Source organism: Thiocystis minor (genome assembly GCF_016653465.1).
GTDB classification, from domain to species: Bacteria; Pseudomonadota; Gammaproteobacteria; order Chromatiales; family Chromatiaceae; genus Chromatium; species Chromatium minus.
Genome location: NZ_NHSQ01000029.1, coordinates 1 through 41,298, shown reverse-complemented (window position 1 = coordinate 41,298; position 41,298 = coordinate 1). Strand labels below are relative to the sequence as shown.

35 protein-coding genes and 2 pseudogenes are annotated in these 41,298 nt (G+C 63.7%); 7 read left to right on the top strand and 30 right to left on the bottom strand.

What is annotated here, in order from left to right; translation table 11 throughout:
- Positions 1 to 222 (bottom strand): hypothetical protein (locus CCR95_RS01960; RefSeq protein WP_201091369.1); only part of this gene is annotated, 222 nt, incomplete at its 3' end.
- A 76-nt stretch (positions 223 to 298) separates the two neighbouring features.
- On the opposite strand from CCR95_RS01960, the pseudogene ypfJ reads away from it, so the two are divergent.
- Positions 299 to 1,036, top strand: a pseudogene (ypfJ, locus tag CCR95_RS01955) (KPN_02809 family neutral zinc metallopeptidase); the annotation flags it as partial.
- A gap of 91 nt (positions 1,037 to 1,127) precedes the next feature.
- On the opposite strand, the gene CCR95_RS01950 reads toward ypfJ, so the two are convergent.
- Both CCR95_RS01950 and argH read right to left on the bottom strand, forming a co-directional pair.
- Positions 1,128 to 1,526: a nucleotide pyrophosphohydrolase gene (locus CCR95_RS01950; protein WP_201091382.1), complete on the bottom strand. Its 399-nt coding sequence runs from the start codon at positions 1,524 to 1,526 to the stop codon at positions 1,128 to 1,130.
- Positions 1,521 to 2,909, bottom strand: a pseudogene (argH, locus tag CCR95_RS01945) (argininosuccinate lyase); the annotation flags it as partial. The pseudogene argH and the gene CCR95_RS01950, both read right to left, overlap by 6 nt.
- Positions 2,910 to 3,038: 129 nt before the next feature.
- Here argH and CCR95_RS01940 point away from each other — a divergent pair.
- Together CCR95_RS01940 and CCR95_RS01935 are read left to right on the top strand one after the other, a co-directional pair.
- Positions 3,039 to 5,888: a valine--tRNA ligase gene (locus tag CCR95_RS01940; RefSeq protein WP_201091379.1), complete on the top strand. Its 2,850-nt coding sequence runs from the start codon at positions 3,039 to 3,041 to the stop codon at positions 5,886 to 5,888.
- A gap of 67 nt (positions 5,889 to 5,955) precedes the next feature.
- Positions 5,956 to 7,272 (top strand): dicarboxylate/amino acid:cation symporter, encoded by a 1,317-nt coding sequence (locus tag CCR95_RS01935; protein WP_201091367.1) that lies wholly within the window; start codon positions 5,956 to 5,958, stop codon positions 7,270 to 7,272.
- Positions 7,273 to 7,300: 28 nt separating this feature from the next.
- Here CCR95_RS01935 and CCR95_RS01930 read toward each other — a convergent pair whose 3' ends face one another.
- From CCR95_RS01930 to CCR95_RS01855, 16 genes are all read right to left on the bottom strand, one after another.
- A complete protein-coding gene (locus CCR95_RS01930) occupies positions 7,301 to 9,055 on the bottom strand; it encodes an SWIM zinc finger family protein (RefSeq protein WP_201091365.1) in 1,755 nt (584 codons plus the stop codon).
- Positions 9,056 to 9,076: 21 nt separating this feature from the next.
- Positions 9,077 to 10,576: an anthranilate synthase component I gene (gene trpE / locus CCR95_RS01925; protein ID WP_201091363.1), complete on the bottom strand. Its 1,500-nt coding sequence runs from the start codon at positions 10,574 to 10,576 to the stop codon at positions 9,077 to 9,079.
- A 120-nt stretch (positions 10,577 to 10,696) separates the two neighbouring features.
- On the bottom strand, positions 10,697 to 11,371 hold the full coding sequence (locus CCR95_RS01920) for a phosphoglycolate phosphatase (RefSeq protein WP_201091361.1): 675 nt from the start codon (positions 11,369 to 11,371) through the stop codon (positions 10,697 to 10,699).
- A gap of 215 nt (positions 11,372 to 11,586) precedes the next feature.
- Positions 11,587 to 12,270 carry a ribulose-phosphate 3-epimerase gene (rpe, locus tag CCR95_RS01915; protein ID WP_201091359.1) on the bottom strand — a complete coding sequence of 228 codons (684 nt, stop codon included), beginning with the start codon at positions 12,268 to 12,270 and terminating at the stop codon, positions 11,587 to 11,589.
- A 236-nt stretch (positions 12,271 to 12,506) separates the two neighbouring features.
- Complete coding sequence (locus tag CCR95_RS01910) at positions 12,507 to 13,637, bottom strand: aminotransferase class I/II-fold pyridoxal phosphate-dependent enzyme (RefSeq protein ID WP_201091356.1); 1,131 nt, start codon at positions 13,635 to 13,637, stop codon at positions 12,507 to 12,509.
- On the bottom strand, positions 13,634 to 14,938 hold the full coding sequence (gene hisD, locus CCR95_RS01905) for a histidinol dehydrogenase (RefSeq protein ID WP_201091355.1): 1,305 nt from the start codon (positions 14,936 to 14,938) through the stop codon (positions 13,634 to 13,636). Before hisD ends, CCR95_RS01910 begins: the two co-directional genes overlap by 4 nt.
- Positions 14,939 to 14,993: 55 nt before the next feature.
- Positions 14,994 to 15,647, bottom strand: coding sequence for a DUF3782 domain-containing protein (locus CCR95_RS01900; RefSeq protein WP_201091354.1), 654 nt, complete (start codon positions 15,645 to 15,647; stop codon positions 14,994 to 14,996).
- Positions 15,648 to 15,655: 8 nt separating this feature from the next.
- A complete protein-coding gene (gene hisG, locus CCR95_RS01895) occupies positions 15,656 to 16,297 on the bottom strand; it encodes an ATP phosphoribosyltransferase (RefSeq protein ID WP_201091353.1) in 642 nt (213 codons plus the stop codon).
- Positions 16,294 to 17,571 (bottom strand): UDP-N-acetylglucosamine 1-carboxyvinyltransferase, encoded by a 1,278-nt coding sequence (gene murA, locus CCR95_RS01890; RefSeq protein ID WP_201091352.1) that lies wholly within the window; start codon positions 17,569 to 17,571, stop codon positions 16,294 to 16,296. The genes hisG and murA overlap by 4 nt, the downstream gene beginning before the upstream one ends.
- A gap of 109 nt (positions 17,572 to 17,680) precedes the next feature.
- Positions 17,681 to 18,022, bottom strand: a complete 342-nt coding sequence (locus CCR95_RS01885; RefSeq protein WP_201091351.1) for an STAS domain-containing protein — start codon at positions 18,020 to 18,022, stop codon at positions 17,681 to 17,683.
- Positions 18,019 to 18,639: an MlaC/ttg2D family ABC transporter substrate-binding protein gene (locus tag CCR95_RS01880; RefSeq protein ID WP_201091350.1), complete on the bottom strand. Its 621-nt coding sequence runs from the start codon at positions 18,637 to 18,639 to the stop codon at positions 18,019 to 18,021. The genes CCR95_RS01885 and CCR95_RS01880 overlap by 4 nt, the downstream gene beginning before the upstream one ends.
- Entirely contained in the window at positions 18,639 to 19,106 is a 468-nt protein-coding gene (mlaD, locus tag CCR95_RS01875; protein ID WP_201091348.1) for an outer membrane lipid asymmetry maintenance protein MlaD, read from the bottom strand. The genes CCR95_RS01880 and mlaD overlap by 1 nt, the downstream gene beginning before the upstream one ends.
- Positions 19,107 to 19,110: 4 nt before the next feature.
- Positions 19,111 to 19,893 (bottom strand): lipid asymmetry maintenance ABC transporter permease subunit MlaE, encoded by a 783-nt coding sequence (mlaE, locus tag CCR95_RS01870; RefSeq protein WP_201091347.1) that lies wholly within the window; start codon positions 19,891 to 19,893, stop codon positions 19,111 to 19,113.
- Positions 19,893 to 20,723: an ABC transporter ATP-binding protein gene (locus tag CCR95_RS01865; protein ID WP_201091346.1), complete on the bottom strand. Its 831-nt coding sequence runs from the start codon at positions 20,721 to 20,723 to the stop codon at positions 19,893 to 19,895. Before CCR95_RS01865 ends, mlaE begins: the two co-directional genes overlap by 1 nt.
- A 711-nt stretch (positions 20,724 to 21,434) precedes the next feature.
- Positions 21,435 to 24,566 carry an efflux RND transporter permease subunit gene (locus tag CCR95_RS01860; RefSeq protein WP_201091345.1) on the bottom strand — a complete coding sequence of 1,044 codons (3,132 nt, stop codon included), beginning with the start codon at positions 24,564 to 24,566 and terminating at the stop codon, positions 21,435 to 21,437.
- On the bottom strand, positions 24,563 to 25,759 hold the full coding sequence (locus CCR95_RS01855) for an efflux RND transporter periplasmic adaptor subunit (RefSeq protein WP_201091344.1): 1,197 nt from the start codon (positions 25,757 to 25,759) through the stop codon (positions 24,563 to 24,565). The genes CCR95_RS01860 and CCR95_RS01855 overlap by 4 nt, the downstream gene beginning before the upstream one ends.
- 30 nt (positions 25,760 to 25,789) lie before the next feature.
- Between CCR95_RS01855 and CCR95_RS01850 the strand changes: the two genes are divergently transcribed.
- Positions 25,790 to 26,098 (top strand): hypothetical protein, encoded by a 309-nt coding sequence (locus CCR95_RS01850; protein ID WP_201091343.1) that lies wholly within the window; start codon positions 25,790 to 25,792, stop codon positions 26,096 to 26,098.
- A 99-nt stretch (positions 26,099 to 26,197) separates the two neighbouring features.
- Here CCR95_RS01850 and CCR95_RS01845 read toward each other — a convergent pair whose 3' ends face one another.
- Together CCR95_RS01845 and CCR95_RS01840 are read right to left on the bottom strand one after the other, a co-directional pair.
- Positions 26,198 to 27,547, bottom strand: coding sequence for an ArsB/NhaD family transporter (locus tag CCR95_RS01845; RefSeq protein WP_201091342.1), 1,350 nt, complete (start codon positions 27,545 to 27,547; stop codon positions 26,198 to 26,200).
- 18 nt (positions 27,548 to 27,565) lie between these two features.
- The gene (locus CCR95_RS01840; protein ID WP_242523002.1) at positions 27,566 to 28,579 is read right to left on the bottom strand and encodes an amino acid ABC transporter substrate-binding protein; all 1,014 of its coding nucleotides are present in this window, start codon (positions 28,577 to 28,579) and stop codon (positions 27,566 to 27,568) included.
- A gap of 234 nt (positions 28,580 to 28,813) precedes the next feature.
- On the opposite strand from CCR95_RS01840, the gene CCR95_RS26035 reads away from it, so the two are divergent.
- A complete protein-coding gene (locus CCR95_RS26035) occupies positions 28,814 to 29,206 on the top strand; it encodes an RNA-dependent RNA polymerase family protein (RefSeq protein ID WP_338115325.1) in 393 nt (130 codons plus the stop codon).
- Positions 29,207 to 29,275: 69 nt separating this feature from the next.
- Here CCR95_RS26035 and CCR95_RS01835 read toward each other — a convergent pair whose 3' ends face one another.
- Complete coding sequence (locus CCR95_RS01835) at positions 29,276 to 29,938, bottom strand: DUF4276 family protein (protein WP_201091340.1); 663 nt, start codon at positions 29,936 to 29,938, stop codon at positions 29,276 to 29,278.
- Positions 29,935 to 31,146 carry an AAA family ATPase gene (locus CCR95_RS01830; RefSeq protein WP_201091339.1) on the bottom strand — a complete coding sequence of 404 codons (1,212 nt, stop codon included), beginning with the start codon at positions 31,144 to 31,146 and terminating at the stop codon, positions 29,935 to 29,937. Before CCR95_RS01830 ends, CCR95_RS01835 begins: the two co-directional genes overlap by 4 nt.
- Positions 31,147 to 31,304: 158 nt before the next feature.
- On the opposite strand from CCR95_RS01830, the gene CCR95_RS25770 reads away from it, so the two are divergent.
- Complete coding sequence (locus CCR95_RS25770) at positions 31,305 to 31,433, top strand: hypothetical protein (RefSeq protein WP_276570221.1); 129 nt, start codon at positions 31,305 to 31,307, stop codon at positions 31,431 to 31,433.
- A gap of 136 nt (positions 31,434 to 31,569) precedes the next feature.
- Here CCR95_RS25770 and CCR95_RS01820 read toward each other — a convergent pair whose 3' ends face one another.
- The 7 genes from CCR95_RS01820 to CCR95_RS01790 form a co-directional block, all read right to left on the bottom strand.
- Positions 31,570 to 32,874: a peptidase MATCAP family protein gene (locus tag CCR95_RS01820; protein ID WP_201091337.1), complete on the bottom strand. Its 1,305-nt coding sequence runs from the start codon at positions 32,872 to 32,874 to the stop codon at positions 31,570 to 31,572.
- Between the two features lie 159 nt (positions 32,875 to 33,033).
- Positions 33,034 to 34,800, bottom strand: a complete 1,767-nt coding sequence (locus CCR95_RS01815; protein WP_201091336.1) for an AAA family ATPase — start codon at positions 34,798 to 34,800, stop codon at positions 33,034 to 33,036.
- Positions 34,801 to 35,060: 260 nt separating this feature from the next.
- On the bottom strand, positions 35,061 to 35,372 hold the full coding sequence (locus tag CCR95_RS01810; protein WP_201091334.1) for a hypothetical protein: 312 nt from the start codon (positions 35,370 to 35,372) through the stop codon (positions 35,061 to 35,063).
- Positions 35,369 to 35,668, bottom strand: coding sequence for an FHA domain-containing protein (locus tag CCR95_RS01805; RefSeq protein WP_201091332.1), 300 nt, complete (start codon positions 35,666 to 35,668; stop codon positions 35,369 to 35,371). Before CCR95_RS01805 ends, CCR95_RS01810 begins: the two co-directional genes overlap by 4 nt.
- A gap of 88 nt (positions 35,669 to 35,756) precedes the next feature.
- A complete protein-coding gene (locus CCR95_RS01800; protein ID WP_242523001.1) occupies positions 35,757 to 36,650 on the bottom strand; it encodes an N-acetylmuramoyl-L-alanine amidase in 894 nt (297 codons plus the stop codon).
- A gap of 110 nt (positions 36,651 to 36,760) precedes the next feature.
- Positions 36,761 to 38,689, bottom strand: coding sequence for a sensor domain-containing diguanylate cyclase (locus tag CCR95_RS01795; RefSeq protein ID WP_201091330.1), 1,929 nt, complete (start codon positions 38,687 to 38,689; stop codon positions 36,761 to 36,763).
- Positions 38,690 to 39,035: 346 nt separating this feature from the next.
- On the bottom strand, positions 39,036 to 40,775 hold the full coding sequence (locus CCR95_RS01790) for an Lcl domain-containing protein (RefSeq protein WP_201091323.1): 1,740 nt from the start codon (positions 40,773 to 40,775) through the stop codon (positions 39,036 to 39,038).
- A 122-nt stretch (positions 40,776 to 40,897) separates the two neighbouring features.
- On the opposite strand from CCR95_RS01790, the gene CCR95_RS01785 reads away from it, so the two are divergent.
- Positions 40,898 to 41,221 (top strand): hypothetical protein, encoded by a 324-nt coding sequence (locus tag CCR95_RS01785; protein ID WP_201091322.1) that lies wholly within the window; start codon positions 40,898 to 40,900, stop codon positions 41,219 to 41,221.
- Positions 41,222 to 41,298: the final 77 nt, after the last annotated feature.

Genomic DNA, 41,298 nt, shown 5'->3' with positions numbered 1-41,298 from the left:
GGTGATGCGTTCCTCCAGCCGCGTGAAGCTCCCGGCAGTCGTTCGCAGTGCCTGATCCAACCCACAAGACAGCATCACCACTTGCAGCAATTGCGCCGGCGTCTTGAGCTTGCGCGGGCGGGCGAATGCCTTGAACTCACGCGCCATCGTCGCGTACTCGGGTGGCAATTCCTTCAGAAACGCTTCAAACGCGAGATCGACGGGCTGGGGGGCGCGGAGCATGGCGGCAAAATGCCCAACAGATCGCGCCTCTCCACTGATTTTCAAGGGCTTGCCGGCTATGTTGGCGCGTATGGGTGTTGCCCCCCCCCAGCAGGCGCCGATGGGGCAAAGCCGCCCGTCACCATTCGAGCCAGGTCCGTCTCAAACCCCGAATCGACGCGCCTCGGGGCAGGACGAACTGGCGGATTTCGTCTCGGTGATTCTCGCCGATACCGAGGATACCTGGAGCGCGATCTTCCGGGAGCGAGGCGAACGCTACAGCGACCCCAAGCTGGTGATGTACACGGGTATGACCCGCTCCGCCTGCGGACTCGGCAAGGCCGCCATGGGGCCCTTCTACTGCCCCGCCGATCGCAAGGTCTATATCGATCTGGACTTTTATCGCGAGCTGCGCGACGGCCTGGGCGCCCCTGGCGACTTCGCGCAGGCCTACGTCATCGCGCACGAGATCGGCCATCACGTCCAGAATCTCCTCGGCATCTCCGATCAGGTCGACACGCTGCGCCAGCGGGCAAGTCAGACCGAGGCCAATGCGCTTTCGGTGCGACTGGAACTCCAGGCCGACTGTTTCGCCGGGCTCTGGGCGAAACGCGCCCATCAGGCCCGCAATATCCTGGAACAGGGCGACATCGAGGAGGGCCTGAACGCCGCCTCGGCCATCGGCGACGACCACCTTCAGCGCCAGAGCCGCGGCTATGTCCGCCCGGACAGCTTCACGCACGGCAGCTCCGCGCAGCGGGTGCGTTGGTTCAAGCGCGGTCTTCAGGAGGGCACGCTCGCCGCCTGCGATACCTTTGCAGACGAGCGGCAATAAGATCACGGCATCTGGGGACGCCGACTTGTCGTCGGCGATTCACACCCAAACGCCCGACGGAAGACGGCCCGCCCCACACCGGCAACCCCGATCAATCCGGATATTCACCCGCCCGCCGCGCATCCCCGCGCACTTTTTCCGCCGGATACCGTTGTTCGTTGATCGCGATCTTCTCCTCGGCCGCGGCGATCAGATCCACCCCCAGCCGTTCGGACAGACGGATCAGATACAGCAGAATATCCGCCAGTTCATGGGCAACCTGCCGCTTTTTCCCGTCCTCCAGCGCGGCACTCTGCGCCTCCGTGAGCCACTGAAAATGCTCCAGCAACTCACCGGCCTCGCCGGCGAGTGCCATGGCGAGATTCTTGGGCGAATGAAACTGCTCCCAATCGCGCTCGCGGGCGAACTGGAGCAGACGGGCGTTGAGCTGGTCGAGACTGGTTGGATGCGGGTTGGAATTCTCCGCAAGGTTCTGACCCGCGGCGTTCAGCCGCCCCCGCCCGCGCGCGATCGCGGCACGCACCTGCGCTGGGGCCGTCCCCCCGAGGTGATCGCGGGCCGCGACCGAGCCTTCCAGCGTCAGCACGGCAAAGACCTCCTCGCCGATGGCCGCCGAGAACTGGCGCAGTTCGGCCAGCGTCAGGTCGGCCAGATCGCGCCCCTCGTGCACCCCGAGCGCGACCGCCTTGCCGACGATTTCATGGGCGTCGCGAAAGGGAATGCCCCGGCGCACGAGATAATCGGCCAGATCGGTGGCGGTACTGAACCCCTGCTTGGCGGCGGCGCGCATGCGCTCGCGGTTGCAAGTCAGGTTGCCCATCATGTCCGCATAGACCTTGAGCGAGCCCTTGAGGTTGTCGACGGTGTCGAACAGCGGTTCCTTGTCCTCCTGATTGTCTTTGTTGTAGGCCAGCGGCTGACCTTTCATCAGGGTCAGCAGACCCATCAGATGACCGAAGACACGCCCGCTCTTGCCGCGGACTAGTTCGGGCACGTCGGGGTTTTTCTTCTGCGGCATGATCGAGGAGCCGGTGCAGAAACTGTCCGACAGATCGACGAAGCCGAACTGGGCCGAGGACCAGAGGATGAGTTCTTCTGAGAAGCGCGACAGATGCATCATGAGGATGGCGGCGTCGGCGGTGAATTCGATGGCGAAGTCGCGATCCGAGACGGCATCCAGCGAGTTTTCGGCCGGGCGGTCGAAGCCGAGCAGTTCGGCGGTGTAGTGGCGATCGATGGGGTACGTGGTGCCGGCCAAGGCGGCGGCACCGAGCGGCATCACGTTCATCCGTCGACGACAGTCGGCGAGACGCTCGCGGTCGCGCTCCAGCATCTCGAACCAGGCCAGCATGTGATGACCGAAGGTGATGGGCTGGGCGACCTGAAGATGCGTGAAGCCGGGCAGGATGGTGTCGGCCTCGCGCTCGGCCAGATCGAGCAGCGCTTGCTGGAGTCGCACAATCGCGGCGCGGATGGCGTCGATCTCGTCGCGCAGCCAGAGCCGCACGTCGGTGGCGACTTGATCGTTGCGCGAGCGTCCGGTGTGTAGCTTCTTGCCGGCCTCGCCGATGTCGGCGGTGAGCGCGGACTCCACGTTCATGTGGACATCCTCCAGCGGGATCGACCAGGCGAATTCGCCGGCATCGATGCGCGCGCGCACCGCTTCCAGACCCGCGACGATGGCGTCGCGCTCGGCCGCGGTCAGAATACCCTGACGGGCGAGCATGGTGGCGTGGGCGATCGAACCCTGAATGTCGTAGCGGTAGAGGCGCCGATCGAAGTCGACGGAGGCGGTAAATGCCTCGACGAAGGCGTCGGTCGGCGCGTTGAAGCGCCCGGCCCAGGGTTTGGCGGATTGGGTTGGCTCATTCATGCGGGGGTCCAACGGGTGGCAAAGACGCGATTCTACACGCTCATGACGAATCGCTGACCGCCGGCAAGCGCTGACGATCCATCAGTTATAATGAGTCATTTCGCGCGCGCGACCACGAGCCTGAGCACCATGCTGGATAAAAACTACGATCCTCAAACCCTGGAAAAAAACTGGTATCGGTCTTGGGAGGAGCAAGGCTACTTCGTTCCGGCCGCGACCGCGCGCAACGAAGAGGATAGCGCTTATTGCATCATGATCCCGCCGCCCAACGTGACCGGCAGTCTGCACATGGGGCACGCCTTCCAGGACACCATCATGGATGCCCTGATCCGCTATCGTCGGATGAAGGGCGACCGCACGCTCTGGCAGGCGGGTACGGATCACGCCGGCATCGCGACCCAGATGGTCGTGGAACGGCTGATCAATGCCGAGGGCCAGACCCGCCATGACTATGGCCGCGAGCGTTTCACCGAGCGGGTTTGGGAGTGGAAGGCCGAGTCCGGCGGCACCATCACCCGCCAATTGCGCCGCATGGGTTCGTCGCTGGACTGGGCGCATGAGCGTTTCACCATGGACGAAGGCTTGTCCGAGGCGGTGCGCGAGGTCTTCGTGCGACTGTTCGAGGAGGGGCTGATCTATCGCGGCAAGCGGCTGGTGAACTGGGATCCGGTGCTGCACACGGCGGTGTCGGACCTAGAGGTCATCTCCGAGGAAGAAAGCGGCCACATGTGGGATATGCGCTATCCCTTGATCCAGCCGCTCGGCGCGCCGGAACCGCTGTATCTGGTGGTCTCCACCACCCGCCCAGAGACCCTGCTCGGCGACTGCGCGGTGGCCGTCAACCCGGAGGACGAGCGCTACAGACACCTGATCGGCGAGTTCGTCGAGCTGCCGCTGACCGGTCGGCGCATCCCCATCCTCGCCGACGAGCACGCCGACCCCGCGTTCGGCACCGGCTGCGTCAAGATCACCCCGGCGCACGATTTCAACGACCATCAGGTCTGGCTGCGCCATCGCGACGAGACGAGCATCGCCAATCAGCCGCATGGCGGGCTCGTCAACATCTTCACGCCCGATGCGGCAGTCCGTGACAACGAACCCGAAGAAGGTCAGTTGCTGCCCGCTGCCTATATCGGGCTCGACCGTTACGAGGCGCGCAAGCGGATCGTCGCCGACCTGGAATCGCTCGGCCTGCTGGCGGCGGTCAAGGATCACCGGTTGCAACAGCCACGCGGCGACCGTTCCGGCGCGGTCATCGAGCCTTATCTGACCGATCAATGGTACGTGCGCGTGCAGCCGCTGGCCGATCCGGCGATCAAGGCGGTCGAAAACGGCGATATCCGTTTCGTCCCGGACAACTGGAAGAACACCTATTTCGAGTGGATGCGCAACATCCAGGACTGGTGCATCAGCCGTCAGATCTGGTGGGGGCACCGCATCCCGGCCTGGTACGACTGCGAGGGCAATGTCTATGTCGGGCGCACCGAGCAGGAGATCCGCGACAAGCATCGGTTCGGCCCCGAGGTGGTGCTGGTCCAGGATCCCGACGTGCTCGACACCTGGTTCAGCTCCGCGCTCTGGCCCTTCAGTACGCTCGGCTGGCCGGAGCAGACCGACCGGCTCCAGACCTTTTACCCGACCTCGGTGCTGGTCACCGGCTTCGACATCATCTTTTTCTGGGTCGCCCGGATGATCATGATGGGGCTCAAGTTCATGGGGGACGTGCCCTTTCGGGAGGTCTACATCCATGGACTGGTGCGCGACGCCCACGGCGACAAGATGTCCAAGTCCAAAGGCAACGTGCTTGACCCCATCGATCTGATCGACGGCATCGAGCTGGAGGCGCTGGTCGAGAAGCGCACCAAGGGCATGATGCAGCCGCATCTCGCCGACAAGATCGCCAAGGACACGCGCAAGGATTTCCCCGACGGCATCCCCGCCTTCGGCACCGACGCCCTGCGCTTCACCTTCGCCGCGCTCGCCACCACCGGACGCGACATCAAGTTCGACCTGAGCCGCACCGAAGGCTACCGTAATTTCTGCAACAAGCTCTGGAACGCCTCGCGCTATGTGCTGATGAACACCGAGGAGCAGGATTGCGGTCTGGGATCCGACCCGATTGAACTGAGCGCCGCCGACCGCTGGATCCGCGCCCGACTCAACGCCACCATCGCCACCGTCACCGCCGCCATCGAGGGCTACCGCTTCGACCTCGCCGCCCAGGCGCTCTATGAATTCACTTGGAACGACTTCTGCGACTGGTATCTGGAACTGTCCAAGCCGGTGCTCACGGGCGAGACTGCCTCGGATGCCGCCAAACGCGGCACCCGCCGGACTCTGGTCGCCACGCTGGAGACCCTGCTGCGCCTCGCTCATCCGATCATGCCGTTTATCACCGAGGAGATTTGGCAGAAGGTTAAGCCACTGGCGGGTGTCGATGGGGACACCATCATGCTCGCCCCCTTCCCGATCGCCGATACGACCGCCGAGGATCAGCAGGCGGTCGGCGAGATCGACTGGGTCAAGCAGTGCATCCTTGGGGTCCGCCGCATCAAGGGCGAGATGAACATCGCGCCCGGCAAACCGCTTCCGGTGCTGGTGGCCAACGCCTCCGAACAGGATCGGCGCTGGCTCGACAGCGCCCGGCCCTATTTGGATTTTCTCGCCCGCACCGAGTCCATCACCCTTCTCGATGACGAGCACGCCGCGCCCGAATCGGCCATCGCGCTGGTCGGCGCCATGAAGCTCCTGATCCCGATGGCTGGGCTGATCGACAAGGACGCCGAACTCAAGCGGCTGGACAAGGAAATCGCGCGCCTGACCGACGACAGCGCCCGCACCGAGCAAAAGCTCGCCAACCCGAGTTTCGTCGACAAGGCGCCCGAGGCGGTGGTCGGGAAAGAGCGCGCCAAGCTGGCCGAGCACGCGGCGGCGATTAGCAACCTGCAATCCCAACGAGCAAAAATCGCTGCGCTGTAATTCTAAATCATCAACAACTTAAACCGTGTCAGCGATAACGCTTGCTGGCTCGGACGAGGCCGATTCGATGCACACACAACACCTGTCGCGCCGGACGCGGTTTAAGCTCCACTGGCAAATCCTGATCGCCCTGGTTCTCGCCGTCACCGTGGGACTTCTGGTCGGCCGCGAGGCTGGATTCTTCGGCGCCAGTCTCTATTCCTCGCTCGATTTTCTCGGGCAATTGTTTCTCAACGCACTCAAAATGCTGATCGTGCCGCTGATCCTGTCGTCGATGATCGTCGGGATTTCCGGGATCGGCGGGGCGAGCGATCTCAAGCGACTGGGCGCGAAGACGATCGGCTATTACGCCACCACCACGCTGCTGGCCGTGCTGGTCGGGCTGTTTCTCGTGAACCTGATCCAGCCGGGTGTGGTGGACGGCGATCCGAAGGCGGTCTTCGGCTTCAGCGCGGACGCCACGGCACTCCAGGAACAACTGAGCGGTCGGGACGGCAGCGACGTGGTCGACGTCTTCCTGCGCATGATCCCCGCGAACGTGGTGTCCGCCGCGGCGAATGGCGAGATGCTCGGCCTGATCTTCTTCGGTCTGCTCTACGGGTTCTTTCTCACTCGCGTCGCGCCGGTCTACGCGGAGGCTCAGTACAATTTCTGGCAGGGCATGTTCGAGATCATGATGAAGATCACCGATCTCGTCATGCGCTTCGCTCCCATCGGGGTTTTCGCGCTGGTGGCCCGCACCGTGGCCGACACGGGTCTGGCGGCGCTCGGTCCGCTGGCGCTCTTCTTCCTGACCGTCGCGATGGGGCTCGCCATCCATACGTTTCTAGTGCTGCCGCTGCTGTTGCGCTTCATCGGCGGGGTCAGTCCTATTCGCCACTTCCAGGCCATGAGCGCGGCGCTGCTGACCGCCTTCTCGACCGCGTCCTCGTCCGCCACCGTGCCGGTTACCATGGAGTGCCTGGAAAAGAACGCCGGGGTCTCGAACAAGGTCACCAGCTTCGTGATTCCGCTGGGCGCGACCATCAACATGGACGGAACCGCGCTTTACGAGTGCGTGGTGGTCATGTTCATCGCGCAGGCGTATGGGATCGAGCTGTCGTTTGCCTCGCAATTCGTCATCGTGATCCTGGCGCTCATGACCTCGATCGGGGTGGCCGGCATCCCGGCCGCGAGTCTGGTCGCCATCACCGTCATCCTGGCTGCGGTCGGGTTGCCGCTAGAGGGCATCGGGCTGATTCTGGCGGTCGACCGCATCCTCGACATGATGCGAACCGCGGTCAATGTCTTCAGCGATAGCTGCGGGGCGGTGATCATCGCCCGTCGCGAGGGCGAGACCGGCGTGCTGCAGGGCGAGACGTTCAAACCGAAATCCGGCGGGTGAAACCGCAAAGGACTCAAAGAAAAACGATTCAGACCCTGTCGAGCAGTTTGATGAAATTGCGCTTCGGCTTGTACTGGACCCGCAGTTCGGCCAAGTAATCCGCGAATTGCCGCGTCCGATCCAGCGTCTTCATCAAGCCGCCGATCTTGCGGATTAGCTTGATCGCCTCGTCGTAGGCCGTGTTATTGGTCTGCTGGACGATGGGCGGCACCACGCGCCGATAGAGCGCGATGGCGTCCTCGGGTCGCGAGGCTTCGAGCTGGCCGGCGAGTGCGATCAGCAAACGACGGTCGCAGGTGCCCGCGCTGAGCGACGCCGAAGCGCCTTGCTGGGCGGTCGCCCAGGCGGCGTCCAGATCCTTCTCCCACAAGGCGATTTCAAGCCGCCGCGAATAATCGGGAACCGATGGCGTCGTCTTCCAGCGGTTGGTCGTGGCGGCCTCGCGGACGATGGTCTCGTCCAGCCAAGCGAGCGCCCGTTCGCGTTGTTCAGGCCAGCGACCGAGCTTGTTGGCAACCGCATGGAGCTTCTGATAATGCGCGAGTTCCGGCTGTTCCTCGAACTGAATCCAGGTCAGTTGCAGCGCCTCGTCATGGCGTCCGCGGTCGAGATAGGCCGCGACCAGATAATCGCGCAGACGGTTGTCCGGTCGCTCGGGGAATGCCTTGAGTCCGCGTTCCGCCCAGTCCAGCGCCTTCTCGGGCTCTCCGGCCTTGGCCCAAAGCTGGGCGATGTCGAGATAACGATAGGCGGAGGTGAGGTCTTGCGAGCGGATCGACACCAGTTCCTCGATATCGCCGCTGGCCTCGGCCAGTCGCTCCATGAGGCGGGTGATCTGTGATCGATGGGTGTCGTAAGCGCTCTTGCTGCTGCGGGGACCGAGTTCGCGCCACTCGGTTTCGACCAGTTCCCGATAGTGCCGCAGACCTGCCTCGCCAAGAACCTCGCGATAGGTGACGGCGTCGAAGCTGCACAGACCTTGCGGCAAGGTGGTTTCGAGCCGGAACAAACGGGTGGCCAGTTCAATCGGATCCGGTCGCGCCATGACGCAGGCATCCAGATGCAATTGACCCAGACGCTCGCCGACGCTCCCGACCTCGCCGTCCGAGTCATCGACATGCTCCATGGCGTTTTCGACACGTTCGATGGCGTATTCGGCCAGTTCGACCAGCACGGCGGCGGTCTCGGGTGTCAGCAACTCCTCCAGCGAATCCACGATCTGCTCGATATCGCCGGCGAAGCCCCCAGCCTCCTCATAATCGACGAAACCATGGGTACAGATCGCGTTGTCGATCGCGCGGCGGAACACCTTGACCACATTGCCGCCAGCGCCACGACGCTCCGCCTTGAGCCGAAGCGACTGGTAGAGCCGATCGTCGCGCCGGGCGGTTTCAAGCAGGAGACCGGCCAGAATTTCAGGCGGCTGAACGCTCAAATAATCCCGGATGTCCTGCCAGGGATCGCGCGGCGGCGTCTCGTCGGCATCCTCGGAGTCGGGTAAATCGACCGCTCCGGCCAGCCAGGCAAGACCAACCGCGACGCAATGCTTGCAGAAGTTGCCCTCGGCGGCGTGCGGACAGGTGCAGTCGTAGGCAAGCTCGCCATCCTGATCCCACAGCTCGACCTGATAGGTTTCGGTGCCTTCGACCCTGGCCGTGAGTTTGTCACCGATCATCCGCACGCGCCGGACGGCGGCGTTGGAGTAATAGGCTTCACCTCGCCAGAAAACCTTTTTCCCGGCCAGATCTTCAAGTAGGTCGATGGCGATCAGATCGGCGAGCATCGGATTTACCCCTTCGCTCGGTCAGACGCGCTTCAACCCGCAGCCATAGCGATCGATCCCGACCTCGGCGGCGGTGACGGCGCGGAAGATGGCGCGGCCTTTGTTCATGGTCTCCTGCCATTCCAGCTCCGGCACCGAGTCGGCGACGATCCCGGCGCCGGCCTGGATGTGCAGCATGCCGTCCTGGATGACGGCGGTGCGAATCGCGATGGCGGTGTCCATGTTGCCGTTCCAGGAGAGATAGCCGACCGCGCCGGAGTAGATGCCGCGCTTGACCGGCTCCAACTCATCGATGATCTCCATGGCGCGGATCTTGGGCGCGCCCGAGACGGTCCCGGCCGGGAAGGTGGCACGCAGCACGTCGAGCGCGCTCATGCCCTCCCGGAGCGTGCCGACCACGTTGGAGACGATGTGCATGACGTGCGAATAGCGCTCGACGATCATCTTGTCGGTCAGGCGCACGCTGCCGATCTCGGCGACCCGTCCGGCGTCGTTGCGGCCCAGGTCGATCAGCATCAGATGCTCGGCCAGTTCCTTGGGGTCGGCCAGCAGCTCGGCCTCCAGCGCCTGATCCTCGGCCTCGGTGTGGCCGCGGCGACGGGTGCCGGCGATGGGGCGCACCGTGACCACGCCATCCTCCAGCCGGGTCAGGATCTCGGGCGAGGAGCCGACGATGTGGAAATCGCCGAGATCCAGAAAGTACATATAGGGCGAGGGATTGAGCCCGCGCAGCGCGCGGTACAGATCGAGCGGCGGCGCCTGGAAGGGGATCGAGAGTCGCTGCGACAGCACCACCTGCATGCAGTCGCCTTCGAGGATGTAGTCCTTGATGCGCGCGACCGCCTGCTTGAAACCCTCTTCGGTGAAGCCGGAGACGAAATCGGCTTCGCTAACCTCGCGTGCTGTCCCGCCGTTGCCGCGCGGCGCGCCATGACGCATACGCTCGGTGAGTTCGGTGATGCGCGCCTCGCCCGCTTCCAGCGTGTCGCCGGCGGTTGGATCCAGATGCAGGATGATGAAGAGACGCCCGCTGAGATTGTCGAACACGACCACCTCGTCCGAGACCATCAGCAGGATATCCGGCGTGCCCAACTGGTCCGGATTCGGACACCGGGCCAGACGCGGTTCGATATAGCGGATGGTGTCATAGCCGAAATAACCGACGAGCCCCCCCACGAAACGCGGCAGACCCTCGACCTCGGCGACCTGAAAACGCTGCTGGAAGGCTTCGAGCCAACCGAGCGGGTCAGACGTCTCGACCTCCTCGATCACCATGCCGTCGCGCTCGACGCGAATCCGCTGTCCGTCGATTCGGATCAGGGTCCGGCAGGGCAGCCCGATGATCGAATAACGGCCCCATTTCTCGCCGCCCTGCACCGACTCGAACAGATAGGAATAGGGGCCGCCGGCGAGTTTGAGATAGACGCTCAACGGGGTATCGAGGTCGGCCAGCACCTCGCAGGCGACGGGAATGCGGTTGTAGCCCTGATCGGCGAGGGCGCGAAAGGTTTTGGGGGTCATCGGAATCTCCAGGCAAGCGTCAGCGTTTAAGGTGAGCGAAGGCGTCTCGGCGTCGCCATCGTCGCCCGGTCATTGCTGGTCTTGCCTGGATTTGCATACGCGCAGTACTCGCTTCCCGACTTAAGCCACGGGAGCCAACAATCCCCTGAGTTCGACCATCGAGTCGATCACCGCGTCCGGGTTGGAGTCGCGGATATCCTCGCCGTGGTTATAGCCATAGCTCATGCAGATAATCCCGAAACCGGCGGCTCGCGCCGCCTTCACGTCGCTAACCGAGTCACCGATCATCAGTGCCTCGGCGGGCACCACGCCGAAATGATCGGCGGCATGCAACAGGGGCATCGGGTCGGGTTTCTTGCGCGGCAGGCTGTCGCCGCTGACGACCAGCGTGAAGCGCTCGCGAATCCCGAGATGGGTCAGCAGCGGTTCGGTGAACTGCGCGGCCTTGTTGGTCACGCAGCCGAGCGGATAACCGGCCGACGCCAGAAAGTCGAGACCCTCGCGCACTCCCGGGTAGAGGATCGAGCGGTTGTAGGTATTCTCGGCATAGAGTTCGAGAAAGATCGGATAGGCCAACGCATAGTCGGCGGCGTCCGGCTCGCCCTCCAGTTGTCCGGTCAAGGCCCGGCACACCAGTTTTTCGACCCCGTTGCCCACCCAGGTGCGCACCGCCGCCTCGCCACGCGGCGCGCGTCCGAGCCGATCCATCATGGCGTCCACGCAAAAGGCCAGATCCGGAACGCTATCGACCAGCGTCCCGTCCAAATCACAGAGAATCATCTTCGGTTGCAGCATGCGTGGACTCGTTCCAGGTAAAAAATTAAACGGCGTCTCGCGGAGTATGCACTGATGGTGCATTGGCCTGATCTCGCATGAACCGGAAAACGCCGGCGCTGACGCCGTTTAAGCGTTTCATCTTTAATCACTTAAACCGCGTCGACTCCGACGCGGATCGATTCATGCCAACCTGGCTGAGCGCCCGAAACGACGCATGGTGCGCCGGACGCGGTTTAACTGGCCATCGCCGCGCGCATTTCGCGGATGATGCTGTCGTAACGGTGCGGATCGCTCTCCTTGGCCTTGCTGAAGATCCCAGAACCGGACACGAAGGTATCGGCGCCGGCGGCCTTGACCTCGGCGATGTTGTCCGCCTTCACCCCGCCGTCGATCTCCAGCCGGATGTCGAACCCGGAGGCGTCGATCAGCCGGCGCGCCTGACGCAGCTTCTCGAAGGTCGCAGGGATGAAGCTCTGGCCGCCGAAACCGGGGTTGACCGACATCAGCAGGATCATGTCCACCTTATCCATCACATAATCCAGATAGCTCAGGGGCGTCGCCGGATTGAACACCAGACCGGACTTGCAGCCCTCGCCGCGGATCAGTTGCAGCGTGCGGTCGATGTGCTCGCTCGCCTCCGGATGGAAGGTGATATAGGTCGCCCCGGCGGCGGCGAAGTCGGGAATGATGCGATCCACCGGCTTGACCATCAGATGCACGTCGATGGGCGCCGTGACCCCGTGCTTGCGCAGCGCCTCGCAGACCAGCGGGCCGATGGTCAGGTTCGGCACATAATGATTGTCCATCACGTCGAAATGGACGATGTCGGCGCCGGCGGCCAACACATTGTCGACTTCCTCGCCGAGCTTGGCGAAGTCCGCCGACAGAATGGACGGTGCGATCAGATCAGAAGCCATCTTCGTGTCCCCCAGGATCGTCATGGCACGGCGCGGATGGCACGGCCAGAATCAGGTTGTAAGTGTGGTTTTTTTAAAGCACCGAACTCTAACCCAAGCGAGCGAGATTTTCACTCGACCTCCACGCGGGCTTTTGTCTGGGATCAGTCATTCTCAGTCAGTGGCACGCCCTGAGTATCGCGCGGGTCAGATCCTCGCGACCGATCCGGTGATCGTGTTCGATGACTATCATTCGGTCAAGCGTTTAGGGCATCGATCAAGGCGGCATTTTCCTTGGGCAGTCCCACCGTGATTCGCAGGCAGTCTTGCAACAATGGATGCGCGCCATGCAGATTTTTGATCAGGATCCCGCGTGCCTTGAGATGCGCGAAAAGGTTGTTAGCCTGGCCATCTGGCACTCGAACGAGAATGAAATTGGCCTCGCTTGGATAGGGGTGAAGTGTCTCGATGCGCGTCAGTGACTCGAACAGGTGCGCACGCTCGACCCGGATGGCATGGGTCTGTTCATCCAGCACCGCTTTGTGTTTCAGCGCGAAGGTTGCGGAGGCTTGAGTCAGAACATTGATGTTGTAGGGCAATCGAACCTTATCGATTTCATTCAGCCACGCGGGTGGACCGACCAGATAACCGAGCCGCAGCCCGGCCAGTCCCATTTTGGAGACCGTGCGCATGACCAGCAGATTGGGCCAGTCGCCCAGCAGACCCATGAAGCTGGAGTCAGTGAAGGGCGAGTAAGCCTCGTCGACGATCACTAAGCCAGGAGCCGCCTCGATAATCCGCACCATGTCGTCGGCGTCGAAACGGTTGCCGGTCGGGTTGTTGGGATAGGCAAGATAGATTAGGGCGGGTTGCGTACGCGCGATGGCGTCGAGCGTGGCGGGGAGGTCGATCGAGAAATCGTCCGCCTGGAGAGGGACACTCACATAGTCCATGCCGGCGAAGAGTCCGATCATCCGATACATGACGAAACCGGGATCGAGCGACAGGATACGTGCCCCAAGCGGAGCCGCAGGACTTACTCCAGGGCCTGCCCTGAGCGAAGTCGAAGTGCTGTGGCCCGGTTGGGCGACGGTCAGCGCCAGCATCTGAATCAGTTCGTCGGAGCCGTTGCCGAGCAGCAGGCCCATGTCGGACGGAATATCCATCGCCTCGCGCAAGGTTTCCTGGAGCGCGCGCCCGGTGGGATCGGGATAGCGATTCAGCGCCACGTCGCGCAGTGTGTCGAGCCATTCGGTCTTGAGCGACTCCGGCCAGACGTAGGGATTCTCCATGGCGTCCAGCTTGATGAGTCCCGCCGCCTCGGGCACATGGTAGGCATTCAGCGCGCGGATCTCGGGGCGAACCAGCCGGTCGATCAACTCCTTCACGACGCATCTCCGCGATAGTCGGCTGAACGCGCATGGGCCGTGAGTCCCTCGCCCCGCGCCAGGACGGAGGCGGTGCGGGACAACTCGGCGGCACCGGCGCGGGAGGCCATGATCAGGCTGGAGCGCTTCTGAAAGTCGTAGACGCCCAGCGGCGAGGAGAAGCGCGCGGTGCGCGAGGTGGGCAGGACATGGTTCGGGCCGGCGCAGTAGTCACCCAGCGCCTCGGCGGTGTAACGGCCCATGAAGATGGCGCCAGCGTGACGGATGCGCCCGACGATGGCCTCGGGATCGGCGACCGAGAGTTCGAGATGCTCCGGAGCGATCATATTGGCGACGGCGATGGCGTCGTCGAGATCGCGGACCTGGATCAGCGCGCCACGCGCGCCAAGGGCGGCGGCGATGATGGTCCGACGCTCCATCGTCGGCAGCAGACGCTCGATGCTGGCGGCGACCCGCTCCAGGAAATCAGCATCCCAGCTCAGCAGGATGGATTGGGCGTCCTCGTCGTGCTCGGCCTGGGAGAAGAGATCCATGGCGATCCAGTCGGGATCGGTCGCGCCATCGCAGACCACCAGGATCTCGGAGGGGCCGGCGATCATGTCGATGCCGACCTGACCGTAGACGGCGCGCTTGGCGGTGGCGACATAGATGTTGCCGGGGCCGACGATCTTGTCCACGCCGGGGATCGTCTCGGTGCCGTAGGCGAGCGCGGCGACCGCCTGCGCGCCGCCGATGGCGAAGGCGCGATCGACGCCAGCGATGTGGGCGGCGGCTAGCACCAGTTCGTTGAGTTCGCCGTCGGGGGTCGGCACCACCATGATGAGTTCGCCCACGCCCGCGACCTTGGCCGGGATGGCGTTCATCAGCACCGACGAAGGATAGGCCGCCTTGCCGCCAGGGACATAGAGTCCGGCGCGATCGAGCGGCGTGACCTGCTGACCGAGCAGGGTGCCGTCCGGTTCGCGATAGCTCCAGCTTTCCAGCCTTTGATGCTCGGCATAGGCGCGGATGCGGGCGACGGCCAACTCCAGCGCCGCGCGCTGGTCGGTCGGGATGGTCTGCCACGCCTGCGCCAGGCGGGCGCGGGGGAGTTCCAGCTCGGCGGCCGTGGCGGGCGTCCAGCGGTCGAAGCGGGCGGTATAGTCCAGTAGCGCTGCGTCGCCGCGCGCGCGGATCGCGCGGATGATCTCGGCGACGGTCCCTTGAACCCGGTCGTCGGAAACGGAATCCCAGGCCAGGAGCGCGGCGAGCCGAGGTTGAAAATCGGCGTCCAAGGTGGAGAGACGTTGAATATCGGTCACGGGGATGTCACTCGCTGTCAGGTCAGGCGTCGCGATGTCGGTCGACGCGATTGAATTACCATTCCTTCGGCGTGAACCGATCGTCATTGCGGATGAGGATCGCGTCCCCGCTTTGCGCGAGCACGAACAAACCCTGGCGATAGGCAAAGCGGGCCACTTCGTCGGGCAGCACCATCGCCGCCACCGCGCCCATCAGCCGATAGCCCGCGTACTGCGGAAAGAGTCGCTTGAATTTTTCCAGCCGCGCCAGATGCTCCTGCACGTCTTCCAGGGTCAGGCGGCTCTTGCACTCCACGCCGATCGCGGTCTCCGCGTTGGTGATCAGCAGATCGACCTCGATGCCTTCCTCGCCGTTGTCGTCGATCGCCGTTACGTCGCGCATCACCTGATGCACCTCCAGCCCGCGACTGCGAAACAATCGCACGACCGCCGGCCGCACCATTTCCTCGACGAATTCGCCCAGCCGGTTGCTCCAGCCGCCGAAGGTCCGGCTGAGTTCCCTGATCAACCGATCGGTTTCCTGGAACTTCAGATCGGTTTTCTGAGACTGTTCGTTGATGATTCGGCGGGTTTCCTGAAACTTCAGATCGGTTTTCTGGGACTGTTCGTTGATGATCCGGCGGGTCTCCTGAAACTTCAGATCGGTCTCTTTCTGAGCTTCCGCGACTTCGCGGAACAGCGTCAGGATGTCTTCATAGGTGGGTGCCATGGTGTGACTCACTTGCCAACGGCCTCGCGTAACGATTCCAAAAGAGCGCTCACGGACTCGTGTTTCATCTTCCAGGACGCCTTGTTGACCACCAAACGTGAGCTGATATCGGCGATGTGTTCCAGCGCGACCAGTCCGTTCGCCTTGAGCGTGTTGCCGCTCTCGACCAGATCGACGATCAGGTCGGCCAAACCGACCAACGGGGCGAGTTCCATCGAACCGTAGAGCTTGATGATTTCCACCTGTTGACCCTTGGCGGCGAAATAGCGTTCCGCGCTGTGGACATATTTGGTGGCGATCCGCAGCCGTCGAGAGGTCGGCACCGGGGTATCCGGAAGCCCGGCGACCATCAATCGACAACGGGCGATCCCCAGATCTAGGGGTTCGTAAAGCCCTTCGCCGCCGTGCTCCAGCAGCACGTCCTTGCCCGAGACGCCGAGATCCGCCGCGCCATATTGGACGTAGGTCGGCACGTCGCTGGCACGGATGATGACGAATTTGACCCGTGGATTGCTGGTCTCCAGGATCAGCTTGCGGCTGGTTTCCAGATCCTCAAGCGGCGCGATGCCGGCATGCGCGAGCAGCGGCAGGGTCTGTTCGAGGATGCGGCCCTTGGAGAGCGCGATGGTCAGGGGGGCGTTCAGATTCATGGCGTCGCCATCCGGCTTTCCCCGGCGACGCGCTGGATGCGCGCGCCCAGGGCGAGAAGTTTGGATTCGATGTTGTCATAGCCGCGATCCAGATGATAGATGCGGTCGATCAGGGTCTCGCCGGAGGCGACCAGACCCGCCAGCACCAGGCCGGCGGAGGCGCGCAGATCGGTGGCCATCACGGGCGCGGCGGTCAGCCCTTCGACGCCGCGACAGATGGCGACATTGCCCTCGACCCGGATATCGGCGCCCATGCGCTGCAACTCCGGGACATGCATGAAACGGTTCTCGAAAATTGCCTCGGTGACCGTTCCGACGCCCTCGGCAATGCTGTTGAGCGCGCAGAACTGGGCCTGCATGTCGGTCGGAAAGGCCGGATGCGGCGCGGTATGGATGTCCACGGCGCGCGGACGCCGTCCCTGCATGTCGAGTTCGATCCAGTCCGGCCCGATCGCGATCGCGGCGCCGGCCTCGCGCAGTTTCTGCAGGACTGCGTCCAGACACTCCGGTCGCGTCTCCAGCACCCGGATCCGTCCGCCGGTCATGGCCGCCCCGACCAGGAAGGTGCCGGTTTCGATGCGATCCGGCATCACCCGGTAGTCCGCGCCGCCAAGCCGCTCGACGCCCTGGATACGAATCCGGTCCGTGCCGGCGCCCTCGATGCGCGCGCCTAGCGCGATCAGAAAGTCCGCGAGATCGACTACCTCGGGTTCGCGCGCGGCATTTTCGATCAGCGTCTCGCCCTGCGCCAGGGTCGCCGCCATCATCAGATTCTCGGTGCCGGTGACGGACACCATGTCCATCACCAGCCGAGCGCCTTGCAACCGCGAGGCGCGCGCTCGGATATAGCCGCTTTCAACGGCGATGTCGGCGCCCATGGCGCGCAGTCCGTCGAGATGGAGGTTGACCGGACGCGCGCCGATGGCGCAGCCGCCAGGCAGCGACACGTCCGCGCGACCGTAGCGGGCGACCAGCGGACCCAGCACCAGGATCGAGGCGCGCATGGTTTTCACTAGCTCATAGGGTGCGACACAACTGGTGAGCGTGGACGGTTCCGCCCGCACCGCGTCGCCTTCGCGCGTCAAATGGGCGCCCATCCGACCCAGCAGCGCCAGGGTCGTAGCAATATCGCGCAGGCGCGGAATATTCGTGAGCGTCACCGGTGCCTCGGCCAGCAGGGTGGCGGCCAGGATCGGAAGGGCGGCGTTCTTGGCGCCCGAGGCGCGCACGTCGCCCTGCAAGGCGGGGCCGCCGCTGATCAGAAGTTTATCCATGAATGATTTGGTGAAACCGGAATAATGGCAGTGAATTGGAGAAGGGAAACACAGCGTCAATCCGCGTCGAGCATGCTCGGCATCGTTGACGCCACGGTCGGAACCGGCGTCACAAGTCGTTGCTGACGTGGTTTATCTCTTCAAGCGGCAGAATGCTCTGGAGGTTCGAGAAGGTCGCGATCCGGTTCAGCGAGTCCGGAAGCTGGCGATAGGTCAGACGAATGCCGTGCTCGCGGGCCATCTCCGCCCATTCGAGCAGCAACGCCAGACCCGCGCTGTTGGCGGCCTCCAGGTCGGACAGGTCGATCTCCAGGTGCGCCAGCCCCCGCGCGGCCTGATCCCGGAACAAGGCGCCCCCCTCGCTGGCCAGCTCGGTGACGGTCGTGAAGTCCAGTGTCCCGGACAGACACCAGCGGCCGGGGCCACAGGGCGCGAGACGAGACTGGCTCAATCCCGCCCCTGCGTATTCATGTCGCCCAACTTCGCGACCAGTCCGTCGATCCCGACCTGACGGATCTCGTTGGCGAAATTGCTGCGGTAGTTGCCCACCAGACTGGCATTGTTGATCACGACATCGTAAACCTTCCAACCGCCGCCGCTGTTGTGCATCCGGTAATCGACCGGAATCGGGGCCGCGCCCGGTTCGCGCACCTCGGTCGAGACGGTGACGGTGGATGGCCGGCTGCCGGGCTTGACCGGCAGGTAGCGAATCTCCTCGCCGGAATAGCTCAGGAGCGAGCGCGCATAGGTGCGAATCAGCACCTGCTTGAAACCGTTGACCAGTTGGCGCTGCTGCGCGGGCGTGGCCTGGCGCCAGGATTGGCCCAGCGCGCCCTGGGTGATCCGCTCAAAATCGAAATGCGGGGCCACGGTGCTCTCGACCATGCCATAGATCAGGGACGGATTGCGCTCCACCTCGCCGCGGCGAGCCTCCAGCGTTTTGAGCATCCGCTCCGCCGTGCGCTTGACCAGATCGGTCGCTTCGTCCTGCGCGGCCAGGAGGTTTCCGCTCCAGGCCAGAGGCAGGAGGCAGAGTGCGAAGATCAGAAAATGACGTCGCTTCATCATCAGCCACTTTCTCCGGCTTTTTTGAAAAGAAATTGCCCGATCATCTGTTCGAGCACCAGTGCCGACTGCGTATTGGCGATTTCGTCGCCATCGCGCAGATACTCCTGACTGCCGCCTGGCTCCAGCCCGAGATATTGCTCGCCGAGCAGGCCGGAGGTGAAGACGTTCGCGAAAGTATCCTCCGGGATGGTATCGATCCCGGCATCGATGCGGACGATGACGACCGCCTCATAGGTCGTCTTGTCGAAGCGCACCTCTTCGATCCGTCCAATCCGCACCCCGGCCATGGTCACCGGCGAGCGGACCTTGAGGCTGCCCACGTTCGCGAAACGGGCGCTCAGGCGGTAGCCCTCGGCGTTGGTATCCAGGCTCAGATTGCTGACCCGCATCGCCAGAAAAAACAGCGCGAGAAAGCCGAGCACCATAAAGGCGCCGACCATGACCTCGATCCGGTGTTGCTTGCCCATGCGCTCAGTCTCCGAACATCAATGCCGTCAACACGAAATCGACTCCCAGTACCACCAGTGCCGCATGCACCACCGAACGTGTCGTCGAGCGACTCACACCCTCGGCGGTCGGCGCGCTATCGTACCCCTGGAACAAGGCGATCCAGGTGACGACGACACCGAACACTAAGCTCTTGACAACGCCGTTGATCAAATCTTCCTCGAAATCGACCTTGGACTGCATCTGGCTCCAGAACGCGCCATCGTCGACCCCCAGCAAACCGACCCCCACGAAATAACCGCCCATCACGCCGACCGCGCTGAAGATCGCCGCCAGCAGGGGCATGGCCAGCACGCCGCCGAAAAAGCGCGGGGTCAGGATGCGCCGAATGGGGTCCACCGCCATCATTTCCAGGCCGGATAACTGCTCGGTCGCCTTCATGAGACCGATCTCGGCGGTCAGCGCCGAGCCCGCGCGTCCGGCGACCAGCAGCGCGGTGACCACCGGCCCCAGTTCGCGGACCAGCGAGGTCGCGACCATCACCCCCAGACTCTGTTCCGCGCCGAACTGGGCCAGCACATAATAGCCCTGCAATCCCAGCACCATGCCCACGAACAGACCCGAGACGCCGACGATCAGCAGCGAGAGCACGCCGATATTGAAGATCTGCGCCCACAGCAGACCGGGGCGGCGCAGAATCTCACCGACGCCCAGGACGATACTCACAAGCAGCAGATGCGCCCGTCCCAGCCGCTCCAGCGCGCCCAATCCAACGCGTCCGAGACGCGCCAGGCTATCGAATCGCATCAGCGCGCCCCTCGGGTGCGAAAATCCGCTTCCAGCGGGGGCGCCGGGTAGTGAAAATGCATCGGTCCATCCGGCAAGCCGTCCATGAACTGGCGGACCCAGGCCGAACGATCCGCGGCGAGTTCCGCCGGCGTCCCGTGCGCAATGATGCGGCCCTCGGCGATGACATACAGATCATCGGCGATACTCGCGGTCTCGCGCACGTCGTGGGAGACCAGAATGCTGGTCAGGCCGGCGGCGTCGTTCAGTTGACGAATCAGGGCGACCAGCATCCCCATGGAAATCGGATCCTGACCCGTGAAGGGTTCGTCGTAAAGAATCATCAGCGGATCCAGCGCGATCGCCCGGGCGAGCGCCACCCGCCGCGCCATGCCGCCGGACAATTCGTTCGGCAGCAGATCCCGCGCGCCGCGCAGACCCACGGCCTCCAGCTTGAGCAGCACCAGTTTGCGCAGCAGCGAAGGCGGCAGGTCGGTATGCTCGCGTAGCGGATAGGCGACGTTCTCGAACACCGTCAGGTCGGTCAGCAGCGCCCCGCTCTGAAACAACATGCCCATGCGCCGGCGCAGCCGGTACAGTCCGGCTTTGTCGAGCCGATGGACATCCTCGCCGTCCACTTCGATGTGTCCAGCATCCGGATGGATCTGGCCGGTGATCAGCTTGAGCAGGGTGGTCTTGCCGCTTCCGCTCGGCCCCATAACGGCGGTGACCGAACCCCGGCGGATATCGAGATTCAGGTCGTCGAAAATCAGCCTGTCGCCACGCCGAAAACTTAGGCCGCGGATGCTAACGAGAACATCGGAAGCGGTTGCGATAGATTGCTCCTGCATGCCGGGCCGGTCGGCCGACCGCGAATCGACGACAAGCGGTTGCCGAGACAGTGGATCAGTGTTGCCGTAATCCATGTGTTCGGTTCCTGATTCTCGACCTGTCTAAACGATCATCCACCGTGGCTCATCGCGTCATTGGCCAAAGGGCGCCATTTTGGCGAGCGGACAGGGAAGCGTCAAGTGAAGCCGAAAGCCCGTAGCAATTCTCATTTTGGCGTCATCCGCCATCGATAGGGGTAGGGAAGGCTCTCGCCTCCCCTCCCTCCGGTAGGGTCGGGAATTGGCGCGCCGACGGTAGGGGCCAGTGGTGCTTCCAGCCCTTTCGTGCTGGCCCTCAATCCGGCTCCAATGATCACGTTTCCAGCTCCCGCCATGTCAAACCCGGCGTGCCGTTTTCCGGCACCGGGCTTTCCTGTTGCCTTCACACCAAGGGTGATGAGACCGATTGCACTGGGAGTGCTTTCGGTTTCCGTGGTGCCACCCGATACCCGTTTGCGCTGTGCGGTTCGCACAGTTCGCGCAACTGGCGCAGACCATCAAGACCCTGTTTCCTCTGGCTTCGTCGAGCAAGCACATGAGCGGGCGTGAGCTGGGGCGCCAACAACCGACACCCGAGTTGCGATACCGCGCAGCAGAGGTCTGTGCCTGCGCTTAGCGTATCGCCATGGCTAAAGTCAAACCTTAAAAACTCGAAGATCGAGTGACAGGCAATCACGTTAAGCCAGCGACCGAATCGACCGCCCTGCCATGCACCTTCTCGCGCAACCGCTGAAACACCACATAGAGCATCGGAATCAGGAAAATCCCGATCAGCGAGGCGGCGAGCATGCCGCCAAAGACGGCGGTGCCGACGCCGCGCTGGCTGGCCTCTCCGGCCCCGCTCGCGATGATGAGCGGCACTAATCCAAGGATGAAGGCGAAGCTGGTCATGAGCACGGCGCGAATCCGCATCCGTGCGGCATGGGTAGCGGCTTCCAACAAGGGTTTGCCGCCCGCCCGTTCCTCCATCGCGAACTCGACGATCAAAATGGCGTTCTTGCTCGCCAGTCCGATCAGCACCACGATGCCGACCTGGGCGTAGAGGTCGTTGGGCAGTCCGGCGATCCAGAGCGCGGACATCGCCCCCAGTACGCCGACGGTGACCGAGAGCAGCACCGCCGCCGGCATGGACCAGCTTTCATAGAGTCCGACCAGGAACAGGTAGGCGAAGAGCACCGCCAGTCCGAGCACGATGGGCGTCTTGCCGCCGGCCTCTTTTTCCTGGAAAGCGGTGCCGGTCCACTCGAACCCATAGCCGCTCGGCAGGGTCGTGGCGGAGAGTCGTTCCATGGCGGCCAGCGCGTCGCCGGAGCTGCGCCCCGGCGCCGGTCCGCCCTGGATGGTGACGCTGCGGTAGTTGTTGTAACGCTGCAGGAGTTGCGGACCCAGGATGAGTTCCGGGGTCATCACCGCTCGGATGGGCACCATTTCGCCCTGGCTGTTACGGACATGGATGCGATAGACATCGTCGAACTGCTGCCGATCGCTCTCCTCGCCCTGGATCTGGACCTGCCAAACCCGTCCGAATTTATTGAAATCGTTGACATAATAGCCGCCCAGCGTGGCCTGGAGCGCGGTGAAGATGTCGCTGACCTGAACCCCCAGCGTCTGTGTCTTCTCGCGGTCGATGTCGAGAAAGATCTGCGGGTTATCGGTCGCCCAGGTGGAGAAGACCCGCGCGAGCGCCGGATCCTGATTGGCGGCCAGCACCAGACCGCGCATGGCGGCGGCCAGTTCGGCCGGCGTGCGGCCCTGGAGATCCTGGAGCTGGTACTCGAATCCGCCCCCGGTGCCGAGTCCGATGATCGGCGGCAGATTGAAGGGCATGACACGGGCGCTCGGGATACCGGCGGCCTGGACGGCGACCCGGTCGATCACGGCGGTTGCCTTGAGATCGGGCGTGGTCCGCTCCTCGAAGGGCTTGAGCCGAATCACCGCCAGTGCGCTGTTGGACTGCACCACGCCGTCGAGGATGCTGAAACCCGGCACCGTCAGCACATGGGCGACCGCCGGATCCTGGCCGATCAGCGCTTCGACCTGTTTGACAACCTCCAGGGTACGGTTGACCGAAGCACCCTCGGGCAACTGGATCTGCGCCATGAAGGCGCCCTGGTCTTCCTCGGGCAGAAAGCCGGTCGGGGTGATCTTAAACAGCCAGCCGGTGGCCAGTCCGACGCCCGCCACCAGCACCAACACGAGCAGCGAGAAGCGCACCAGACGCGCAACGATCCCGGCATAACCATCGCGAACCTGGTCGATCCCGCGCATGAGGTAACGCATGGGTCCGCGTTTGTGATGGGTCGGCTTGAGCAGGATGGCGCACAGCGCCGGCGACAGGGTGAGCGCGTTGATCGCCGAGATCAGCATCGAGAAGGCGACCACGGCGGCGAACTGCTGGAACAACTGCCCGGTGATGCCGGGAATGAAGGCAACCGGCAGGAAGACCGACAGCAGCACCAAGGTGATGGCGATGATGGGACCGGTGATCTGGCCCATCGCCTTCTTGGCCGCCTCGCGCGGCGCTAGGCCGTCCTCCTCCATGATGCGTTCGACGTTCTCGACCACCACGATGGCGTCGTCGACCACGATCCCGATGGCGAGCACCACGGCAAGCAACGAGATGGTATTGGCCGAAAAACCGATCATCAGCAGAAACGCGAAGGTGCCGATCAGGGCGACCGGCACGGCGATCAGCGGGATCAGGGTCGCGCGCCAACTGCCGAGAAAAACGAACACGACCAGGATCACCAGCGCGAACGCCTCGAACAGGGTGTGGATCACCTTTTCCAGACTCGCCTTGACGAAATCCGTGGTGTCGTAGACGACCGCGTAGTCCAGATCGTCGGGGAAGCGTTCGGCGAGTTTATCCATCGCCGCCTGGATGCCATCCGCTACCGCCACCGCATTGGCGCCGGGGGCCAGATAGATCGCCATCGCGGCCGTGTCGCTGCCGTCCAGCCGGCTCATCCGGTCGGACTGCTTGGCGCCCAGTTCCACCCGCCCGAGATCCTTGACCAGGACGTTGGAACCGTCCGGATTGGCGCGCACCACGATGTTCTCGAATTCAGCCGCGTCGCTCAGCCGGCCCTGGGTCTGGAGCGTAATCTGGAACTGCTGGTCCGGCGTCATGGGCTGCGCGCCGATGCGACCCACCGCCGCCTGGACGTTCTGACTCTGGATCGCCGAGATCACGTCGGACGGCGTGAGACTGAGCGCGGTCAGACGGTCCGAGTCCAGCCAGATGCGCATGCTGTAGTCGAGCGGCCCGAACTGCGAAACCTCGCCCACGCCCGGCACCCGCGCCAGGGTGTCGATGACGTTGATCGTCGCGTAGTTGCTCAGGAACAGCGAGTCATAGGCGTGTTTGGGCGAGTAGATCGCCACCACCTGAAGCATGGCGGTGGATTTTTTCTTGACCGTCAGCCCCTGACGCTTGACCTCTTCCGGAAGCTGGGCGGTGGCGAGATTCGCCCGATTCTGCACATTGACCGTATTGATATCCGGGTCGGTGCCGAGCGCGAAGGTCACGTTCAGCGAATAGCTGCCGTCGTTGCCGCTGGTCGACTTCATGTAGAGCATGTTGTCGACGCCGTTGACCTGGGACTCGATCGGCTGAGCGATGGTGGACTCCACCACCGACGCGCTGGCGCCCGGATAGGACGCGGTGACCGAAACCTGCGGCGGGACGATGTCCGGGAACTGCGCCATCGGAATCTGCGTGATCGCGATCAGCCCGGCGAGCGTGATCACGACCGAGATGACGATCGACAGTCGCGGTCGGTCGATGAAGGTGTCGGAGATCATGGCGCCGCGCCCCCATCGAGCGCCGGCGCGGTCTTGACCGCCTGGCCGGGGCGCACCTTCTGAATGCCCTCGGCGATGACCAGCTCGCCCTCCTGAAGCCCCTTCGTCACCGCGATGTTCGCCCCCTTGATCGGACCGGTCTCCACACGGCGCACCTGCGCCTTGCTCTCGCCATCGACGATCAGGACATAAACGCCTTGCTGGTCGATCTGCATCGCCGATTGGGGGATCAGGATCGCCGACTTAGGCTCGCCGCTTTCGAGCACCAGACCGACGTACTGACCGTCCACCAGCAGACCGTCGGGATTGGGCAACGCGGCGCGCAGGGTCACCGAGTCGGTCCCCGCGTCGGTCGTGACATCGACGAAGTCGAGGCGCCCCGAATGCTCGTACAGCGTTTGATCGGGCAGGCGGACCCTCACCACGACGTTCTTGCCGTCCATGCCCCGGTCCTTAACGTCACGCCGGGCCTGGAGCAGTTCGCGTTGCGTCAGGGGAAACTGAACATAGATGGGATCGCGGCTGACGATGGTCGCCAGCACCCCGGAGGAGGGAGTCACGAGATTGCCGATCGTGTATTGCGCCAGACCGATCCGCCCGGCAACCGGGGCCGTGATCCGGGTATAGCTCAGATCCAGTTGGGCCGCCGTGAGCGCGGCCTTGGCCTGGGCGATGCTCGCCTTGGCGACGGATGCCGCCGCCTGTAACTCGTCGACCTTGGCCTGGGCGATATTCTTCTGCGTCAGCAGCTCCAGACCGCGCTTGAGCTGGGCCCCGGCGTTCTGCGCATCGGCCTCGGCCTTCGTGACATCCGCCTGACGCTGCTCCACGATGGCCTCATATTGTTCCGGCTCGATCAGGAAGAGGACATCGCCCGCCGCCACCGGATCGCCCTCGGTGAAGCGGCGCTCTTTCAGAAAGCCCTCCACCCGCGCGCGCAGCTCGACCCGGTTCACCGCCACCACCCGGCCGACGAAGCGCGCCTCGTCCTCGATGGCTTGCGACTTGGCCGCGACCGCGACCACCGCCGGGGGCGGCATCGCCGCAACAGCGACCGGCTCGGGTTTGCCGCAGCCGATGAGTGCAAGCGCGATCCCGGCCACCAGGACGCGCGTGGACCAGCCACCGCGGGAACCCGCGTCCAGGACGGACTGCCGCGCCTGGCAAGCCGAGTCGGGGGAATGAATTGGCATCGTTACACCGCTCCAGGATGAGAGAAACCCATGCACGCCAGGTTGGCGCGGGAAAGACGTGCGAAGCTAACGCGAGACCCTGACGAACGCAAGGGCGACGCCATGACCGAGGCCAGTCTAAAAACGCGTCTGTCGGCGCGAATCCGCAATCTGTCCGACAACCCGTCGAGGTTCGCGAATCCATCCCGACAGCAACCGTACCCCGGTTGCGCGGGGGCGGTTTGGTCAGACGCTGGCGCGCGATGCGCCTCCGACAAGCCGCATGCCATTCATGACCTGCTCAAGACCCGCCAACCGTTCGACGGGCAACGCTTCGAGGTCTGCACGAAGGCGGCTTGAGCAATCCATTCAGTCGATGGATCGGACGCAAAAAGCACTGGCATCGGCACGGAGTATCCACGGGTTGCCCAATCGCAAAGGCGAGACCCAGTCAGTCTTCTACTCCGTCAAGCGCAGAGAGCGACTCAACGCCAGGACATAGACTGCCCCAATGCTCAACTGGACGATCATGATGGGCACGCCATAGCGGGCGAAGCGCATGAAGCTCACCCGCTCGCCCTGGGTGGCGCAGATGCCGACGCTCACGATGTTGGCGGAGGCGCCGACCAGCGTCGCATTACCGCCGAGCGTGGCGCCGAACATCATGGCGATGAACACCGGCAGGGTCGCCGCCGGCCAATCGGTGAATCCGGCGGCGAGCGCAACCTCGGGCACGGCCTCGGCCGCCACCAGATAGCCCTTGGTCATGACCAACGCGGCGGCAACCACCGGGATGTTAGCAAGCAGGCTCGACAACAGCCCGATGCCGGCGAGCAGCAGCAGGGCGACCAGCGTCAGCTCAGCCCCGAACCAGTCATAGAGTTGCAGCGAGAGCCCCTGCAACAGACCCGTTTTGGCGAACGCCTGGACCAGGACAAAGATGGCGCCGAGAAACACCAGGGTCTTCCAGTCGATGTCGCGCAGCACGGCGTCCACCGGCTCGACGCGCGCGCCATGGATGACGAGCAGCGCCAAGGTGGCGCCAATGATGGCCACCGCCGGCGGCACGATATGGGTCGGCAGGGATTCGCCGATCAGGAAGAGCGCGACCATGACGACGAGCACCAGGAGGGCGAAGGTCACGAAGCCCTTGCGTTCGATGCGCGGCAAGGGGGTTTTGGCCGGCAGCGGGACGCGCAGACGCCAGATGTCCGGCATCAGAAGCGGCAGGAGCGGCAGAATCGCCAGCACCGCCAGCAGACCGCCCAGACTCACCTGCTGGAGATACTGGATGAAGGACAGACCGATGGCGCTGCCGACCAGAAAGGTCGCCGGGTCGCCGACCAAGGTCAGCATCCCGGCCGAGTTGCTGACCAGGGCGGCGAGGATCATGGGGCCGACAAAGTCCGCCCGGAGCGACCTGGCCACGCCGATGATGACCGGGGCGAGCAGGATCACGGCGGTGGCGTTCGGCAGCAGGGCGCAGACCGGTGCCACCAGGGCGACCAGGAGCAACAGATAGCGTTTTCCGCTCCCGCCGGTGGCCCGCAGAAAGACCTCGCCGAGGCGCTCGAAGATGCCCGTCCTGGCGAGCACGCGCGCGACCACCATGCCCCCGAACAGCAAGGCGAGCGGACCGCCGGCGACCTTGGACGCCTCCTGCAGGTCGCTGCGTTCCAGCAGGCCGAGGACGATCAGGACGCAGACCCCGAGCAGGGCCGCCACCATCATGTCGATCGCGTCAAACGCGATCAGCAGGATCACGCCGGCGAAGACCCCCACGATCAGCCAGATGTCGAGTGCGCTCATCGCTCGGTTCTCCCGCGGTCAGTCGATGGACGGGGCATACAGAAGTCCGCCCTGATTCCAGAGCCGGTTGAGGCCGCGTTCGATGCCGAGCGGACTGCCCGCGCCGAGATTGCGCTCGAACATCTCCCCATAGTTGCCGACGGCCTTGACCGCGCGCGCCGCCCAGCCCGCCGACAGACCCAGACTATCCGCGAGCAGGGCGCGTTCGTCATGCGACAGGCGGGACAGGGGGGTGAGATCCGTGGCAAGCACCTGATCCAGATTGGCCTGGGTGACGCCCGACTCCTCCGCCAGAATCAGCGCGAACAGCACCCAGCGCACCAGGGTCGTCCATTCCGGATCGCCGCCCCAGAGCACGGGCGCCAGCGGCTCCTTGGAGATCCGTTCCTCCAGGATGCGCCAGCCATCGCGACCGGCGGGAAGACGCGAGCGCACGGCGGCGAGTTGGGAGGCATCCGAGCTGTAGGCGAGGCAGCGGCCGGCTGCGAAGGCGTCCGCCACCCCAGTCGCGGAATCGAACACCAAGGGAGTGACCGCGAGGTCGCGAGCGGCGAAATAGTCCCGCAGATTGCGCTCATGAGTGGTCCCCTTCTCGATACAGACGGTCGCCCCGGCGAGGTCGGAGGGTGCATGCACCGGCGATCCGGCCGGCACCAGAAAACCCTGGCCGTCGTAGAAGAGGATCGCCGGAAACTGAAGCTTAAGGATCGCCTCGCGGGTCAAGGTCCAGGAGGTATTGCGCACCAGCAGATCGATCTTGTGCGCCTGCAGGGCGGGAAAGCGGGTCGAGGCGCGGAGCGGCACAAACTGAACCTTCTCGCCATCGCCCAGCGCGGCGGCGGCCACGGCGCGGCAGAAATCGACATCGAATCCCTGCCAGCGTCCTGCCGCATCGCGTTCGGAAAACCCTGGGATGCCCTCGCTGACCCCGCAGTGCAGCATCCCGCGCGACTTGAGCGTGTCCAGCACATCACCCGCGCTCGCGAGCGGGCCGAGGAGCGCCAGGACGCAAGCGAAAAGGAGAAGGAACAAAAGCGTCGACCAACGAGAGGATCCGGATCTCATCTGACTGAACCCCGCCGAATGCATGTTTGTTTGAACTCACGATAACCGAATCCGACAAGGAATGACACGCGACCGCTCGCTCGCCCAGCAATTCTCGGTAGGGTTTGATGGAGCGAAAAACCCAGACGAATCATCGCGGCCGTGAAGGATTATTCGTCTCTCGGCTGCCACGCGTCAGCGTCGCGTCCGTGATCCGCGCCGCTGCTGGGTGCGCTCTCTCTCACCCCGCTGGATCGGGCGATGGAGGCGTTGGCACGACCGCGCGGGATTTGCTCTCGGCGCTTCATGGATGACTTCGTCATCTTTGCACCGACGCGACAGGCGCTCCGAGTCGCCATCCGGCGGATGTATCGAGTGCTTGAAGCCTTGAAGGTCAGGGTTCATCCTGACAAACGTTTCATCGGCCGCACGGCCAGGGGGTTCGACTTTCTGGGGTATCGCTTCCAAGCCTCCCGCAAGCGGCGGCCGACCAGGCCATCCATCAACCGATTGATCGACCGTGCGCGCCGGCTTCATGCGCGCGGAGCTGACGAGAACCAGCTCCGGCAGTACGTTTGGCGTTGGTATCGATGGCGACTGGGCGGGCTGCGCTAATCCCATGGGATCCGGTCGTGTCCGACGATGGGCCGAAAAGCGGACAGATTGAGGTATGCGATCCAGTCCTCAGATGCACGGTTTTCTCGCGACGTGCGTTTTGCCAGATGATGTCGGCGACTCGCTTCCGCCGTCCAATTCCGATTGAACCTGTCTGAGCCATTCATTGCAGAGCTTGCGAAAGGAGCGGCTGAGCTCGAATGCCTGCTGCAAATCCATGCGTGCCGAAAAAGCTGGCTGATCCGTCGTCTCGCCATAGCTTCCGGTCGCCATGTGCTCGCTTATCCATCCCTTGGCATCGCGTGGCGTTTCCGCCTCAACGCCGTTGCCTGGGTCGCAAGCGAAACCCCGATGACCGTCAAGAGACTTGGCGGCGGCAATAAACCAAGCTTCATACTCGCGGTTCGCCAGCACCACCGAGATGCGGCGATGGGGGACACAGACCCGCGCCCGTTGCAGAATCAGCGCCCCCAACTCCGCCGGGCAATCGTCGTCCGCGTCCAGCAGAATCAGTATCCATCCGGTATCGCCGCATTTTGCCGCAGCCAGCAACAGATGCCGTCGGAACTCGTCCTCGCGGTTGAGAAATCGGTCACGATGCACTCGGATCGGCGGCAGTGTCCGCACGAACGTTCCGGGTGTTTGTGTTTGCCACTCGCCAAGCCGGCGCAGCAGGATGGGCAAGGCGGCGACTTCGCCATGCCCCTCGACGATCGCGGCGACGGCGCTCATCGCTTGCCCTCACCCTCGCCGAACAAATCAGACTGCTGTTGCGCTTGGGCGGCAAGCTCCGCTGGATCGGGCGCCAATTGATTCAACCGCAGCAACTCACCCGCCGAAAAGAGATGATCACGCATGGCCGCGCGCGATGCCTCGTCGATTGACGCGATACGCGTCTCGCCCGCCTCCGACACCACGGCCAAGAGTGACTCCGCACTCAGGGAGCGATCATCCAGAAGGTCTGGGCTGTGGCTGGTGACAATGATCTGCGTGTGCTCGGTGGCCCTCGTCAATGCCTCTCGCAAGGCCGCACTCGCGGCGGGATGGAGCGCCGTTTCGGGCTCCTCGATGCCCACCAATGTCGGGGCATCATCGCGGTTGCCTTGAAACAGCGCCGTGAGCACACCCAAGGCTCGCAAGGTGCCATCGGACATGCTCTGCGCCAGAAAGCGCCAGGGATGATTCGCGCCAGCCATCTCCTGACGAAACTCCAGGGTCTCCGTCGGACCGAACGGTTTTCGCTCGACGCCATGCACCATGGGGACGACGGTCTGCAGATACTCCTGAATGATCGCCATCTGCGCCGGGGCGGTCCGCTCCAAATGACCGATGACGCTAGCGATATTCTCGCCGACCGGCTTGAGCAGGCGGCCGTCCTGCGGTTTCTGCGGCTCGCGCATCAGCTTCGGATTGAGGTTGTAGAAACCCATGGATGTCAGCGCATCGAACAGGGGGCGAAACGCGGTCAGACCCGAGACGGAAACCAGTGCCAAGCGGTCGGCCGTGACCGCCGGGAAGGTTGTTTCGCTCGTCGCCGTCGCCTTGCCCCGCTCGACCTTGTAGAAAGGGCCTTTGCCAAGGCCACCGATGGCGCACTCTTCAGTCTGGACCTCATAACCACCGCCCTTCAGCGCGCCGATATTGAAGGCATAGTGCCCCGGCGTCCCATCGGGTAACGCAAACTCCAGCCGAATGCCGAAATGCGTTGGATGACCGCTTGATCGACGACGCACCTCGGCAAGACCGCCGCGCTCGTTCAGCGCATTGTCCAACGAGCCGCTCAGCGCATCGCGCACCAGGTGAAGGGCATCGAGGAAATTGCTCTTGCCCGATCCATTCGCCCCGACCAGATAAGTCAGCGGCTGCAAACGGACATCGCAGTGGCCGATGCTTTTGTAATTGCGCAGCACTACGCGGGTGAGAAACGCCGAATGCGTCATGCCAAATCTCCTTGTTGTTCCGCGTTCCCTTCGCGGCTGTTCAGGCAATCCCAGGCCGCGAGCACCAGGCGCTGGGGTTGTCAGGATTCTTGTACGCCTTATCTTGTCTCTCAGAGCAAGGCAGTGGATTTGGCAACCACGAATGGACATGATCCGGCATGACCACCCAGGCAAGCGATGTCAAGGCGCCACGGTCGTTCAGCGTGCGCATCTCCGTCACCGCCAATCGCCCGCAGGCAAGATCACGGAACAGCGGCAATCGTGCCTCCGTGCTGGCGGTGACATGATAGGCATGGCCAGGCAAGGAGACACGTCCTTTCAGTCAATCGTCACGGGACATAAGATCGTGTCGGAGATTTGCTTGATCGTGGCGAATGAATTCGCCCCTTGTATATTTTGTTCCCATTGTCAAAAGCATCCACCTCAACACGACTCGGCATGACCTGCCCCCGGCATCCGCACCATCGGTGCACTGTCGAGCAGCTTGCGCGCTACCTCGACGATCGGCTCCAGACTGATGCGGCTGGTGAACACCGTGAAGGTGAGCATGGCGAGCAGATGGCGCGGGTCGCTGATCCAGGGCGGGAGAAAGCGCGGCGGTCGGCACAGACCCAGCGCGTAGAGTTCGCACAGGGCCGGAATGTCGAAGAGATCGAGCTTGCCGCAGAACAGCAGACTGAGACAGTCGGCCCGCCCGGCGGCGAAGCCCGCGCGGATGAAGTTGTCCACCTGGAGCAGTCCCAGCAGATAGACCAGATCCTTGGTGAAGGGCGCGCCACCGGTGATGACCCCGCCGCGAAACACCCGCCGGGCATTCTCGAACGCCTGGTCCGGGTCGCTGGTGCGCTCCAGATAATAGCGATAGACCTCCAGGAAGTCCGCGCCATCGATGGCCATCTGAATCGCCAGCACCCGATCCGCCAGGCGGCTCAGGCGGTCGAGTTCGATGGAACCGCTGATCACCTCCGCGAAAACGGCCAGCCCCTCCTGGGTGCGCGTCGTGCCCGGATGCCCGGCCGCCAGCAGCGGCAACTCGGTCTGGGCCTTGCCGTTCAGCGAGGTGGCGACATGGATATAGGCTTCATGGTGGAGCAGTTGGACGAAATCGCGATCGGTAAAGCGCGCGCCCCGGCGGATCCGGATCGCCCGCGAGGTGGCGAGGGCATTGGCGGACAGCCGGTCGACCAGCTCGATGGCGGGCGCCTGATCGCCGAAATGGGCGCGCACCGCAACGTCGAGATCCGCCGCGACCGAGTCCGCCGTGTGGTAGCTGGGCGGGGCGGTATGGATTTCGATATGGGCGAGATTCGTGATGGTGTCGAGGACGCTTTGCGCCAGGTCGAGCGGCGTGATCGGCACATAGCGCAGGGGCGCGGTCGGTTCGCCGTAAAGCTGGCGGCCGTACTCGAAGAACCCCGTGGTCCCCACCGCCGCCAGCATCCGCGCGCTAAGTTCGATGGCATTGGCCTGACGGTCGAGCCAGAGGTCGATGGTGGTCACCGGCACGATCTGGCGACGCGCCTCGCGCACCGCCTCGATGCTGGGCGTGGGGTCGAAGGCGGGATAGCTCACCTGCGGCAGCTCGCGGCCGCCCTGTTCCAGGAAGGTTTCCTTCACCTCCGGCTCCCAGGCGAGGGTCCGCAGGATGCGCAAGGGTTTGCAGGCGGTGTGCAGCAGGCCGGCGACGGCGCGGATGCGCTCTTTCTCCCGTTCAGTGGCATCGGTCATGCGGAAAGGCTCCAAAACTGTCGGATTCAGGATCATGGCTTCGCGTCCAGCGCATCGGGATTTCCCGTTTCCCCTCGAAAGTCAAAGCGGGTTTGACATCCGCCGTTCGTGTTTGAGCAAGAAAATCGGAACCGTCGATGTCTTCGATGAAGAGCCGAGTCACAGAGTACGCCAGACGATCCGCTCCACCCCCAGCGCCACCACCGCGAAGGCGTGTAGATCGGAGACGCCATAGCTCGCGCGCAGGGTCGCGCCATAGCGGCGCGCCTGCGCCTCGGCCTCATCGAGCTTCGCGGCCACGGCGGGCAGGACGCTCAAGTCGGCGCGGGAACGCGCGCGCACCTGCTCGCCGCTCAGCCCCAGTTCCTTCAGCCCTAGATACTTGAACTCCAGCAGCAGATCCAGCGCCTGGAAGCGGCGCATGTCCGGGCGCAGGATCAGCGCGAGATCCACATAACCACGGGCGCTCTCCAACTCCGAGACGGTCATATAGAGCCGGTCGTTGAACAACAGGGTCAGAAAAGCGAACTTGATCAGCAGTTCGTTGGTCCAGCGATAGTCGCGGTTGGAGATCACGCTGAAATAGCGCTGCTCGATGAAGTCGCACAAGGGGGCCAGGTCGCCGGTCTGACAGACCACCCGGCCGATGTGCTGGACGCTGGTCTGATCCGCCGGATCCGGCAGCCAGCGTTCCCGCAGACGTTCCACATAGAGCGCGCGGGCGACCAGATTGGGGATCTTAAAGACCTCCTCGTTGAATCCGGTCCGACCGGCCCAGGTCAGGATGCCGAAGTAATAGAGCAACGACACCATGAACCGCTCGTCCTTGGCAGCCGCGAGCACGTCGGCCACGCCGAAGCGTTGCGCCAGTTGCGCAATCACCAGCGCCTCGTCGCCGCTGAGCGCCTGGATCAACACCGCCTCGCCGTGCGGAAGCTGAGCGATATAGACCAGTTTGTTGCGATCCATCGCCAGGTTTTCGTCGAGCATCTGGTGCGGATAACGGCCCCGCCGACGCAAGTAATCGAGGAAATAGAGACTCAGCGTGGGGTTGTAGACGCTGGTTTCGGCCAGATCGCTGAATCGGTAACCGTTATAAAAGGTACGCATGGTGTCCAGGGCCTCTCTGGCCGACCAGGCGGCGCCCTCCCCGCTCAAACGCGTCAGCACGGCGCTGACCTCGGTCTCGGAAAAGCCGCAGAGATCGTTGAATTCAGGCTCCCGATCAATGCTCTTGCCGACGTTGTACCCGCTCGTCATATCGCTCAACACCACCGGCGAGACGCCGGTGATAAAGACCCGATCCAGCCCCATGCCGCCCGCCGCCGCCTTCACCGCCTTGAACACCGTTTTCAGCAAGCCCTCGCCGTACAGCAGCGCGTCGTAACGCTCCGGCGACTGACCGCCCATCAGCACCTCGTTGGCAAAGTTGTCGTATTCGTCGATCAGCAGATAGAGCCGGTGCGGGGTCTGCGAAACCGCCATCAGGGCGGAGCGCCAGGACGACAGCGCATTGTCGTCGCGAATCTCGATCGGGTGCGTCAGACGCGCGGCATAGCGCAGCGCGAATTCCTCGATGCAGTCGTTGAGATGGCGATGCAGCGCGGATTCGATCTCGCGCAGCGTCCCCTGCGACTGGATCAGCGAAAAGTCCCACTTCATCACGAAATACTGGTTGCGCAGCGCGGTCGGCTGGCGACCGATGGACAACCCGCCGAACAGCGCTTCAAAGTCGTCAGCGCGGTTCAGGTCGTAATAGTGCTCCAGCATCGAAAGCAGCAGACTTTTGCCGAAGCGGCGCGGGCGGATGAAGATCAGTTGCCGACCGGCCTCCTCCAACTGTGGAATGCGGTCGGTGCGATCCTGATAAAAATAGCCGTCCGCGATCAGCGTGGCGAAATTGCTCAGGCCATAGGGTAATTTCATGCGAGGGCTCCCACTTCAGTGTGCTCGGCGGCTTGTCAATCGCGCACGCATGGGCAATGGGGTTCGCACAGCGGCGCCGAAGTTTCGGCAACCATCTGCTGCGCCAGGGCTTCCAACCCTGACGGGACAGATCAGGATGGTCTGTCTACGCAAAGAGCGCGCTTCGTTCGCAGGGTTGAGCGCAACGGCCCTGGAGTTTTCCTGACAGCCACTTCCTTGACTTCCAAGGCACGTCTAACGCCCCGCATACAACCGATTGATCAGATTGACCAGAGTGTAATACCCGGCCTGATTGACGGCCAGTTCTTCGCGTGCCTGCACCAGATGGAGCAGCAGCTCCAGCAGCGCGCTTTCGGCCAGCGCAACCAGCGTGGTGTTGAGTTTTTGACCGCCAGTTGACTCGCCGCGCGTCCCTCGCGCAGACCGCCCATGCCGTCGGCCAGAACCACCAGCACCCCGCCCGGCGGATTGGCGCCCTGGGCCGAACAGCCGGCGAAGCCAAAGGCGTCCTGTTGCTCCGGGCGCGTGCCGATCCATTGGGCATTGCCCGGCTGCAAGGTTAGCCTACTCAACGCCCGCTCCCGCCGAGACGTAACTCGGTCTGACCGACGCGCAGGACATCGCCGTCGCGCACCGGATGCGGCGCGGACAGCGGCACGCCGTTGAGCCAGGTCCGATTGGTGGAACCGAGATCCTCCAGGATCGTCTGCCGGCCCTGAAGGCTCAAACGCGCATGCTGCGTCGAAACCTCATCGTCCTCGGCCAGTGCCTGTGAAATGGCGATCTCCGCTGGCTGGCCGGCGTGGACGACCACCGTGGCGCCCAGAACGGCAGACAGGGCGAATAACCGCCAGGGTAACAAAGACATCACATCGCGCTCCTGCCGGTGTGTTTGATCAGGCTGGCTCCGGGTTTCAAAGATTTGATTACGTTAGAAACTTTCCCGGCTATCGCCTTCAGCGCGAGTCGTCGACGGCCGCGCGTTCCCGCGTCTGCCCGACCGCCTTGAGTTCCGCTCGCAGTTCCTTTTCACGTTGCTCCAGTTGGCTGATCGCCTCCTCCATGGAGCCGATTTGATCGTCTCCCTGCCGCATCGCCAGGGCGGCGGCTTCCGGGTCTCGCGCGCGTTGCTGTCGGCTCAAACGGAGCGCCGTTCGTGCGTCATCCTGATCCCGCGCGTTTTGCCTGAGCCGCGCGCGGAGTTCTTCTTGACGCCGATTCCGTTGGCTTGCCGCCTCGTCCGGGGCGGTCGCGCGTTCCTCCTTTCGCACGGTCGGCACCGCCAGCGCGCGCGACTCGACCGCGCGTTGCAGCGGGCTCCAGGGAAACGCCGCCCCTGGATCCTGCTTGCGCTTGATCCGCTGGCCCTCACAAGTCAGAGACGAATCATCCAGTTCCGCGTGCGATTTGACGCTGGAAAACCGCAATCCATGCCGGTCCAGGATCCCCCGCAAGACGCTGGCAAGCGCCGCGATCTGCGCGTCCGGAAACGGATCCCGACCGTCCCCATCGTTGACGAGTTCGATGCCGATCGAATCCGCATTCCGGCCGCGCACATGATGCGCCACCCGCGACTCCGGCACCATGCTCACCACGCTGCCGTCCCGGCCGATCACGTAATGGATACTGATCGTGCCCTGATGGCGCAGAAAGTGCGCCACGATGCCGTCCAGGGTACCGCCGCGAAAACGGCGGGCCGGATCGCAATCCGGCCCGCCCGTCGCGTGAATCACCACCTGCCGGACCGGTTCCGCCCGCGGCGGTCCCGAAACCGGCACCTCGCGCAGCGCCGCCTCGGCCTGGATGGCGGCGGTCATGAGCAGCAAGAGTGCGTAAGGAGGAATCCGCATGTCAGTTTTCGTCGGCGCGACTGGCGTCTATTGAGTCAATCCCGATCCGAGCATCGACAACGGAATTGCCTGCTCCCGCCAACCAGCACATGCTGAGACTGCCAACGCGCTTAATCCGCCACCTCGACGCGGTTGCGTCCGCCGTCCTTGGCGGCATAGAGGGCGCGGTCGACGCGCGCGAACAAGGTCTGGAGGCTCTCGCCGGGCCGGGCGAGGGTGGCGCCGAGGCTCACGGTCTTGGTGCCGACGACCTCGAAACGATGGGCGGCGATGTGCTGGCGCAGGGTATCGGCCAGGGTGGCCAGGCCGGCGCGGCTGGCGTTGGGGCAGAGGATGATGAACTCTTCGCCGCCCCAGCGGCCGAGCCAGTCGCTCTCGCGCAGCAAACTGGCGAGCAGGCGCGCCATCTCGGTGAGCACCTGATCGCCCACCAGATGGCCGTGCTGGTCGTTGACCTGCTTGAAATGATCGATGTCGCAGAGAATGACGCCGAAGGGCGGCCCGCCACGCTCAAAGCGGGCGTGTTCGGCGCCCAGCAGATCATCGATCTTGCGCCGATTGTGGACCTGGGTCAGGGTGTCGGTGCTTGCCAGACGTTCCAGCGTCCGCGTCTCCTCCTGGCGCAGGCGCTCGCGGACCATGTTGGCGGCCAGTTGGCTGGTGCGCTCGTCGAGTTCCTCGATCATGGCGTTGAAGTGCTGGTTCAGCGCGTCGATCTCCTGGATGCCGACTGCCCGCAGAGGATGGTTGCGCAGCCCCTGGCCCAGATGGCCGGTGGCCTCCGAGAGCGCGTGGATGGGTTTGGCGATCCGGGTGCCCAGACGGCGCGCCCTGGCGTTCAGCACCAGAAAGAACAGCAGATAAAAGACCAGCATACCGCTAATGGCCAGATAACCGATGCGGGTGCTGAGCGCGCGCAGATCCTCGATGGGGGCGAAGATCTTCACCTTGTCCACCAGTACCATGAGGCGCCAGCCGTTCTGCGCGACGATGCGCTGAATGAGCAGATAATCGACGCCATCCACATGGATGTCGGTGCTGCTGTCGCGCGAATCGAAAAAGCGGCTCAGGCGGTCGCGAAAGACCGGATGCCGGCCGGTCAGCAGATTGTATTCATCGGGCTTTTCATGGGTCTCGACCATGGGGCCGAGATAGTCGTGCTGGTGCAGCTCCTTCAGCCCCATGAGCCGCTCGACGCGCGGCGGCATGGCCAGGATGGTTCCCCGGTCATCGACCAGGAAGGCCATGGCCTCCCAGGCGAGGCGCAGATCCAGCACATGGTTCACCACGCGATCAAGGGTGATGTCGATGCCGCTGACCGCCACCAGGCGATCGTCCCGGTAGATGGGCACCAGACTCGACATCACCCAGCCTTGCCCCGCCGGGTCGAGGTAGGCGCTCGTCCACACCGGCCCGCGCCCGGGGTTGTGCGCCGCGTCGGCCTCGACGTAGAAGGCGAGATCCTCGACGTTCCAGGATGGTCCGAAGCGCTCGGCGGCATCGTGCATGAAGGGATGGAGCCGGTTCATGCCATCGGCGGTGTTGATGTAAGCCTGGGCCACCAGCGGATGGGTCTCGACGATGGCGCGCAGCAGCGGGTCGATGGCCTCGCTACAGCGCGCCTGGCGCCGCTCGACCGCGCCGATGACGGTACTGGCCGAGTAGTAGAGGCTCGCCCCGCCATTATCCGCGGTCTTGTAAAAGGCGCCATTGGGATGCGGCTCAAGGCGCGGCTCGCCATGGGGCAGCACACAGGTCTCGGGGTTGGCGAAAAACCGCTGATGATCGGCCTGCAGGAGACGGCTCAGGCGGGCGATCTCGGCAAGCCGCATATCGATGCCCGCGGTCTCGGTGGCGGTGACTTCCAGCAGGTTGCGCCGCACCTCATCGAGCAACAGCGCCTGATTCTTGTCGGAGATGTGGAGCGTGATGCCGAAATAGAGCGCCAGCAGCAGACACTCGACCAACAGCATCGGCACCAGCGCGCTGCGCAGATAGTGGCGGTAGATGATGCGGTGCAGGTGCGGGCTGTTCGACATCGATGTCGGTGGTTGCGAGCGTCATTGGGCAGGCGATCAGAGTAACCCCAAACAGGATGGGGCGCCACGTTGCCACGTCGGATGCAGCAATTCTCAGTATGGCCTGATGAAGCGAAAAACCCAGACGAATCATACGAACAGTGAAGGGTTTCCCGTTCGTCCTAAGTCCTGAGCTTGTCGAAGGGTCGAAGATGAACGGGAAACCCTAAGCCTCTGAGCGTGAAGCCGTTCATGGTTCGACAAGGCTCTCCTGAGCGAAGCCGAAGGGCTCACCACGAACGGCTTAACTTACTGGCAGTTACACTGGAGCGCGGGAGCCAGAGAGCCAAACACAAATGGTTCAAAATCACTGTCCGCCGCACACCAATCGGACGTGGCTGCTGTAGCTCCGATCATAGTAGTGGGCGTACCCATAGCCAAAGTACACGTACCACGCGTGGCTCGAATAGCCGGCGTAGGGAGAACCCGACCAGACATACGAACTTGGCGGATTGGGAAAAGCCGTTTGATCGATGGTCGGTCTCGCATACTCACCATCACACGAGTCGCCAGTCATGTTCCAGGTCTGGGGCCGGCCACTGGAGCAATACACCAGGGTCAGCAACTCATCCTTCGTCGGCATCCGCCAATCCCTGTGGCCTGCGTAGGAAAAGTCTTGTGGCTGCCGCATCGCTTCATCCCAGATCAATATCTTTGCTTCCCCGAGGCAGGTGCGGCCGTTCCAGTTCTGGCCCAGGCTGCAACGCATCCATTGCAGGCCAGTCGTGGTATCGGTGACGGTGCCATCGCCGTTATCGATGTAACGATCATTGATCAATTGAGTGTGGGGGACTTCCGCGACATTCTCACTTGTCGATACTGGCTGCGTTGGCAAAGATGACGATTGCATCGGCGAATCGAGTAATACAAACAGAACGAACGACAGCACCAGCGCAATCACCACCACCACGAGCAATCCACCCCCCGAACGAGCGTGAGGCTTGATAGGCGCGGGCCGTTGATGACGATGGTCTTGCTCCTTGATGGCGGATTGCGATTCCCGCAGTTCCTCCGATGAGGCGCGTTGTGGCTCTGGCTTCGGCGTCTCGTGCGGAGCTTCCGGCTGCGCTACTGAGGCAATCGCGTTCTTCCACGCCTCCTGCAACGTCGCCACGCTCGGATAGCGATCCCCCGCCCGCACCGCCAGCGCCTTGAGCAACGCCGCCTCCTGCGCCGGAGCGATCGCAATTCCCAACCGCGACGGCGGAATCAACTCATCCAGTTCCACCCGATCCAGCGCCTCGGGCGGCAGCACGCCGGTGATGGCGCGATAGAGCGTCGCGGCGAGGCTGTAGACATCGGTCCAGGGGCCTTGCTTGCCTTTGGTCCGATATTGCTCTTCCGGGGCATAGCCGGGTTTGAGGATGACCGACAGGCTTTTGCTGTGTTCGCCGGCGGCGAAGCGCGCGGCGCCGAAGTCGAGCAGCTTGATCCGCCCGCTGCGGCTGACATAGATGTTGTCGGGGGCGATGTCGCGATGCAGCAAGCCCTCCCGGTGCATGGCACGCAGGGCGTCCATCACCGGTAGCAGCAGGCGCAGGGCTTGGTCGAACGGCAGCCGTCCGCCCGGTTGCTGTTCCAGATACTGCTTGAGCGTCAGCCCTTCGACGTAATCCATCACGCTGTAGCCGGTGCCGTGGGCGCGAAAGAAGCTCTTGACGGTGACGATGCCGGGATGCTGATCGAAGCGCGCCAGCGCGCGGGCCTCTTCCAGAAAGCGCTCCAGTCCGTAGGCGAACTGCTCGGCGGCCGGGCCGGAATAGACGGCGAGACTCACCCCATCGGGCGCGCGGCTGGCGCTGTCGCGCGGCAGATATTCCTTGATCGCCAAGCGCAGTTGCAGATTCTCGTCCCAGGCCAGATAGGTGATGCCGAAACCGCCGTGGCCGAGTACCCGCCCGAGGCGGTAGCGTCCGTCGAGCACGATGCCGAGCGCAAGCGCCGGGGGCGGGTTGTCGAGCCCAGGATGCCAGCCACAGGTCGGGCAGGGTGTGGCGCTCGTCTGGCTGAAGCAGTGGGGACAGTGGGGCTCGGCGTGGGCGTCCATGAAGCGTACTCCGCGAAGACTCGAATCGGTCGGCGACGAGACTGTAGCACACAGGATGATTGGAGGGGTTCCGGCGCGAAGCCGCGTCGGTGGCATCAGGCCACCATCGGGATCGGCGCTTGATGGTCGAAGGGCGTGCGGACGCGATGCTGGAACGCCGCGATCTTCGCCAGCAGGGCATCGATCAAGGTCAGACCCGCTGGCTTTTCGATCAGGTCGAGGTCGTCCGCAACCGGGTCAGATTCGCTTGCCACTGTCCCAATACTCAAAAGATCGAACGGAAACTCAGCGGGGCACCCTATGGCGATCACTACCTCAGCCGCTGGGAGGGCGGTGGCGAGGCGCGCGATGAGATCATCCCCGAGCAGGCACAGGTGGTGCAACAGATCTTTACTTCAGGGCGAGCGCGCTTAAATCCTCAGCCGAACACCACCTTGGCGCGATAGTCATCGTTCCACGCGGCCTTGCGGCGCTTCTTGGCCAAGCTGATCGCCGACCCCTCCTGTTCGAACAGGTTCATGCT

Bases quoted from the DNA above. Each gene is read 5' to 3' on its own strand.
- CCR95_RS01940 (WP_201091379.1), top strand. From the start codon at position 3,039: ATGCTGGATAAAAACTACGATCCTCAAACCCTGGAAAAAAACTGGTAT.
- CCR95_RS01935 (WP_201091367.1), top strand. From the start codon at position 5,956: ATGCACACACAACACCTGTCGCGCCGGACGCGGTTTAAGCTCCACTGG.
- CCR95_RS01930 (WP_201091365.1), bottom strand. From the start codon at position 9,055: ATGCTCGCCGATCTGATCGCCATCGACCTACTTGAAGATCTGGCCGGG.
- trpE (WP_201091363.1), bottom strand. From the start codon at position 10,576: ATGACCCCCAAAACCTTTCGCGCCCTCGCCGATCAGGGCTACAACCGC.
- CCR95_RS01920 (WP_201091361.1), bottom strand. From the start codon at position 11,371: ATGCTGCAACCGAAGATGATTCTCTGTGATTTGGACGGGACGCTGGTC.
- rpe (WP_201091359.1), bottom strand. From the start codon at position 12,270: ATGGCTTCTGATCTGATCGCACCGTCCATTCTGTCGGCGGACTTCGCC.
- CCR95_RS01900 (WP_201091354.1), bottom strand. From the start codon at position 15,647: ATGGCACCCACCTATGAAGACATCCTGACGCTGTTCCGCGAAGTCGCG.
- hisG (WP_201091353.1), bottom strand. From the start codon at position 16,297: ATGAATCTGAACGCCCCCCTGACCATCGCGCTCTCCAAGGGCCGCATC.
- murA (WP_201091352.1), bottom strand. From the start codon at position 17,571: ATGGATAAACTTCTGATCAGCGGCGGCCCCGCCTTGCAGGGCGACGTG.
- CCR95_RS01880 (WP_201091350.1), bottom strand. From the start codon at position 18,639: ATGATGAAGCGACGTCATTTTCTGATCTTCGCACTCTGCCTCCTGCCT.
- mlaD (WP_201091348.1), bottom strand. From the start codon at position 19,106: ATGGGCAAGCAACACCGGATCGAGGTCATGGTCGGCGCCTTTATGGTG.
- mlaE (WP_201091347.1), bottom strand. From the start codon at position 19,893: ATGCGATTCGATAGCCTGGCGCGTCTCGGACGCGTTGGATTGGGCGCG.
- CCR95_RS01865 (WP_201091346.1), bottom strand. From the start codon at position 20,723: ATGCAGGAGCAATCTATCGCAACCGCTTCCGATGTTCTCGTTAGCATC.
- CCR95_RS01860 (WP_201091345.1), bottom strand. From the start codon at position 24,566: ATGATCTCCGACACCTTCATCGACCGACCGCGACTGTCGATCGTCATC.
- CCR95_RS01855 (WP_201091344.1), bottom strand. From the start codon at position 25,759: ATGCCAATTCATTCCCCCGACTCGGCTTGCCAGGCGCGGCAGTCCGTC.
- CCR95_RS01850 (WP_201091343.1), top strand. From the start codon at position 25,790: ATGCACGCCAGGTTGGCGCGGGAAAGACGTGCGAAGCTAACGCGAGAC.
- CCR95_RS01845 (WP_201091342.1), bottom strand. From the start codon at position 27,547: ATGAGCGCACTCGACATCTGGCTGATCGTGGGGGTCTTCGCCGGCGTG.
- CCR95_RS01835 (WP_201091340.1), bottom strand. From the start codon at position 29,938: ATGAGCGCCGTCGCCGCGATCGTCGAGGGGCATGGCGAAGTCGCCGCC.
- CCR95_RS01830 (WP_201091339.1), bottom strand. From the start codon at position 31,146: ATGACGCATTCGGCGTTTCTCACCCGCGTAGTGCTGCGCAATTACAAA.
- CCR95_RS25770 (WP_276570221.1), top strand. From the start codon at position 31,305: ATGACCACCCAGGCAAGCGATGTCAAGGCGCCACGGTCGTTCAGCGTG.
- CCR95_RS01820 (WP_201091337.1), bottom strand. From the start codon at position 32,874: ATGACCGATGCCACTGAACGGGAGAAAGAGCGCATCCGCGCCGTCGCC.
- CCR95_RS01815 (WP_201091336.1), bottom strand. From the start codon at position 34,800: ATGAAATTACCCTATGGCCTGAGCAATTTCGCCACGCTGATCGCGGAC.
- CCR95_RS01805 (WP_201091332.1), bottom strand. From the start codon at position 35,668: ATGTCTTTGTTACCCTGGCGGTTATTCGCCCTGTCTGCCGTTCTGGGC.
- CCR95_RS01800 (WP_242523001.1), bottom strand. From the start codon at position 36,650: ATGCGGATTCCTCCTTACGCACTCTTGCTGCTCATGACCGCCGCCATC.
- CCR95_RS01795 (WP_201091330.1), bottom strand. From the start codon at position 38,689: ATGTCGAACAGCCCGCACCTGCACCGCATCATCTACCGCCACTATCTG.
- CCR95_RS01790 (WP_201091323.1), bottom strand. From the start codon at position 40,775: ATGGACGCCCACGCCGAGCCCCACTGTCCCCACTGCTTCAGCCAGACG.
- CCR95_RS01785 (WP_201091322.1), top strand. From the start codon at position 40,898: ATGGTCGAAGGGCGTGCGGACGCGATGCTGGAACGCCGCGATCTTCGC.